Annotated in this window: 50 protein-coding genes and 5 pseudogenes (1 of these 55 only partly in view); 30 read left to right on the forward strand and 25 right to left on the reverse strand. The window is 65.2% G+C overall.

Annotated elements, in window-relative coordinates:
• Positions 1 to 601: 601 nt before the first annotated feature.
• Positions 602 to 1051 carry a DUF1801 domain-containing protein gene (locus ACFQXB_RS14430; RefSeq protein WP_377405257.1) on the reverse strand — a complete coding sequence of 150 codons (450 nt, stop codon included), beginning with the start codon at positions 1049 to 1051 and terminating at the stop codon, positions 602 to 604.
• A gap of 486 nt (positions 1052 to 1537) precedes the next feature.
• Between ACFQXB_RS14430 and ACFQXB_RS14435 the strand changes: the two are divergent.
• Both ACFQXB_RS14435 and ACFQXB_RS14440 read left to right on the forward strand, forming a co-directional pair.
• Positions 1538 to 2306: pseudogene (locus ACFQXB_RS14435) on the forward strand (IS5 family transposase).
• 268 nt (positions 2307 to 2574) lie between these two features.
• Entirely contained in the window at positions 2575 to 2745 is a 171-nt protein-coding gene (locus ACFQXB_RS14440) for a hypothetical protein (protein WP_377405260.1), read from the forward strand.
• A 573-nt stretch (positions 2746 to 3318) separates the two neighbouring features.
• Here ACFQXB_RS14440 and ACFQXB_RS14445 read toward each other — a convergent pair.
• Together ACFQXB_RS14445 and ACFQXB_RS14450 are read right to left on the reverse strand one after the other, a co-directional pair.
• Positions 3319 to 3978, reverse strand: a complete 660-nt coding sequence (locus ACFQXB_RS14445) for a hypothetical protein (protein WP_377405262.1) — start codon at positions 3976 to 3978, stop codon at positions 3319 to 3321.
• A 12-nt stretch (positions 3979 to 3990) separates the two neighbouring features.
• Positions 3991 to 5316 (reverse strand): amidohydrolase family protein, encoded by a 1326-nt coding sequence (locus ACFQXB_RS14450; protein ID WP_377405265.1) that lies wholly within the window; start codon positions 5314 to 5316, stop codon positions 3991 to 3993.
• A gap of 163 nt (positions 5317 to 5479) precedes the next feature.
• On the opposite strand from ACFQXB_RS14450, the gene ACFQXB_RS14455 reads away from it, so the two are divergent.
• The gene (locus ACFQXB_RS14455; protein WP_377405268.1) at positions 5480 to 6184 is read left to right on the forward strand and encodes a TetR/AcrR family transcriptional regulator C-terminal domain-containing protein; all 705 of its coding nucleotides are present in this window, start codon (positions 5480 to 5482) and stop codon (positions 6182 to 6184) included.
• 80 nt (positions 6185 to 6264) lie between these two features.
• Positions 6265 to 6459, forward strand: a pseudogene (locus ACFQXB_RS14460) (IS630 family transposase); the annotation flags it as partial.
• A gap of 226 nt (positions 6460 to 6685) precedes the next feature.
• Here the strand turns inward: ACFQXB_RS14460 and ACFQXB_RS14465 are convergent.
• From ACFQXB_RS14465 to ACFQXB_RS14485, 5 genes are all read right to left on the reverse strand, one after another.
• On the reverse strand, positions 6686 to 6847 hold the full coding sequence (locus tag ACFQXB_RS14465) for a hypothetical protein (protein ID WP_377405271.1): 162 nt from the start codon (positions 6845 to 6847) through the stop codon (positions 6686 to 6688).
• A gap of 283 nt (positions 6848 to 7130) precedes the next feature.
• Positions 7131 to 7385, reverse strand: a complete 255-nt coding sequence (locus ACFQXB_RS14470; protein WP_377405274.1) for a hypothetical protein — start codon at positions 7383 to 7385, stop codon at positions 7131 to 7133.
• A 466-nt stretch (positions 7386 to 7851) separates the two neighbouring features.
• Positions 7852 to 8697 carry a fumarylacetoacetate hydrolase family protein gene (locus ACFQXB_RS14475; RefSeq protein ID WP_377405277.1) on the reverse strand — a complete coding sequence of 282 codons (846 nt, stop codon included), beginning with the start codon at positions 8695 to 8697 and terminating at the stop codon, positions 7852 to 7854.
• A 36-nt stretch (positions 8698 to 8733) separates the two neighbouring features.
• Positions 8734 to 9885, reverse strand: a complete 1152-nt coding sequence (locus ACFQXB_RS14480; protein ID WP_377405280.1) for an enolase C-terminal domain-like protein — start codon at positions 9883 to 9885, stop codon at positions 8734 to 8736.
• A gap of 22 nt (positions 9886 to 9907) precedes the next feature.
• Positions 9908 to 10954, reverse strand: a complete 1047-nt coding sequence (locus ACFQXB_RS14485) for a LacI family DNA-binding transcriptional regulator (RefSeq protein WP_377405283.1) — start codon at positions 10952 to 10954, stop codon at positions 9908 to 9910.
• 158 nt (positions 10955 to 11112) lie between these two features.
• Between ACFQXB_RS14485 and ACFQXB_RS14490 the strand changes: the two genes are divergently transcribed.
• From ACFQXB_RS14490 to ACFQXB_RS14515, 6 genes are read left to right on the forward strand one after another with little or no spacing between them, the layout of a single operon-like run.
• On the forward strand, positions 11113 to 11643 hold the full coding sequence (locus tag ACFQXB_RS14490; protein WP_377405286.1) for a TRAP transporter small permease: 531 nt from the start codon (positions 11113 to 11115) through the stop codon (positions 11641 to 11643).
• Between the two features lies 1 nt (position 11644).
• A complete protein-coding gene (locus ACFQXB_RS14495; protein WP_377405290.1) occupies positions 11645 to 12934 on the forward strand; it encodes a TRAP transporter large permease in 1290 nt (429 codons plus the stop codon).
• A gap of 43 nt (positions 12935 to 12977) precedes the next feature.
• Positions 12978 to 14039 carry a TRAP transporter substrate-binding protein gene (locus tag ACFQXB_RS14500; protein ID WP_377405293.1) on the forward strand — a complete coding sequence of 354 codons (1062 nt, stop codon included), beginning with the start codon at positions 12978 to 12980 and terminating at the stop codon, positions 14037 to 14039.
• Positions 14036 to 14977: an amidohydrolase family protein gene (locus ACFQXB_RS14505; protein ID WP_377405295.1), complete on the forward strand. Its 942-nt coding sequence runs from the start codon at positions 14036 to 14038 to the stop codon at positions 14975 to 14977. Before ACFQXB_RS14500 ends, ACFQXB_RS14505 begins: the two co-directional genes overlap by 4 nt.
• Complete coding sequence (locus tag ACFQXB_RS14510; RefSeq protein WP_377405298.1) at positions 14964 to 15710, forward strand: SDR family NAD(P)-dependent oxidoreductase; 747 nt, start codon at positions 14964 to 14966, stop codon at positions 15708 to 15710. Before ACFQXB_RS14505 ends, ACFQXB_RS14510 begins: the two co-directional genes overlap by 14 nt.
• A 6-nt stretch (positions 15711 to 15716) precedes the next feature.
• A complete protein-coding gene (locus ACFQXB_RS14515; RefSeq protein ID WP_377405302.1) occupies positions 15717 to 16784 on the forward strand; it encodes a Gfo/Idh/MocA family protein in 1068 nt (355 codons plus the stop codon).
• A gap of 488 nt (positions 16785 to 17272) precedes the next feature.
• On the opposite strand, the gene rhaI is transcribed toward ACFQXB_RS14515, so the two are convergent.
• On the reverse strand, positions 17273 to 18541 hold the full coding sequence (gene rhaI, locus ACFQXB_RS14520) for an L-rhamnose catabolism isomerase (protein WP_377405304.1): 1269 nt from the start codon (positions 18539 to 18541) through the stop codon (positions 17273 to 17275).
• A gap of 3 nt (positions 18542 to 18544) precedes the next feature.
• On the reverse strand, positions 18545 to 20647 hold the full coding sequence (locus ACFQXB_RS14525) for a bifunctional rhamnulose-1-phosphate aldolase/short-chain dehydrogenase (protein ID WP_377405307.1): 2103 nt from the start codon (positions 20645 to 20647) through the stop codon (positions 18545 to 18547).
• 185 nt (positions 20648 to 20832) lie between these two features.
• Between ACFQXB_RS14525 and ACFQXB_RS14530 the strand changes: the two genes are divergently transcribed.
• The 9 genes and pseudogenes from ACFQXB_RS14530 (at position 20833) to ACFQXB_RS14570 (ending at position 28505) form a co-directional block, all read left to right on the forward strand.
• The gene (locus ACFQXB_RS14530; RefSeq protein WP_377405310.1) at positions 20833 to 21642 is read left to right on the forward strand and encodes a DeoR/GlpR family DNA-binding transcription regulator; all 810 of its coding nucleotides are present in this window, start codon (positions 20833 to 20835) and stop codon (positions 21640 to 21642) included.
• A 37-nt stretch (positions 21643 to 21679) separates the two neighbouring features.
• Positions 21680 to 22663, forward strand: a complete 984-nt coding sequence (gene rhaS / locus ACFQXB_RS14535) for a rhamnose ABC transporter substrate-binding protein (RefSeq protein WP_377405695.1) — start codon at positions 21680 to 21682, stop codon at positions 22661 to 22663.
• A 53-nt stretch (positions 22664 to 22716) separates the two neighbouring features.
• Positions 22717 to 24243: a sugar ABC transporter ATP-binding protein gene (locus ACFQXB_RS14540; protein ID WP_377405313.1), complete on the forward strand. Its 1527-nt coding sequence runs from the start codon at positions 22717 to 22719 to the stop codon at positions 24241 to 24243.
• Positions 24240 to 25211, forward strand: a complete 972-nt coding sequence (locus tag ACFQXB_RS14545; protein ID WP_377405316.1) for an ABC transporter permease — start codon at positions 24240 to 24242, stop codon at positions 25209 to 25211. Before ACFQXB_RS14540 ends, ACFQXB_RS14545 begins: the two co-directional genes overlap by 4 nt.
• Positions 25208 to 26191, forward strand: a complete 984-nt coding sequence (locus ACFQXB_RS14550; RefSeq protein WP_377405319.1) for an ABC transporter permease — start codon at positions 25208 to 25210, stop codon at positions 26189 to 26191. The genes ACFQXB_RS14545 and ACFQXB_RS14550 overlap by 4 nt, the downstream gene beginning before the upstream one ends.
• Complete coding sequence (gene rhaM, locus ACFQXB_RS14555; RefSeq protein WP_377405322.1) at positions 26191 to 26505, forward strand: L-rhamnose mutarotase; 315 nt, start codon at positions 26191 to 26193, stop codon at positions 26503 to 26505. Before ACFQXB_RS14550 ends, rhaM begins: the two co-directional genes overlap by 1 nt.
• Positions 26502 to 27851 carry an FGGY-family carbohydrate kinase gene (locus tag ACFQXB_RS14560; protein WP_377405324.1) on the forward strand — a complete coding sequence of 450 codons (1350 nt, stop codon included), beginning with the start codon at positions 26502 to 26504 and terminating at the stop codon, positions 27849 to 27851. The genes rhaM and ACFQXB_RS14560 overlap by 4 nt, the downstream gene beginning before the upstream one ends.
• A gap of 207 nt (positions 27852 to 28058) precedes the next feature.
• A pseudogene (locus ACFQXB_RS14565) lies at positions 28059 to 28324 on the forward strand (IS5/IS1182 family transposase); the annotation flags it as partial.
• A 73-nt stretch (positions 28325 to 28397) separates the two neighbouring features.
• A complete protein-coding gene (locus ACFQXB_RS14570) occupies positions 28398 to 28505 on the forward strand; it encodes a hypothetical protein (RefSeq protein ID WP_377405697.1) in 108 nt (35 codons plus the stop codon).
• A 34-nt stretch (positions 28506 to 28539) separates the two neighbouring features.
• On the opposite strand, the gene ACFQXB_RS14575 is transcribed toward ACFQXB_RS14570, so the two are convergent.
• Positions 28540 to 28980 (reverse strand): hypothetical protein, encoded by a 441-nt coding sequence (locus tag ACFQXB_RS14575; protein ID WP_377405325.1) that lies wholly within the window; start codon positions 28978 to 28980, stop codon positions 28540 to 28542.
• Positions 28981 to 29404: 424 nt separating this feature from the next.
• Here ACFQXB_RS14575 and ACFQXB_RS14580 point away from each other — a divergent pair, with 424 nt between their 5' ends.
• From ACFQXB_RS14580 to ACFQXB_RS20325, 5 genes and pseudogenes are all read left to right on the forward strand, one after another.
• Positions 29405 to 30607, forward strand: a complete 1203-nt coding sequence (locus ACFQXB_RS14580; protein WP_377405327.1) for a PrpF domain-containing protein — start codon at positions 29405 to 29407, stop codon at positions 30605 to 30607.
• A gap of 333 nt (positions 30608 to 30940) precedes the next feature.
• A complete protein-coding gene (locus tag ACFQXB_RS14585) occupies positions 30941 to 32086 on the forward strand; it encodes an acyl-CoA dehydrogenase family protein (RefSeq protein ID WP_377405329.1) in 1146 nt (381 codons plus the stop codon).
• A gap of 11 nt (positions 32087 to 32097) precedes the next feature.
• A complete protein-coding gene (locus ACFQXB_RS14590) occupies positions 32098 to 34179 on the forward strand; it encodes an acetate--CoA ligase family protein (protein WP_377405331.1) in 2082 nt (693 codons plus the stop codon).
• Entirely contained in the window at positions 34176 to 36203 is a 2028-nt protein-coding gene (locus ACFQXB_RS14595; RefSeq protein WP_377405333.1) for a 3-hydroxyacyl-CoA dehydrogenase NAD-binding domain-containing protein, read from the forward strand. Before ACFQXB_RS14590 ends, ACFQXB_RS14595 begins: the two co-directional genes overlap by 4 nt.
• A 620-nt stretch (positions 36204 to 36823) precedes the next feature.
• A pseudogene (locus tag ACFQXB_RS20325) lies at positions 36824 to 36952 on the forward strand (helix-turn-helix domain-containing protein); the annotation flags it as partial.
• A 47-nt stretch (positions 36953 to 36999) separates the two neighbouring features.
• Here ACFQXB_RS20325 and ACFQXB_RS14600 read toward each other — a convergent pair.
• The 6 genes and pseudogenes from ACFQXB_RS14600 to ACFQXB_RS14625 all read right to left on the reverse strand — a co-directional run.
• A pseudogene (locus ACFQXB_RS14600) lies at positions 37000 to 37717 on the reverse strand (IS256 family transposase); the annotation flags it as partial.
• 522 nt (positions 37718 to 38239) lie between these two features.
• Entirely contained in the window at positions 38240 to 39211 is a 972-nt protein-coding gene (locus ACFQXB_RS14605) for a LysR family transcriptional regulator (RefSeq protein WP_377405335.1), read from the reverse strand.
• The gene (locus ACFQXB_RS14610; RefSeq protein WP_377405337.1) at positions 39204 to 40325 is read right to left on the reverse strand and encodes a saccharopine dehydrogenase family protein; all 1122 of its coding nucleotides are present in this window, start codon (positions 40323 to 40325) and stop codon (positions 39204 to 39206) included. Before ACFQXB_RS14610 ends, ACFQXB_RS14605 begins: the two co-directional genes overlap by 8 nt.
• An 11-nt stretch (positions 40326 to 40336) precedes the next feature.
• Complete coding sequence (locus tag ACFQXB_RS14615) at positions 40337 to 41128, reverse strand: amino acid ABC transporter ATP-binding protein (protein WP_377405339.1); 792 nt, start codon at positions 41126 to 41128, stop codon at positions 40337 to 40339.
• An 18-nt stretch (positions 41129 to 41146) separates the two neighbouring features.
• Positions 41147 to 41809, reverse strand: a complete 663-nt coding sequence (locus ACFQXB_RS14620; protein WP_377405341.1) for an amino acid ABC transporter permease — start codon at positions 41807 to 41809, stop codon at positions 41147 to 41149.
• Positions 41810 to 41886: 77 nt separating this feature from the next.
• Positions 41887 to 42720 carry a transporter substrate-binding domain-containing protein gene (locus ACFQXB_RS14625; RefSeq protein ID WP_377405343.1) on the reverse strand — a complete coding sequence of 278 codons (834 nt, stop codon included), beginning with the start codon at positions 42718 to 42720 and terminating at the stop codon, positions 41887 to 41889.
• Between the two features lie 314 nt (positions 42721 to 43034).
• On the opposite strand from ACFQXB_RS14625, the gene ACFQXB_RS14630 reads away from it, so the two are divergent.
• From ACFQXB_RS14630 to dapA, 6 genes are read left to right on the forward strand one after another with little or no spacing between them, the layout of a single operon-like run.
• Positions 43035 to 44195 (forward strand): NAD(P)/FAD-dependent oxidoreductase, encoded by a 1161-nt coding sequence (locus ACFQXB_RS14630; RefSeq protein WP_377405345.1) that lies wholly within the window; start codon positions 43035 to 43037, stop codon positions 44193 to 44195.
• Positions 44183 to 44440 (forward strand): 2Fe-2S iron-sulfur cluster-binding protein, encoded by a 258-nt coding sequence (locus tag ACFQXB_RS14635; RefSeq protein WP_377405347.1) that lies wholly within the window; start codon positions 44183 to 44185, stop codon positions 44438 to 44440. Before ACFQXB_RS14630 ends, ACFQXB_RS14635 begins: the two co-directional genes overlap by 13 nt.
• Positions 44430 to 45686 carry an FAD-dependent oxidoreductase gene (locus ACFQXB_RS14640; protein WP_377405349.1) on the forward strand — a complete coding sequence of 419 codons (1257 nt, stop codon included), beginning with the start codon at positions 44430 to 44432 and terminating at the stop codon, positions 45684 to 45686. Before ACFQXB_RS14635 ends, ACFQXB_RS14640 begins: the two co-directional genes overlap by 11 nt.
• A complete protein-coding gene (locus ACFQXB_RS14645) occupies positions 45683 to 47080 on the forward strand; it encodes an aldehyde dehydrogenase family protein (protein WP_377405351.1) in 1398 nt (465 codons plus the stop codon). The genes ACFQXB_RS14640 and ACFQXB_RS14645 overlap by 4 nt, the downstream gene beginning before the upstream one ends.
• Positions 47080 to 47736: a dihydrodipicolinate reductase C-terminal domain-containing protein gene (locus ACFQXB_RS14650; RefSeq protein WP_377405353.1), complete on the forward strand. Its 657-nt coding sequence runs from the start codon at positions 47080 to 47082 to the stop codon at positions 47734 to 47736. The genes ACFQXB_RS14645 and ACFQXB_RS14650 overlap by 1 nt, the downstream gene beginning before the upstream one ends.
• A 15-nt stretch (positions 47737 to 47751) precedes the next feature.
• Positions 47752 to 48666: a 4-hydroxy-tetrahydrodipicolinate synthase gene (gene dapA, locus ACFQXB_RS14655; protein ID WP_377405355.1), complete on the forward strand. Its 915-nt coding sequence runs from the start codon at positions 47752 to 47754 to the stop codon at positions 48664 to 48666.
• Between the two features lie 524 nt (positions 48667 to 49190).
• On the opposite strand, the gene ACFQXB_RS14660 is transcribed toward dapA, so the two are convergent.
• From ACFQXB_RS14660 to ACFQXB_RS14695, 8 genes are all read right to left on the reverse strand, one after another.
• The gene (locus tag ACFQXB_RS14660; RefSeq protein WP_377405357.1) at positions 49191 to 49520 is read right to left on the reverse strand and encodes a DUF4387 domain-containing protein; all 330 of its coding nucleotides are present in this window, start codon (positions 49518 to 49520) and stop codon (positions 49191 to 49193) included.
• A gap of 7 nt (positions 49521 to 49527) precedes the next feature.
• The gene (locus tag ACFQXB_RS14665; protein ID WP_377405359.1) at positions 49528 to 50886 is read right to left on the reverse strand and encodes an acyclic terpene utilization AtuA family protein; all 1359 of its coding nucleotides are present in this window, start codon (positions 50884 to 50886) and stop codon (positions 49528 to 49530) included.
• 173 nt (positions 50887 to 51059) lie between these two features.
• Positions 51060 to 52037, reverse strand: coding sequence for a sigma-54 interaction domain-containing protein (locus ACFQXB_RS14670; protein ID WP_377405361.1), 978 nt, complete (start codon positions 52035 to 52037; stop codon positions 51060 to 51062).
• A 22-nt stretch (positions 52038 to 52059) separates the two neighbouring features.
• Positions 52060 to 53121, reverse strand: a complete 1062-nt coding sequence (locus ACFQXB_RS14675; protein ID WP_377405363.1) for a C45 family autoproteolytic acyltransferase/hydolase — start codon at positions 53119 to 53121, stop codon at positions 52060 to 52062.
• Entirely contained in the window at positions 53118 to 54122 is a 1005-nt protein-coding gene (locus ACFQXB_RS14680) for an ABC transporter ATP-binding protein (RefSeq protein WP_377405364.1), read from the reverse strand. Before ACFQXB_RS14680 ends, ACFQXB_RS14675 begins: the two co-directional genes overlap by 4 nt.
• Positions 54119 to 55108: an ABC transporter ATP-binding protein gene (locus ACFQXB_RS14685; protein WP_377405366.1), complete on the reverse strand. Its 990-nt coding sequence runs from the start codon at positions 55106 to 55108 to the stop codon at positions 54119 to 54121. The genes ACFQXB_RS14680 and ACFQXB_RS14685 overlap by 4 nt, the downstream gene beginning before the upstream one ends.
• Entirely contained in the window at positions 55105 to 55998 is an 894-nt protein-coding gene (locus ACFQXB_RS14690; RefSeq protein WP_377405368.1) for an ABC transporter permease, read from the reverse strand. Before ACFQXB_RS14690 ends, ACFQXB_RS14685 begins: the two co-directional genes overlap by 4 nt.
• On the reverse strand, positions 55995 to 56019 hold the end of the coding sequence (locus ACFQXB_RS14695; RefSeq protein WP_377405370.1) for an ABC transporter permease. 983 nt of this gene lie beyond the right edge of the window; only the last 25 of its 1008 coding nucleotides appear in the window; its start codon lies beyond the right edge, outside the window — the gene reads right to left on this strand; it ends in the stop codon at positions 55995 to 55997. The genes ACFQXB_RS14690 and ACFQXB_RS14695 overlap by 4 nt, the downstream gene beginning before the upstream one ends.

Raw genomic sequence — 56019 nt, forward strand, 5'->3', positions numbered from 1 at the left:
CTTCCCCGCCATCACCGACCTCAAGATGTCCACTATCGATAGTGGACACTATCACCCACTCCATCACGCAGGCAGGGCAGGCAGACCGGACGGATACGCAAGGACCCGCAACACGCGGCCTGTTCGCTATTGGCTGGCGCGAAACCGCAGCCGGGAGGGTTTCCCGCGTCGGGCAAGGTCAGATGCGCCCGCCTGCGGTGCCACCGGGGACCTGGAGTTTGGAGATGTGTAGGTCTCTGAAGGGGCACAGCGTGCATGGCAAAAGCCCGCCCGCTTCTTGATGCGAAAGAACAGGCGCTGTTCCGAGGGCTGGTCAAGTGCGCGCCGCCGGCTTGTGCTGATCGGGCGGTGATGATCACCTTCCGGACACTGGCCTGCCTGGCCAGGCCCGGTTGCAGGTGAAGCCTGGCGATGGACAAGACGCGATGGGTGCTGTCGCTGAGGCTCAGCGTCGAGCATCGGCTGGGCGACCTCTGGCTCCGAAGTATCCTCCTTCCCGGCCGGCTACAGCGGCACCGGCATGATTCTTGGCCACGTCACCTTCATCTGGTGGCGTCAACGGCGGTCGGAGCGGCTGGCAGTTGCTCCGGTTCCGCACAAGCTACAGCTTCTCACCGGGAAGAGCTGCGGCCTGCCTGACCCAGTCTTGAAACCGGCTTTCATCAAAGCTGTCCTCTCTGATGTCGAGATAGCGGACCTCTGGATATTTTGATTTGCCCGGTGGCGGCGGCACGAGCGAGGCTCCGCGGAAGAAGGTCACTTTCACATAGTGGTTGAAGCAGTGCAGGCTGAGAAACCAGCCCATTGCCTCATCGGCCGCGCCATAGAATGGCGAGTTCCATTTGACCGCCTTGCGGGCGTGCGGAACCTCCTTGGCTATGGTTTCGTCGATGGCGCGGCCAATGGCGCTTTTCCACCCTGGCATGGCGGCGATATAGGCGCGCACCGGGCCGTCGCCTTCGCCTTTGGGAATCTGTGGATTGCCGCCAGCCAGAAGTCTGGCGCCCGAGGATGCCTTGCCCTCTTTGCTCGTATTGCCTGTTCTTGCCATAGCCCTATCCCTTCGGTCCGTGACGGCGGGTGCGCCAACGTCCGGTATGATACACTGCAAACATCCCGGGCGCAGACAGGATCATGACGGAGAAGGGCGCGAGCGGCAGGAGACAGACCGTTCGCCGGACTCAATCCCAAGGCCGAGGCTGGCGAAGATTGCCGCCGCGATGACCGTAAAGAGAATGCCGGTCCAACGGTGGATCAGGCGATTGAGATGAGACCCGTTCAATTGTTCCTCCAACGAGTGTGGGCCCAAGGGTCAGTCCAGGCGCGCGAGCAGATCGCCAAGCGCGTCAAGAAACAGAGGCCCGCGCGGTCGCGCCCCGAAAGTAGGGTTTCGGTCGGGCCGGAAGCCTGCCTGCTCCATTCGCACCAGCGTCCCTTTCGGCGAGGGACTGAGGATCCAGCTAGGGTCAGGACCCATTGATCTGCTTGAGGGTGGCCGGGCCGCGTGATTCAAGCTCCCGAACTGACGGGGGTCATGATGAGCAACTTGTTCTGGCTGACGGATGCGCAGATGGAGCGGCTGCGGCCGTTCTTTCCCAAAAGCCATGGCAAGCCGCGGGTTGATGACCGGCGCGTTCTGAGTGGGATAATCTTCATCAATCGCAATGGCTTGCGGTGGTGTGATGCCCGTCCGGGTATGGACCACCGAAGACGCTCTGCAACCGGTGGGTCCGCTGGAGCCGGATGGGGGTCTTCGCCCGGATCATGGAGGGGCTGGCCTCCTGCGGCGGTGAGGAAAAGATCGTGATGATCGACGCGACATACCTGAAAGCGCATCCCACGGCTTCGAGCCTGCGGGTGAAAAAGGGGGGGCCGACGACAAGCGCGGCCGGCTGATCGGGCGCACGAAGGGCGGGCTGACCACCAAGCTGCATGCCGTGGCGGACGCCCGAGGCGGTCCCATCCGCTTCTTCATGACCGCAGGCCAGGTCAGCGACCACCTCGCCGCGGCGGCCTTGCTGAGCAGCCTGCCGGGCGCGGACTGGCTGATCGCCGACCGTGGCCATGACGCGGACTGGTTCCGGGATGCGTTGAAAGACAAAGGGATAAAGCCCTGCATCCCGGGCCGGAAGTCGCGCGGCAAGGCCGTCCGATACGACCGGCGCCGCTACAAACGCCGCAACCGCATCGAGATCATGTTCGGCAGGCTCAAGGACTGGCGCCGCATCGCCACCCGCTACGACAGGCGCCCCAGGGTCTTCCTCTCCGCCGTCATCCTCGCAGCAACCGTCTTGTTCTGGCGTTGACGATCAATAAGTCTGGAGCCTAGGGGGCTGTCACATCTTCTGACCTACGCAGCCGAAGCGGCACATGAACCCGGCATGCTGTCCATCCTGGGTGATGGCAGCCTCAAGGCGAAGTTACGGCTATATGGCTCCGAGGATGCGCTGATGCAGCCTGTGTTCCAGGTGATCATGCAGAAATCATTCTGGACGAGGAGGGAACCCCGAAACGCACCCCTACGTCACGTCGCTGGTCTGGCCGCCAGGAGCCGAGGGGGAAGCGCCCGGGCATATGAATCGCTTCAGGCTCTACCTGCATCTGATCGTGTTCGTTTTTCGCGGTATTGAGGACGTTCATGACGAGGTGATCATCGATACCCGGGATTTTGTTCGCAGAGAACTGATGACTGCCATCGAGGGGCATTATGCGCGTCACCGCAAGCTTCGGCGGCGAAAGACATGAGTGTTGTCATCGAATACCGCCACGAAGCGCCGGAAATCATCTTGCGCCATCTGGCAGCCGGCACCTGCGACCATGGAGGCCGTGATGCATCCTGATGACGCTGAGCAGTTCGTCTTCATCGATTTCGAGGCTTCGGGACCCGGCCCGAAATCATGGCCACTGGAGGCCGGCCGGTCATGGATCGAGGGCGCGGCGGTGAAGACCTGGTCAAGCCTGGCTTGGGCAGTTCACGGACCTGGCGCTCAAGTTCCTTGATCCGGTCCTTCTCCGCGGGCGTCAGACCGCCGCGCCGACCGGCATCACGTTCGGCCGCTGGCGCCAGACACGCAGACTGTCAGGCGAACAACCAAGCTTCGGCGCGATGGGCCTTGCAGGCAGCCCTGTCTGGCATGGTCGCCGCGGTTCTCCCGGAAAAGCCGAACGCCGCCTTCGCGCAACTCGGCCGGACAGGCGGCGGTGAATCGCTGCCTTGTCACGGGGCTCATCCTCTGAGTGTTTTACGCTCCGGGAAACCCGGGCGCGGTTCAGCCCGTCTCCTGCGGCCGCTTGGCGAGGATGCTCGGGCAACACGAATCAGGGCGGCGTGTTCAGCAAGGCGAGCCAGGCGTAGAAGCACCAGTGGACTCCGAAAGAGAGCAGGAAACCACGCGGCACTCGCAGCATCAGGTAGGGGATCGTTGCGCCGAAGAGGAGGGCTGCGACGGTAAACCTGTAGGCAAAACTTGCCTCGCCATAGACATAGACAAGGGTTAGGTGGAAACCACCGAACATTAGGCTCACAAGCAGTGTGATCGCACGCAGCGACAGATCATGGGCCCGTAGTTCCAAAACAATCGCGGCGGCCAGAATCTGCTGGAACAGAATCTCCATGGATTTTGGAAGAAAGTAGGCGGGCGTCGCGAAATGGACTTCGGATGGCCCCTGCTCGCCCAGTGGGCGCATTCCGGGCAGATTTGGCAGCCCGACCGAGGCGAACAGCGCGAAGGCGGCCGCCAGCGCTGCAGCGGGTAGGAGATGGGCCCGGGCGACAGTGGAATTCACTTGGGCAAACAGCCTGCGCCGAAGGATTGCAAAGACTGCCGCGCCCCAAGCGCCATAGTAGGCCGCGAAGGCAACGGGCGCCTGATTGTAGCCATCGGTGACGCCGAGCACGGGCAGTAACCAGAAATATCCGAGACTGGATGCCGACCATGCGGCCGCAACAATCACCAGCGTTCGGAACAGTCCTTTCACCGTGTGCTCGCGTCATGTGAGGGTCGCAAGCCGCGCGCCACGCCGCCAGACAGCTTCGACTGACAGCGTATCGCCGATATTGCTCAGTGGATCGCCGCGCATCAGGACAAGGTCCGCCCTGAGGCCCGGCGCAATGCGGCCACGGTCGGCAAGGGAAAACCGGCGAGCCGGAGTGGCGGTCGCAGCCTGCAGAGCCTCGGAGGGTGAAAGACCGGCCGCAACCAGATGCCGCAATTCGTCGTGCAGGCTGGCGCCATGCGCAAGGCCCCCGAATCCGGGCAAGGGCTCGGAGACGTCGGTGCCGGCCAAGATGTCGATCCCTGCCTCTCGAAGCGCCCGGATCGACGCATACATGACTTCCAGCCTGCCTTCCGGGAAGGTGTTGAAGCTGCGGCCGAGGGCATCCAGCCAGCTCTTGTCGAGTTTCGGATTGACGCGCGGATCGGCGGCCAGGTCCGCAGCGTTGATGCCGATTGCCGACGAATTCAGAACCAGACAGGGGATGACGAAGGCGCCGGAAGCTGCCATGGCCTCGATGAAGTCCGGCGTGTGCGGGCGGTCGACAAAAAGATGAGCGAGTCCGTCCACACCAGCGGAGACTGCCCGCGTCGCTGTCTCGAGCGTCACGGCATGGGCAATGGCCAGTTTGCCGTATCGGTGGGTGGCATCGACCGCGGCCCGAAGTGTCGCATCGTCCATCATTGGGAGACCTGGGTGGCCGACGACCTCGCCGTCCTCGAGGAATATCTTGATGTAGTCGGCCCCTTGCGCCACCCGTTTGGCAACGGCAGCAGTGGCTTCTTCGGGTGTGGATACCGTGGGGTATGGATAGTACCTGATCAGCAGGTTCTTGCTCTCGGCCTGGTATTCTGTCGGATGCCCGCCCGGTGGGGTCAGCCCGGCACCAGGTGCGCGAATGTCGGCCAGGCTGTCGTCGGCAGCAACGCTTCTGCGGGCACGGCCCGACCATTGCCCATTCATGTCCAGCTCGGTGGTTACGCCGAATTTCAGGGCAGTCTTCAGACCGTCTGAATCCGTATGGACATGGGAATCGATCAGGCCGGGCGCCAGGGTCGCTCCATGCGCGTCAAGGACCGGAACGCCGGACGGCAGTTCGCCCCCGACCAATGCGATCTTCCCGTCGGCGATCAGGACCGAGCGCGCGTCAATGACGGTAGTGCCGTCGAATATCCGCGCGTTCGTGATCGCATTAACCTGATCACGTGCGTTGGCGGGCGGCACCACGGAAAAATAGGTCACCGCCGATCCAGCGCATAGGCCAACGCCGCCGGCGACCGTGGTCTGAATGAAGTCTCTGCGTGTCAGGCCGGTTTTCATCTTGATGCCCTTTCTGAGAACTACCGAAAGCAGCGATTCGGCTATATCGTACAATGTATATTATCGTATTACGTACAGTATCGTACGCCATTTACAAGCTTCTGGTTTGGATATATGAAGACGTATGCCTAAGTCAGATCACCCAGCCGCGCCCGCACGTTCCTTGGCATGGGAACGCGCGGACCCGGTGAATCGAGCGCCGCCGACGCCACTGACGCGCAGGAAGGTGGTCGCGGCGGCGATCTTCATCGCGGATGCTGAAGGTTTGTCTGCCGTGACAATCCGAAAAGTGGCTGCTGCGTCGAATTCGGCCCCGATGCGGCTCTACAGTTACTTTGAGACCAAGGAAGAACTGATCGAGCTCATGGTCGATGAGGTCTTCGGCGAGATGCTCACAAAGGGCCCCATGTCCGGCGATTGGCGCGCGGTGGCGCGCGCGGTGGCCTATCGCATACGTGCGGCATGGCTCCAGCATCGCTGGTTCATCGACGCGCTTGGGGGGCGCCCGCCCATCGGTCCAAACGCGTTGAGGTTCATGGAGGATTTGCACGCAGGACTTGCCAGAGACCAAGCTTTCGCGAGGATCGACTTGGCGATGCAGGCGGTGGCAACCCTGGTCGCCTTTGTCACCGGTGCGCTTCGGATGGAGGGCGCCGAACTTGCCGTCGAAGCGTCAAACGCCGAGTGGCAAGAGCGCAATTGGCCCTATTTGCAGCGGCAGATCGCGACGGGCCAGTTCCCGATGATGGAAGAAATCGTCAGCAAGGCGCGACATTCCGCACCTGACAAGGTGTTCGGCGAGGGGCTCGAAATCGTTCTGAACGGTCTTTCGGCGTTGCTCGAATACCCACCCGCCGATCAGGCTTAACTATTTGTCCTGATGGATTGATCGGGGCGGACGAGTCCGATGGGGATACCCGGTGTTGCGTTCCTGTGCGACGATGCGGAATGCGCACCGGTATCGGCCTCGTCGTCACGGCATGGACAGGGCTCTGCCTGAGGCACTCGTCGGAGCGCCCGGTTCGCCGCAAAAGCATGTGTGGGCGCGCGGATCATCCTGTTGACCGATGATGGCTTGGCACCATCGAGATCATGGCGGCTACGGCCAAGTCAAAGACCTGCGTTAGACGCTGGCAGGAGAAGCTGGGTGCAGGCCATATTGCCGGTGGACGGCTGGTGAGCGTTCTGCCCGACTGGTGTCCGAGCATCGAGAGCCTGTGTATCCACTTTCCGCGCCGTATCGAGAACGCTTCGACATTCCCGGCGTTCGTCACGGCGCTAAGCGCCAGCACTAGGCAGCTGCGCTGTCCGAACGCGACAGACTTTCTACGATCGATCCGAGCAGCACTTGCTGAACGCCAGAGCCGTTTCAGCACATCTCGCTGTTGACCGCCGTCTCCTGGCAGAGCCGATCGCTGTCGGGGCTTTCCGGCGGCGGTTCGACAAGCCCCGCGGCCTTGAAACGCAGGTTCTGAAGCTGCGCGGCGGCGTCATCCGTCAACTTCGCCAGCAATCCCCGTTCCAGTTGCATGATGATGCTGCAAGAACGGACAAGCGTCTCGGAGCCCTTTGCCGTGAGGCTGACGATTTCGCCGGTCTGCCGGATCGGTGCTGCGGTTGATGGCTTTTCTTTTCCAGGTCGTCGAGAAGGTCGGTCATCACGGTCTTGTCGAGCCCGCGCCGCGCAGCGATCCGGGCCTGACTGTTGCAGGTCTCCTTCTCGACAAGCGCCATCACCATGACGGCGCGCGTGCCATGGGGAAGCGCCGCAAGATCTGCCTCGACCTGCTTCTGATAGGACCGAAGCAGAACCGTCAAAGCCATCGCACATTGACACCGAGATTGAGTGAGGCGGGTGAGGAAGCGGATTTCTTCATGATGTCATCCTGGCCGTGCATCGGGGTCGAGAACCCGCTTGCCGCCGAGCTTCTGGCCAGAAGCCGCCCGCGATCTTTGGTGAGGGCGTGCGCGTTCGCGAGGTTTTCGGCGGCCATGGGACGAAGCTGGTCCACTGCCGGCGTCACGTCCGCGAGGGTCAATTCGCGTTCAATTACCTGCAGTTCGCGCATCCAGACGTCCTCGAGGATGCGTTTGTACCACGCTGTGCTGTGGTCGCAGCCGTGGCGCGGCGTTCCCGCCGCCGTCCAGAGGCCACAGAAATGGCCGCCAGTCGTTGCCGAGGGCCCGACGTCCCGCGCAGCCTGCACGATCTGCAGGCCCAGCCGATAGGCCTCCTTGCCCGCCGGGGGTCAGGGTGAATTCCTCGCCGCGGCGGATGACAAGCCGGGCCCTGGGCCTGACCCCACGCCCGGCATGCCTGCGTCTGACCATGGATTGGGCAGCGACAGCGCCCTGGCGGCCCTGAGGGCAGCCTGAGGGTCGATGATCGCGACGAACAGCCCGGATCCGCCCCTCCAGCATGAGTCCCTGTGACACCCGGCCTCGGTCCGTCCGCCGCAAGATCGCCCGCCGCGGGCATTCGCACGACAGTATGATGACCCGGCGGCGCGGCACCGCCGCTGCCGGCGCCCGAACCTAGGCCGCGTCGTCGCTTCGGACGTGCTGCACCTGTGTTCCGAGATGCGCGATGCCCAGTTCCACGACGTCCCCGTCCACCAGATAACGCGGCGGCTTCTGTCCCATCCCCACGCCCGGCGGTGTGCCGGTCGAGATGATGTCCCCTGGTCTGAGCGTCATGAACCGGCTGAGATAGGAGATGAGAAAGGCGACACCATAGACCATGGTCCGGGTAGAGCCGTCCTGCTTCATCTCGCCGTTCACCTTCAGCCACATGTGCAGATCCTGTGGATCGGGAATTTCGTCGGGGGTGACCAGCCAGGGCCCCAGCGGGCCGAAGCTGTCGCAGCTTTTGCCCTTGGTCCATTGGCCCTGGCGTTCGATCTGGAAGGCGCGCTCGGACAGGTCATTGGTCACGGCATATCCTGCAACATGGCGCAGGGCCTCGGCCTCGGTCACATGTTTGGCGGGCTTGCCGATCACCACGGCCAGCTCGACCTCCCAGTCGGTTTTTTCGCTGTCGCGCGGAATGATGATGTTGTCGCAGGGGCCGCAGATGGCACTTGTGGCCTTCATGAAGATCACCGGCTCGGGCGGCACGCTCATGCCCGATTCCTCGGCATGGTCGGCATAATTCAGGCCGATGCAGATGAACTTGCCTGTTCCGCTGACGGGCGGGCCAAGCCGCACATCATCCGCCACCAGCGGGAGGGCCGTGGCGTCAAGACCCTTCAGCGCGTCGAGATGGCACAGCACCTCGCCCTCGAGATCCTTGATCAGGACCGACAGATCGCGGATCCGCCCTTCCGCATCCAGTAGTCCGGGCTTTTCCGCGCCGGGTGCGCCATAACGAAGAAATCGCATGTTCAGGTATCCTTCTTGACAGGTGTTCTTGCGGCGTCAGGTAAAGACGTGAAGGGCGGTGCGACGGCGGGCGATATAATCCCAATCATACTCTACCCCGAGCCCCGGCCCTTCGGGAACCGGATAGCAGCCGTCGGCACCGACATCCTCGAGATGGTCGCTGTATCCGCAGCGATAGATCGGCGGCACCGGGTTGCGGGCCTTCGGATTTACCAGGGCCAGTTCGTAGAAATTCGTGTTCCGGATCGCCGACATGCAGGCCCGGTGCGCCGGGCCCACGCCGTGAAGCTCGACGTCGCAGCCCAGGGCCTCGGCCAGGCGGGCGATCCGCATCACCCCGCTGATGCCCAGATCCATGTCGGGATCGGCGCGCAGGAAATCGGTGGCGCCAGCCACGGCCCAGTCGGCCTTGGGCTCCACCCCCCGCACATGTTCGGTCAGCAGGAGCGGGGTGGTGATCTTCTCCCGCAGGCGCTTGTAGGCCTGGATCGAGACGCCCCCGTCGCGCATCGGATCTTCATACCAGAAATACCCCGCCTCATCGCAGGCCCGGCCCACGTAAAGCGCATCGGCGAAGGTCCGTAACTGGCAGGCCGGATCCAGCAGGAGCGTCATCCGATCCCCGACGGCCGCCGCCAGATGCAGCACATTCTGCGCCTCGCGCTTCGGCTCGCCCTCGGCCCAGCCGTGGATCTTGAATGCGCCAAAGCCAAGCGCGTGACAGGCTTCGGCAAAGTCCGCATAATCCTCGGGGCGGGTCAGCGCGCCATATTCGTCGCCATGGGTGGTCGAGGCATAGGTCCGCAGCCGTGTGCGAAAACCGCCCAGAAGCTCCTTGACCGACACGCCGTATTTCCGCGCCGCAAGATCCCACAGCGCGATATCCACATGGGACACGCCGATGAAGCCGACCTGGCGGAGGGCTCTTTTCAGGTCATCATAGATCGACTCGCGCTGCAGCGCATCGCGCCCGATCAGGCTTTGGGCAATCATCAGAAGCTGCCCGACATGCGCCTTCTTGCCGCCGTGCTGCGGGCAATAGCTTCCTTCCAGCCCGTCGCGGGTAAAGATGCGTATCCCGAGCGACGACACGTCGGACCTTGCCCCGGGGACATAGCTTCGCCCCGGCGACAGGTTCTCGATCGGGAAGGTGTATTCATGGATTTCAACCCGCTCTATTAGGCTCATCAGGCGCTCCAGGCTGCAGATTTCATGTACTTGTCCGCTCGATGATCTCGAACCCGAGATCGACTTGGGTCTTCGGAAGCGGCTCGCCGCCCAGGCGTGCCAGCAACATCTTGCCGGCGGCTGCGCCGATTTCGGCCATCGGATAGGCAACCGTGGTCAGGGACGGCCTGACCCAGCACGAGGCGGGGCTGTCGCCAAAACCGCTGACGGCAATCCTACCCGGAATGTCGATCCCCTGATCGGTAAGGATACGAATGGCCGAAACGGCAGCCTGATGGCCGGAGCAGACGATCGCATCAACGTCCGGAAACCGGGAAAGAATCGCGCTGATGGCGCTTTCGCGCAGCCGGCCCGGGGGCGCGGAATCGGTGAATTCCATCAGGCGCACATCGGGTTGCGCCCCGGCTGTTTCCTGAAATCCGGCAAACCGCGCCGCCATGCGGCTGTCGTCGATGCCGGAATGGGTGATATAGGCGATGGCCCTGCGGCCCCGCGTCAGCAGGTAGCGCGCCAGCGCGGCGCCGGCGTCGAAATTGGAAAGGCCGACATTCAGGTCAACCGGCGCATCGTGAAGCTCGAACATCTCGACCACCGGAACCCGCGCCACCGACAGCAGGCGGACGGCATCGGCGCTCTGCACCTTTCCGGCCAGGGCCAGGGCATCGACCTTGTAGGCCAGCAAGGTGCGGACCGCATCCGCCTCCTTGGCCGCGTCATAGGATGTGGTGGCCAGAAGTGTCCGATAGCCCTGCGTTTCGATCTGGGCGTTGAAGGCCTCGAGCAGGACCGAGTGGATGGGATTGGCGATCGTGGGAACCACCACGCCAATGACCATGGTCCGGGACGACACCAGCCCTGAAGCTACACGGTTGGGGATATAGCCAAGTTCGGCGGCAACCTTCAGCACCCTGGTGCGGGTTTTTTCGGAAACCCGATCAGGATTGGACAGGCAGCGCGAGGCAGTGATCACCGAAACGCCGGCCGCCTCGGCAACTTCGCGCAGCCGGGGGCGTTCGTCGCTGCTGCGGTCCGGGGTCGGGTTCCGGGGGCTGCCTTGGCTTGGGGTCATTGATGATCCGGTCCTCGTTCTGGCTGTCTCGGGTTGCCGCGCAGGGTGCTTGACAAAGCAGCCCGCAGAAAGCAGTGTTAATGGATAGCGTTGTCCATCGCAAGTCGGAATCCACGAAAACATGCGCATGGCGACGGATCGCGAAGGGGAGGTAAGCGATGCGATTCTTCAGTTGGACCCTCGTGGTTCTTGGCCGGGCAGAGCTTGTCGCGGCAAGCCTTCTGGTGCTGGCCATGATCTGCGCGGTGAGCGTCGAGGTCTATTACCGCTATGTCCTCGGCTCATCGCTCTACTGGGTGGAGGAGGGGGCGACGATCGCGTTCATCTGGGTGACGTTTCTGGGTGCCGCCCTTGCTTCCAAGGCGAATCGGCATATCACCATCACCTCGCTCGGTGGCATTTTCCGTGCCGGCCGGTCGCGGGCGCTCTGGGCGCTGGGCGGGCAGGGGGCCATCGTGGTCGTGGCCGCCGTGATCGCCTATCATTCCTTCGGCTATACGACGCTTCAGGCCCGCACCGCCACCGTGTCCTTGCCGGTGAACATTCCGCGCAGCTGGATGTTCGCCTGGCCGTTATGCCTGGGCATGGTCTCGATCGCGTTGACACATCTCTACTACTTCATGGACAACGTTATCTCCCTGTTTGCGCCCGGCGTGCGCCCGGCGCCGCGCCCCCTTCTGGAGATATGACATGAGCATCGGTATCATCTTCCTGCTGCTGCTCGGCTTCGTGCTTCTCGAGATACCGGTCGGGTTCGCGCTGATCGCGGCCAGTCTGGTCTATATCGGAATGGACGGGGTTTTTCCCGCCTCGGTCGTGGCCAGCCGCATGCCGCCCGGGCTTGAGAGCTTTCCCTTCCTGGCGCTGCCGCTGTTCGTCTTTGTCGGCACGGTCCTGAGCTCGGGCGGCATCGCGCGCCGCATTTTCGACTTTGCCAACTGCATGGTCGGACATACCCGCGGCGGGTTGGGCCATGTCAATGTTCTGGCCAGCATCATCTTTGCCGGCATGAGCGGCGTCGCGCAGGCCGATGCCGCGGGGCTGGGCCGGATCGAGATCGAGGAGATGAAGCGGGCCGGCTATCCGACCCGTATCGCCACGGCGATCACCGCCGCCTCGTCCGTGATCGGGCCGATCATTCCGCCGTCTGTGATAATGGTGGTCTATGCGGTTCTGGCGAATGTGCCCCTGAGCGACCTGTTCCTTGCCGGAATAGTGCCGGGCCTGTTGATGGGCGCGAGCCTGATGATCGCCATCGCGATCATGGCGCGCACCGGCAGGATCGACGTTCCGTTGCAGCCGCGCAAGCCGGCGCGGGAACGCTGGCAGGCCTTCGTCAAGGCAGCGCCGGCCCTTTCCGCGCCGGCGCTGCTGATCGCGGGATTGCTGAGCGGCGTGGCCACCCCGACCGAACTGGGCGCGCTGACGGCCGTCTATGCGACCGTGCTTGGCTTTGCCCAGGGTGAACTGACGCCAAGGCGGCTTTGGGATTGCGCGGTCCAGACCGTTCTGACCACCGGTGTGTTGGCCTTCCTGATCGCGGCTGCCGCGCCGTTCCTGTGGGCCTTGGCCATGGGGGATACGGTCAGCTGGTTCGCGCGGCAGATCGAGGGCATTTCGCATAATCCGATCCTGTTCCTGCTGACCATCAATCTGATCCTGCTGGTCGCCGGTGCCCTGATCGAAACCACGGTGATCCTGTTGATCGTGGTGCCGGTGCTGGGCCCTGCCATGGTGATGAACGGAATTGATCCGATCCACGCGGCAATGGTGATCATTGTCAACCTGATGATCGGCGCGCTGACACCACCCTTCGGGGTTCTTCTGTTCGTGATGATGGACATCACGAAACTGAGCCTTGCCGCGATGTCGCGGGCCATCCTGCCCTTTTATCTGCCGCTGCTTGCGGTGCTGCTGCTCATGACATTCGTTCCGGCGCTGTCAACGGCCGTGCCTGCATGGATGGCGTCGACGCGCTGAAGGCTATGAAACCTACAATCTGACTCGGGAGGAGAGAGTTACGATGTCGAAGGAAATCCGCAAATTCTGTCACGGCGCTGCGGTTGCAGCCATGGTCGGGCTGACGGCCCTGTCCGCATCAGCCGAGGTGTCGCTGAACGTTGCCACGGTCGATGCCGCGGGAACGCTGCGCAACCTTGCCGGAAACCGGTTGCACACCCTTCTCAGGGAACAGGACGCGGGCGTTCAGGTTCGCCATATCGAGGGACCGGTGCTGGGAAATGCCGCGCAGGTCAGGGATCAGGTGGCTGAGGGCAGCGTCGACATCATCGGCACCGACATCGCCTGGGCCGCGCCCTATTCGAATTTTCTGAAGGCGACATCGTTCTCCTTTGTGTTCCGGGATCAGGAACATCTTGCCGGAGTGCTTGACAGTGCGATGATGGCCGAACTGATCGACGAGATTGCCGCCGAGCAGGGCGTGCGGATCCTGGGTGCCGCGGTTCTGCCGTCGCGCGCGTTCTTTACCAAGGTCACGCCACAACGCGCCGCGGATTTCGAAGGGTTGAAGATCCGGTCGCCGCAGCTCGACAACTGGCTGGAATCCTACAAGGCCATTGGCGCCAATCCGACGCCCGTGAACTGGAACGAGGTATTCCTGGCGTTGCAGACCGGGCTGGTGGATGGGGCCCATGGCCTGCCGGTGGATGTGCAGCCGAACAACTGGCACAAGGCCGCGCCCAACGTCACGGATCTCGAGGACATGTTCGGTGTTCACGTCTGGATGATCAACGAGACCCGCTGGTCCGGGATGTCTTCGGCCGATCAGGCCACACTCGTGGCCGCGATCGACGAGGTGGATGCCTGGATGACCGCGACCGCCGAGGCAGAAAGCCTGAGCACCATAGCCTCGCTGCTTGACCAGGGCGGCGGCGTCTTCATCACCCACAACGCGGCGAAGCGCGAGGCGGTTGCCGCGCTTGCGGGTGCAGACAAGGTTGTGGCCTTTCCCGAGGACGAGCGGGAAGCGATGCGCAACAAGGCGCTTGCCGCAGGAAAGGCCCTCGAGGGGCAGGCAACCTGGTGGGCGCCGGGTGTCCTTGACGAGCTTCAGTCTGTCCGATGAGCGGCGGGCGCCTTCTGGCATTTCCGGTGGCCGACAGCCATTTTCACCTGTGGGATCCGGAAATGCTGCCCTATCCCTGGCTCTCGGCCGATGCGCGTCCGCCCAGCTTTGGTGACACGGGCGCGCTGCGGCGCCCGTTTGCCCGCAAGGACTATCTGGCTGCGTTCGACGGGGTTCTGGACCTGTGCGCAGGGGTGCATGTGGAGGCAGGCTGCGCGGACCCGTTGGGCGAAGCGCAGTGGGTATCCACGCAGGCCCGCGCGGATTTCGTGATCGGCCATGTTGCGCAGATAGACCTTCGGGCCAAGGGGGGCGAGGAGCTGGCCCGCTGGGAGGGGCGCGTGCCACCGGTCGGGTTTCGCATGCGCCTCAATGCCGATCGCGCCATCAACGCCTCCGGGGAGCCGCCCGACTCGGATCACTTCACCAGTGTCCTTGCAATGCTGAACGCGCGGCGGGCGGTGTTTGACCTCAGCATCTTCCCGGAACAGGGCGACGCGGCCGCCCGGCTCGCGGCGCGATGGCCAGAAATCCGTTTCGTCCTCAATCATCTGGGATGGCCCCGGATCGCCTCGGGGCGCGACAGCTTCGCCACATGGCGCAACATGATGCGGCAGCTGTCTGTCGTGCCGAATGTTGTGGTCAAGGTGTCAATGCTCTGGCCCATCGATCCCGCCTGGCGCCCCGAGATCATCCGGCCCTTCCTGCGCGAGGCGCTGGAGCTTTTCGGACCCGAGCGGCTTGCCTGGGGATCGAACTTCCCGATCGAAACCTGCTTCGGGACCATCGAGCATCAACTCGAGTCCCTTCTTGAGGTGCTGTGCGACCTGCCCGGTCCGGCGCTCGAGCAGATCTTTCGGATCACCACCTGCCAGACCTACGGGCTGGCCTTCAACCGAACTCCTGCAGGAAACGGACATCACCATGAACAAGCTTGACGTGAAGGAACGGCGCGCCGTTGTGACGGGGGCGGCCCAAGGCATTGGCCGTGCCGTCGGTGAGCGGCTTGTCGCCTCGGGCGCGCGGCTCTGCATCTGGGATCGCGATGTCGAAACGGCCCGCAAGACAGCGGCCGAGATCGGCGGAGATACCTGCGTCATCGAGGTGGACCAGTCTGACTGGGCCGGGGTCATGGACGCTGCCCGCAGAACCGAGGCCGAGTTCGGTCCCGTCGACATTCTTGTCGCGAATGCCGGGGTCGCGGGTTCGAACGCGCCCGTGGTGGCCTATGATCCCGGCGAATGGCGGCGGATCATAGAGATCAACCTCGACGGGGTCTTTCACTGCTGCAAGGCGCTGCTGCCGGGCATGCAGGCGCGGGGCTACGGGCGGATCGTCAATGTCGCCTCCATCGCGGGAAAGGAGGGAAACCCCAATGCCGCAGCCTATTCGGCGTCCAAGGCCGGTGTCATCGCGCTTACGAAAGCACTTGGGAAGGAAACCGCAGGTCAGGATATCGCGGTCAACTGCGTGACCCCGGCTGCCGCGCGGACTGCAATCTTCGATCAGATGAGCGAGGAACACATCGGCTACATGCTGTCGAAAATCCCGCGCGGACGGTTCCTTGAGACAACCGAGGCTGCCGCGATGATTGCCTGGCTTTGCACCGCCGAAAATTCCTTCACGACCGGGGCGGTTTTCGACCTGAGCGGTGGTCGGGCGACTTACTGAGGACGCATGATGAAAAGCCTTCGCACTGCCGTGATCGGCGCAGGCTGGTTCGCCTGCGAAAACCATATCCCCGCACTTCTGGAGCGGCCCGAAGTGGTTCTTGACGGCGTCTGCAGGCTGGGCGCCGCAGAGCTTGGCCGGGTGCGCGCCCATTTCGGTTTTGCGTTCGCCTCCGAGGATTATCGGGCGGTTCTGCAGCGGCGGCCGGATCTCGTGATTGTCGCCTCTCCTCATGCCATGCATTTCGAACATGCGCGCGCGGCACTCGAGGCCGGCGCGCATGTGCTTTGCGAAAAGCCCATGACGCTTGATCCCCGAGAGGCCTGGGATCTTGTCGCGATCGCAAGGGCGCAGGGGCGAGCCCTGGTCATCGCCAACAGCTACAACTATCTGCCGCATCTTGACGGGCTCCGGCAGCGTATCGCCGAAGGACTGATTGGCGAGATCGAGCATGTCAGCTGCACCTTCGTTTCGGCCACGCGCGAGGTTTTTGTCGGCACGCGGGGCCTGGACAGATGGGCCACAAGCTTTGCGCGTCCGGACCCCTCGACCTGGCAGGATCCGGCCGCGGGGGGTGGCTTTGCCTTTGGCCAGCTTTCGCACGCGCTTGCGCTCATGTATTTCATGATCGGCCTCACACCGCGCAGGGTGTCGGGGCTTGTGGGCGGAAGCGGCGGCGTGGATCTCGCGAATGCGGCGGTCATCTCGCTTTCCAATGGGGCAGTGGCCTCGGTCTCCGGCTCGGCAACGCTTCCACAGGGGCGCCGGGCCCTGATGCGCCTGACCGTGTCAGGATCAGCGGGCGTGGCCGACATCGACATTGATGGCACCCGTTGCGAAATCTTCGTGAATGGTCAGTGCGAAACCCTGCCGCTTGCCGAGGGAGCATGGACGCTCGACAGCAAGGCGCCCGTTCATGCCGCGGTCGATCTGGCGCTGGGTCGCGGCAGGAACCTGTCTCCGGGCGAAATCGGCGCAATGACAACGGCAACGATCCGGGCATTGCTTGAGTCGGCAGCGCAGGGCGGCGCGCCGCAGGAAGCGCTTGCCGCAAAGGAGATCACCCCGCCCTGATGGTTCCGACGGCAGGCTCTGCCGCCTTGGCGGCCTGTCAAGGAGCCGTGGGCCGCCAGGCTCGGGTTCCGGCGAGGCGAACGAGGTCTTCGCCCGGCGGTCTGCGGATGATCCGGTGACATCGGCGGGCGGGATGCTTGGCCTGCCTCGCACCGATCGTCCCTGTTCCGGTGCATGAAGCGGCGGTCGCGGGCGCGCGTGGGGTCGCCGCCAGATGCATCCCGGGAACCAGCGGCACCCTGATTGCTGGCCGCGCCCCTGGGCCAACGAGACAGGCAGCGGCGTTTGGGGATGGGGGAGGGAGATGCGGCTGCATCAGTTCCGTCCAACAGCCCACTCGCCTTCTTCAGCATGGCCGGTCGGCGCGCCTGCGGTGGCGGTGGCGGGCCCAACGGGCCTGCGCGTCAGACGATCCCTGCCTGCAGCGCATCGTCAGGGCCAGAAGCGGTGCGGGCGCGATCGCCCGACACGCTTCGTCCGGGGGTCAATCAGATGATACCGCCGCCGCCTGCCGCGACTGCGGGCCGGGTTTCGGCCGCGCGCGCCCTCCAGCCCGAGGCCCGATAGGCCGCGATGGGATCGATCGCGGCGCCGGCGCGCAGGCGCGCCATCTGCAGGATCGGCTCCACATCGGTGCGGAAGGCGGCGCGCAAGGTTGCGGCGGCCATCAGCGCGTCATTCTCAGCCCGGAACCCTTCAAGCGCGGCGCGGTCCACCAGCGATGCCTGCACATAGGCGCGCTGGATCTCGCAGGCCGAAATGATCAGGCTTTCGATCGGGTCCGTGATGTTGTGGCTCTGGTCGATCATATGGGCAAGGTTCAGGCCGGGCGTGTCCTCCAGCTCGACCAGTTCGTTCCACACCAGGAACAGGCGGAACGGGTCGATCGTGCCGCTGTCCAGATCGTCATCGCCATACTTGCTGTCGTTGAAATGGAAGCCGCCCAGCTTTCCCGCCCGGATGAGGCGGGCCACGATCATCTCGATGTTCACATTGGGTGCGTGGTGGCCGAGGTCGACGAGGCATTGCGCATGGGGGCCAAGCTCCTGCGCGATCATCAGGCTGGTGCCCCAGTCCTGCACGACGGTCGAATAGAAGGCCGGCTCGTAGATCTTGTGTTCGGAGAACAGCCGCCAGTCCTCCGGCAGCCCGGCATAGACGTGGCGCATCGCGTCCAGATACCGCTCGAACTGGCGCGACAGTGAGGTCTGGCCCGGGAAGTTCGAGCCGTCGCCGATCCAGACCGTCAGCGCCTTTGACCCGATGGCCTGACCGATCTCGATACACTCCAGGTTATGCTCCACCGCCTGCCGGCGCGTGGCGGCATCCGTGTGCGACAGCGAGCCGAACTTGTAGCTGAGCGGCTGGTCCGGCTGGTCCTGAAAGGTGTTCGAGTTCATCGCGTCAAAGCCCAGCCCCACCTCCTCCGCCTTTTCGCGCAGCAGGGCGGGCTCCGTCTTGTCCCACGGAATGTGCAGGCTGACGCGGGGCGTGGCGGCGGTCAGGGCATGGATCACGCCGCAATCGTCCAGCTTGTCCATGATACCGCGCGGCTCCCCCTTGCCGGGGAAGCGGGCGAAGCGGGTGCCGCCGGTGCCGGTGCCCCAACTGGGGACGGCGACGGCGAAGCTGGCGGCGCGGGCAACCAGCGCCTCGATGTCCACGCCCCGGCGCGCCAGCCGCGCGCCGAGCGCGTCGTAATCGGTGTCCAGATCGGCGCGACGGGGGTCGTTCTCGGCCTCGATGATGGTCTTCATGGCTTACCTCGTGAAGGCCTGGACGTTGCCGGCATCCACGTTGAGGATGTTGCCGGTCGATTTGGCGGACAGGTCGGAGGCGAAGAAATAGGCGCCTTCGGCGATATCCTCGGGCAGGACCGAGCGTTTCAGCATCGAGCGGTTGCGATACATCTCCTCCAGCCCCTCCTTGTCGGTGCCGTAGGTGCTGGCGCGCTGGTCCAGCCATTCGCCTTCCCAGATGCGCGAACCGCGCAGCACGGCATCGGGGTTCACCACGTTGACGCGGATGCCGGCGCTGGCCCCTTCCAGCGCCAGACAGCGGGCCAGGTGGATCTCGGCCGCCTTGGCGGTGCAATAGGCGCTGGCGTTGGGGCTGGCAGCGAGACCGTTCTTCGAGGCGATGAAGATCACCGAACCACCGATATTCTGCACCCGGAAGGTCTTGAACGCCTCGCGCGAGACGAGGAAATAGCCGGTGGACAAGATATCCATGTTCTTGTTCCAGAGCGCGAGCGAGGTTTCCTCGATCGGGGCCGAGGACGCGATGCCCGCATTCGACACGAGGATGTCGATGCCGCCGAACTCCACTGCCAGCTCGGCATAGGCGCGGGCGACCTGCGTTTCATCCGTCACGTTCATCGGGACGGACCGCACCACGTCAGCGCCAAAGCGCCCCGCCAGTCCATCATGCGCCGTTTTCAGCGCCCCTTCGTCGATATCGGCCAGCATGACGCAGGCGCCTTCCCGCAGGAAGCGTTCCGCTGTCGCCGCCCCGATGCCGCCCGCGCCGCCGGTGACCAGTGCCACGCGGCCCGCCAGCGATTTCGGCCTGGGCATGCGCTGAAGTTTCGCTTCCTCCAGCAGCCAGTATTCGATGTCGAAGGCTTCCTGTTCGGGCAGGCCCTGATAGGTGCTGACGGCGCTGGCACCGCGCATCACGTTGATCGCGTTGACATAGAACTCGCCCGAAATGCGGGCGGTGGCCTTGTCCAGCGCGAAGGTCAGCATGCCGACGCCCGGCACCAGGTAAACAACCGCATTCGGATCGCGCAGGGCCGGGCTGTCGGGCTTCTTGCAGCGGTCGTAATAGGCGGCGTAATCGTCACGATAGGCGGCTATGGCACCGCCCAGCCCGGCAATGGTGGCATCAAGATCGGGGTTCGCCGGGTCGAAATCGACGACCAGCGGGCGGATCTTGGTGCGCAGGAAATGGTCGGGGCAGGAGGTGCCCATGGGTGCCAGCCTGTCCAGCGCCTGCGAGCCCACGAATTCCAGCACGGCCGGCTGGTCATCGAAATGCCCGACCTTGTGGCGGTCACCGGAGATCAGGCCGCGGATGGCCGGCATCAGCCGGGCGGCGATGTCGCGGCGGGCGGCGGGTTCAAGCGTGGGCACCTTCGCGCCCCCGAAAGCGGGCTGCCCTGCGGTCTTGTCCTCAAGCCAGGCGGCGGCCTTGTTGATGATCTCCAGCGTGGTGAGGTAGCAATCGCGGGCATCGTCCGCCCAGGTGAACAGGCCGTGGCTTTCCAGAACGGCGCCGCGCATCTGCGGGTTTTCGGTCGCCAGTTTCTCCAGCCACAGGCCAAGCTCGTAGCCGGGCTTCTTCCAGGGCAGCCAGCCGATGTCGTCGCCGAAAATCTCTGCCGTCAAATCGCGCGAGTTGACCGAAGCCGCGATGGCGATGATGGCGTCCGAATGCACATGGTCCACATGCTTCTTCGGCACATAGGCGTGCAGCGGCGTGTCGATGGAGGCCGCGCGCGGGTTCAGCGCGAAGGTGCAATGGGGCAGGTAACCCACCATCTCATCCTCATGCGCAACGCCGCGATACTTGCCCTTCAGCGCGCGGAGCTTGTCCATGTAGAGCGTGGAGAACCCGTCCATCGTCATGGACCCGATATCCCCGCCCGATCCCTTCACCCAAAGTACCTCGACCTGTTCCCCCGTGAGCGGATCAGTCTCCAATACCTTGGCCGAGGTGTTCCCGCCGCCGTAATTGGTAACGCGCTTGTCCGATCCCAGCAGGTTCGACCGGTAGAGCAGCTTTTCCGGCTCGCTCATGGATACGGCCTTCGCCTCATCCCACAGGTTTTCAAGCCGCTGGCGGGCAATGGACTGGGTCATGGGATCCTCCCGATTCGGCACGGCACCGGCCGCGCATGTTACTTTCGGTTAGCAATGCCTGCCCGGCCAAGTCAATCAGTTTCAATCAGTTTCGATCATATAGCGCCGCCTAAGTGAATGATGCGCGCGAAAATGATTGACAATGCGCATAACTGCTGGAAACTGGCTGGCAAGGGAGACGCTTCATGCTGGAAACGGAACGCCATCGCATCATCCTGTCGGCCGTGCAGGAACGGCCCGTGGTCAGCGTGGCCGACCTTTGCGCGCTGACCGGCGTTTCCGAGGCGACGGTGCGCCGCGACATTGCGCAGCTGCATCTGGCCAAGAAGCTGCGCCGGGTGCGGGGCGGCGCAGAAGCCATCGCGCCGCCGCAATTCGTGGGCATCAACGCACGGCCCTTCGCAGTCAACCAGGTAATCAATATCGCGCAGAAACGCGCAATCGCGCAGGCCGCGGTCGAGCTGTGTGAGGATGGCGACGCGATCATCATCAACGGCGGCACCACGACCTTCCAGATGGTCCATCCGCTGACCACCAAGCGGCTGCAGGTCTTCACCAACAGCTTCCCGATCGCGGAGCATCTGCTGAAGCAGTCGAAGAACACCGTGCTGCTGCCCGCCGGCGCGATCTATCGCGAACAGAACATCATCCTGTCGCCTTTCGATGCCGATGGCAGCAGCCATTTCTATGCGCGGCGCATGTTCATGGGCTGCCGTGGCCTGGGCCCCCTGGGATTGATGGAGGGCGATCCGCTGCTGGTCCAGGCCGAGCAGAAGCTGATCGGGCAGGCAGATGAGCTGGTGGTTCTGGCCGACAGTTCCAAGTTCGGCCAGCGGTCGAGCCTGCTGCTGTGCCCGCTGTCGCGCATTCATACCGTCATCACCGATGACGGCATCGACGACCGGGCCGCCAAGATGCTGGAGGCGGCGGAAATCCGGCTGATCGTGGCGCCCGTCGCCCAGTCGGCCAAGAAGACCCGCGCGCAAGAGGATTGATGCGCGGCAACGACAAAGGGGAGGAGACCCGAGAATGATGAGAAAGATCCTGACGACGGCCGCGATGGCTTCGGTCCTGATGGCCGGGGCGGCGCAGGCGGAAACGGTGCGTATCGCGCTGGTGGCCAAGGCGCTTGGCATCGGCTTCTTCGAGGCGGCCGCGAAGGGCGCCGAGGAAGCGGCGGCCGAGCTGGGCGATGTCGAGATCATCTATACCGGTCCGACCGACACCACGGCGGAAGGCCAGATCGAGGTGCTGAACAGCCTGATCGCGCAGCGCGTCGATGCCATCGCGGTCAGCGCCAACGACACGGATGCGCTGGTGCCGACGCTGAAGCGCGCGATGGAACGGGGCATCACCGTGATCAGCTGGGACAGCGGCGTGGCGCCGGAGGGGCGGCAGATGCATCTGAACCCGTCCTCGGCCCCCCTGATAGGCAACACGATCATCAAGCTGGCCGCCGACCATCTGCCCGATGGCGGGCAGGTCGCGGTTCTGTCGGCGACCAGCACCTCGACCAACCAGAACACCTGGATCGCCGAGATGCAGAAGGTCATGGGCGATTACCCCAACATCGAGGTCGTGGCGACGGTCTATGGTGACGACCTGGCCGACAAGTCCTATCGCGAGGCGCAGGGCCTGATGCAGAGCTACCCGGACCTTGACGCAATCATCGCACCGACCAGCGTGGGGATCGTGGCCGCCGCGCAGGCGGTGACGGATGCCGGCAAGGTCGGTCAGGTGAATGTCACCGGCCTCGGCCTGCCGTCCGAAATGGCGGGGCATGTGAAATCGGGTGCGTCGAAAAGCTTTGCGATCTGGAACCCCATCGATCTGGGCTATTCCGCCGCGATGATCGCCCATGCGCTGGCGACCGATGCGGCGACGGCGGAGCCGGGCGCGACCATATCCATCGGCCGGATGGGCGAGGTGGTGCTGGATGAGAACGGCGAGGCCGCGATGGCCGACCCCTTCACCTATGACGCCAGCAACATCGATGAGTTCAGCTCGATCTTCTGAGCGCTGACCTGCCCCGGCGCACGTCGCCGGGGCCTTTCCGCAGGACCAGCCACATGAATTCCGAACAGAGCGCAGAGGCAGCCCCCGTGCTGTCGTTGCGCGGCATCGTCAAGACATTCCCCGGTGTCCGCGCCCTCGACGGCGTGCAGCTTGACCTGTTTCCGGGGCAGGTCACCGCCCTGATCGGCGAGAACGGCGCGGGCAAGTCCACCATCGTCAAGGTCCTTACCGGCATCTACCAGCCGGATGAGGGGCAGATCCTGCTGGACGGCGCGGCGGTCGGTTTCCCCGATGCGCATTCGGCGCAGCAGGCCGGCGTCACCGCGATCCATCAGGAAACCGTCCTGTTCGACGAACTGACCGTGGCCGAGAACATCTTCATCGGCCACGCGCCCCGCACCCGGTGGGGCCTGATCGACCGCCGCGCAATGCGGGAGCGGGCGTCGGAAATCCTGCGTAGCATCGGCGCCTCCATATCGCCCGGTGCCCGGCTGCGCGACCTTGGCATCGCCAGCCGCCATCTGGTCGCCATCGCCCGCGCCCTGTCGGTCGATGCACGCGTGGTCATCATGGATGAACCCACCGCTGCGCTTTCCCACAAGGAAATCGGGGAGCTTTATGACCTGGTCGAGACGCTGAAACGGCAGGGCAAGGCGATCCTGTTCATCAGCCACAAGTTCGACGAGATCTTCCGCATCGCCGACCGCTGGACCGTGTTCCGTGACGGCGCCTTCGTGGGCGAGGGCCGGATGGAGGGCACGACGGAGGCAGAGCTGGTCCGCCTGATGGTCGGGCGCAGGGTGGACCAGATCTATCCCAAGCGCCCGGCGGCAATTGGTCCGCCCGTTCTGACAGTCGCTGGCTACAGCCACCCGACCGAGTTCGAGGACATCAATTTCACGCTTCATGCCGGCGAGATCCTCGGCTTCTACGGGCTGGTCGGGGCCGGGCGGTCCGAGGTGATGCAGTCGCTGTTCGGGATCACCCGGCCGTCGAAGGGGGCGTGCAGGATTGCCGGGAAGGTTCGCGTCCTGCGCACCACGGCGGAGGCTGTGGAGGCGGGCATTGTCTATGTCCCCGAGGACCGGGGCCGGCAGGGTGCGGTCAAGGGCCTGCCGATCTTCCAGAACGTCACGCTGCCCTCACTCGCGCGCACCAGCCGTGCGGGTTTCCTGCGGCTGGCCGAGGAATTCAGGCTGGCGCGCGACTATACCCGGCGGCTGGATCTGCGGGCCGCCAGCCTCGATCAGGACATCGCGCTTCTGTCCGGGGGCAATCAGCAGAAGGTTGTCATCGCCAAGTGGCTGGCAACCCGGCCACGCGTCATAATCCTGGACGAGCCGACCAAGGGCATCGACATCGGCTCGAAGGCCGCCGTGCATGACTTCATGTCCGAACTTGCGGGGCAGGGGCTGGCCGTGATCATGGTCAGCAGCGAGATCCCCGAGGTGCTGGGCATGTCCGACCGCGTGATCGTCATGCGCGAGGGCCGCATCGCCGGCGAATTCGCAGGCCCCACCATGACGCCGGAAAACCTTGTCCGCGCCGCCGTGGGCATCGACCGCAGAGAGGTCGCATGAGCATCCTCAAATCCCGCGAGGCCGTTCTGGCACTGGCCATCCTCGCGCTGCTGATCCTGATCGCGGGGCGCTTCCCGGCCTTCGTGACCCCGGCCAACCTGGCCCGCGTGCTGACGGACACGTCGCCCCTGATCCTGCTGGCGCTGGGGCAGATGGCGGTGATCCTGACCAAGTGCATCGACCTGTCGGTGGCGGCGAACCTTGCGCTTTGCGGCATGGTCGCGGCGCTGATGGACGGGGCGGGGGTGCCGCTGGTGGTGATCCTGCCGGCCGTGATCGCGCTTGGGGCGGGCCTGGGCGCGGTGAACGGCCTTCTGGTGTGGAAGCTCGCGATCCCGTCGATCGTGGTGACGCTGGGAACGATGACGATCTTTCGCGGCACGATCTTCCTTCTGACCAATGGCGCCTGGATCAACGCGCACCAGCTGAGCGACGCCTTCAAGGCCCTGCCGCGCATGGTGATCCTCGGGCTGCCGGTCATGGCGTGGATCGCGGTCGGCGCTGTTGCGCTGATCGCGTTGGCGGTCGCGCGGCTGCCGCTGGGCCGCGCGCTTTATGCGGTGGGGGGCAATCCCCATGCGGCGGGATATGCCGGGATCTCCGTCGGGCGAACACAGTTCGCGGCCTTCGTTCTGGCGGGCGCGCTGGCCGGGTTGACGGGCTATCTCTGGGTGGCGCGCTATGCGGTGGCCTATGTCGATATCGCGCGCGGGTTCGAACTGGACGTGGTCGCGGCCTGCGTGATCGGCGGCATTGCGATTGCGGGCGGGGCGGGAACCGTGGCCGGCGCGGTGATGGGCGCGCTGTTCCTTGGCATCATCAAGAACGCGCTTCCGGTGGTCGGCATCTCGCCTTTCTGGCAGATGGCGATTTCGGGCAGCGCGATCCTGATCGCCATTGCCGTCAACACGCTGGCACGGCGCGACCCCGGGCGCATCATCCTGAAACAGGCCGAGGCGCGGACATGACAACGGCACCGCGCCATATCCCCGACCGCCTGACGAGCCCCGCCGCGCGCGCGCTGAAAAGCTGGGAGACGCTGCTGCTGGTCGTTGCAGTGACGATCTTCCTGCTGAACGCCATGGCCTCGCCCTATTTCCTGGACCCTTGGAACCTGAGCGATGCCAGCTTCAACTTCACCGAAAAGGCGATGATCGCCTTCGCCATGGCCATGCTGATCGTGGCGGGTGAGATCGACCTGTCGGTCGGCGCGATCATCGCGCTTGCCTCCACCGCGATGGGCATGGCGATGAGCATGGGTGCCGATATGCCGATGATCGTGCTGGTGGGGCTGGGGACGGGATTGCTGTGCGGTGCCTTCAACGGCGCGCTGGTGGCGGGGCTGGGCCTGCCCTCCATCGTCGTGACGATCGGCACGATGAGCCTCTTCCGCGGCATCAGCTATATCGTCCTGGGCGATGCCGCCTTCACCGGCTATCCGGCCAGCTTCGCCTGGTTCGGGCAGGGCTATGTCTGGTGGGTCATCACGGTAGAATTGGTGATCTTCGCCATTGCGGCGCTGGTCTTTGGCCTGCTGCTGCACCGCACCAGCTTTGGCCGCACGGTCTATGCCATCGGCAACAACGCCACCGCCGCGCGCTTTTCCGGCATCCGCGTAGACCGGGTGCGCTTCATCCTGTTCCTGCTGACCGGCGTGATGAGCGGCGTCGCCGCCGTCTGCCTGACCTCCCGCCTCGGATCGACGCGCCCCTCCATCGCGTCGGGGTTCGAGCTTGAGGTCGTGACAATCGTCGTCCTGGGCGGCGTCAGCATCCTTGGCGGGTCCGGCACCATCCCCGGCGTCGTGCTGGCGGCCATCGTGATGGGCCTGGTGACCTTCGGGCTGGGGCTGCTGAACGTGCCGGGCATCGTGATGTCCATCGTCGTGGGTGCGCTGCTGATCGGCGTCATCGCCGTGCCGCGCCTGATTTCAAAGCTGAGGTCGTGATGCCGAAATATGCCTTCCGCATGATGCTGAACCCCGGGGCTGCGGACGAATACCGCCGCCGCCATGACGAGATCTGGCCCGAACTGGCCGCGCTGCTGCGGGATGCAGGGGTCAGCGACTATTCCATCCATCTGGACCCGGAAACCAACGCGCTTTTTGGTATCCTGACCCGGCCCGAGGATCATGGCATGGGCAATCTGCCCAGCCATCCCGTGATGCGGCGCTGGTGGGCGCATATGGCTGATCTGATGCAGACCCATCCCGACAACGCGCCTGTCTCCGTGCCCCTGGTGCCGATGTTCCACCTGCCATGACGCATGTCGCGGTTCTGGATGTCGGCAAGACCAATGCGAAGCTCGCGCTGGTCGCTGCGGCAACGCTGGCCGAAATTGCGGTGATGACGCGCCCGAACCGCGCTCTCCCGGGCCCGCCCTGGCCGCATATGGATCTGGAGGGCCATTGGGCCTTTTTCCTCGACGGCCTGAGACGGATGCAGGCCGCGCATGGCGTCGATGCGATCTCGGTTACCACGCATGGCGCCTCGGCGGTGCTTCTGGATGCAGAGGGCGAGCTCGCGGCGCCGATGCTCGATTACGAGCATCCGATCCCGGCCGATCCCGCCTACGATGCGCTGCGCCCTGACTTTTCGCTGACCGGGTCGCCGCGCCTGCCGGACGGGCTGAACCTCGGGGCGCAGTTGCACTGGCTGCTGCACCAACCGGGGATCAATGCGCGGGTCGCTCATGTCCTGACCTATCCGCAGTACTGGGGCTTCCGCCTGACGGGGAACCTGGCCACCGACGTGACCTCACTTGGCTGCCACACCGACCTCTGGGCCCCATGGCAGGGGTGCTTTTCGTCGCTGGTCGCCGCGCTTGGGCTTGAGAGCCGTATCGCGCCGCCGCGCCACGCCGGCGAGGTTCTGGGGGGCGTGACGCAGGCGATCGCCGCGGCAACCGGTATCCGGGCGGGCACGCCCGTCGCGGTGGGCATCCATGACAGCAATGCGTCGCTTTATCCGCATCTGCTGGGACGCACGGGATCTTTCGCCGTGGTCTCGACTGGAACCTGGGTCGTGGTGATGGTCGTGGCGGGGCGGGCAGCCGCGCTGGACCCGGGGCGCGATGTTCTGGTCAACGTCAATGCGCTCGGCCAGGCGGTGCCTTCGGCGCGCTTCATGGGTGGCCGGGAATATGAGGTGATCCGCGATGGCAGCACGGCGGTGCCTGATCGCGGTGACAGGGCGGCGGTGCTGGCGCGGGGCATGATGCTGCTTCCTGCGGTGCAGCGCGGTTGCGGACCCTTCCCCGACCGGACGGCCCGCTGGACGGCCGAGCCCGAAACCGAAGGGCAGCGAATGGTGGCCCTGGCCTGGTATCTGGCGCTCATGACCCGGACCTGCCTTGATCTGGCTGGCGCCGCGGGTCCGGTCATTGTCGAGGGACCCTTCGCGCGTAATCCCGACTACATGGACATGCTGGCGGCCCTTTGCCCGGATGGCATTGCGGAGGCCGCCTCGACCACCGGAACCAGCGTCGGTGCCGCGCTCTTGTGCCTGCCGGCCGCCCGGCCGCCCCCCACCCGCCCATGGCCCGAGCCTGCGGACACTGCCCTGATGGAGGACTATGCGCGCCGTTGGCGTGCCGAATGCCGGAGGTAGCGACCGCTGTCCGGACGGCGATACCAGCAGCCCCTGACGTGGAAGGGAAGGCAAGGCGGCGCCCGGAAACTGGTCAACCTTGCTGACGCCCCGCGGAAAAGCCGTCAGTAATCAACGCTTCAGCGCGAGGGATACAGCTGCTGGTAGGATGCTGAAAAGTCGGGTCGCGACGCGGTCTGCAGAACAGGATTCATCGCCGGCAGGGAGATGCCGGGAGTGATCACGCGTGGAGCGGGCGAGACGAGCAGATCGCGGTTCAGCCATGTCGATCCTGAGGATCGGGCCTGCGCGCGGCACCCGCTGCGGCAGATCCGACGAGTTGTGAACGACACCATCGTCAGTCTCGATGAGAGCTTTGTTTTTTTGATTGCGGCCGCCCCTCGACCGCCTCGGAGCGGCTGATCGGGGCCAGCCTGCTCCGGATGCTGTTCTCGATCCGGTCCGAGCGGCAGATGATGGAGCAGATGCAGTGGTGGCGAGCGTGGTGGCGCGGCGCATGTCCTCGGCGCTGGGATCCTTCCGCTTCTGGCCATTTCCTTCTTCGTGGTGGCGGGCGCGGCCACGGCCCGCGGCGGCATAGCGGAACGGCTCCATGGCTTTGCCGAGGCGCTGGTGGGTCCTCGGCGGGGCGGGCTGGCGCAGGCGCTGTTCTGAATTCCTTGTTCCTCGGCGCGTCACGCATCGATCGTCAAGGGCTGACGGACGAATACTTCGACAACCTTCGGCACAAGCGCCGGATCGCGATCACAGCCGCTCTATATGCCCGCCCTGCATCTGGTGGCAGAGCGTAACCTACCGGCGTTCTGCCCCCCAGGCCGGCCGGCAACGTGACGGCCCTCACCCTCGGCAAGCCGCCGATTGCCCTGCCTGCAAGAAGCGCCCGCAGGCTGTGGTAATCTTCGGCAATGTCGATCGGGGCAATCTCCAGCGGGGCATGGCCCAAGCGGTTCCAGGCCGCGACCCGCTCGTCCAGCGACCGGATCGGCGACAGGCTTTGCGCCCCCAGTTCCTGATCGATGCGGCGCCGCGAAAGGTTGTCGACGATCGTGATCTCATGGCCCGCGCGGGCAAGCCGAAGGGCCGTCGGCCATCCACAAAACCCGTCCCCACCCAAGACAAGCACTCTCATCGTAATCTCCGCAGACGCAATCAATACCGTTCTCTTGATCCGCTCCAGTAACACATCTTTGGCCGATACCCTGTTCCAGGAACGCGCGCGGGGCGGGAAACCGCAGATTGAACACGCGCCGATCTGCCATGAAGGCCGCAGCGCCCCTGTCGTGGGGGTCTCATTACGCGGTCGGGCGGATCCGGCGGCCGCCTCGAACTGCCGGCAAGCAGCGGGCGCGCGTTCGGGGCGGGCTGCCTTCCGAAATGGAAGCGCGACCCGAGCCTGAACGCTCGGCAGCACCCTGTCGGCGCCCAGACGGCCGGGAGGTCCGAGGCCGGAGGTCCAAGCCAGACAGGTTCCTGCCCTCAGGCAAACCTTTGGTTGCTGTGCAGTCCGCACCACCAGGGTTAGACTCGGGGCCAGGATCGGCGTGGAGAGACAGATGAGCGCGGCAGAGAACTTGATGACGGGTGGGCGCACGTGCGCGGGGTTCAACATGCAGTCGGTTTCGGCCCGGATCATCCGGGGCGGGTCGTCGAAGGGCATCTATCTCTGGCGTGAGGATCTGCCCCCAGAGGGCGAGGCCCGCGACCGGGTGGTGCTGCGCGTCTTCGGGTCGCCCGACCGGCGCCAGATCGACGGGCTGGGCGGCGCCGACAAGCTGACCAGCAAGGTTGCGGTCATGGGGCCGCCCACCCGCGAAGACTGCGACATCGACTATCACTTTGGCCAGGTGAATACCGAACTGCCCCGGGTAGACTGGCGGGCGAACTGCGGCAATCTGTCGGCAGGGGCGGCGCTTTACGGGGCGCTGATCGGCGCCGGGCGGATCGAGGGCGACCGGATGCGCGTTGCCATCCATCAGGTCAACACCGGGCGCCGGCTGGTGGCCTTTGTGCCGATGCAGGATGGCCACCCGGCGGTCGAGGGCGATTTCAGCATCGGCGGAGTGCCGGGAACCGGCGCGCGGCTGGACGTGGACTTCGGCGATTTCGCGGGCTCGGCGCTTGGGGGCGCGGTGCTGCCCACCGGCAACGCGCGCGACCGGATCACCGTGCCGGGCATCGGCCCGCTTGAGGTGAGCGTGGTCGACATGGCGAACCTGCTGATTTTCGTGCGCGCGGCCGATATCGGCATGGAGACCGCGGCCTCGATCTTTGACATGCAGGCCGATACCGGGCTGGTGGGGCGGCTTGAGGCGGTGCGCAAGGCGGTTTCGGCACATATCGGCTTCATCACCGGCCCGGGCGCAGAGGAGGAACTGCGTGTAAGCACCAATCCCCTGATCTTTGCCGTGGCGCCGCCCTGCGATTATCAGGCGACGAACAATCTGGCCGTCAGCGCGCCGGAACACGATCTTTTTGCCCGATCGCTTGCACGATACGAGTTTTCCAAAGCCTATCCCGGGTCGGGCGCGGCCGGAACGGCGGTGGCGGCCGGCATCCCCGGCACGCTGGTGCACGAGGCGGCAGGCGACATCGGGCAGGCGGGTGGGCGCTATGATCTGCGCGTGGGCCATCCCGGCGGGGTGCTGCGGGTGGCGGCCGAAGTCTCGGCCGGGGCGGGAGGCATCCGGGTTGCCAAGGCGCTGATCGGGCGGACGGCGCGGCTGCTGATGGACGGAACCGCCTACTATTGCCCCTGAGGGGACGGCCCGGTCCGCGTGGCGGGGCAGGGTGTTTGCCCTTCCGCCCCGAAGGTGAGCGGCGGCGGCAGATGGACGAAACGGCCTGTTGCCGTCCGGGGGGGCGGTCGTGGTAACGGGTGGCGGGGATCAGGCTTTTCGACGGTCTGGGTGTCGTCGCAGCCGACCCCCGGAACCGCGTCGGATGATCGGCGCGTTATGCAAACTTTTCTGTCGGCATATGCGGGTTTATCGCGTCTAACCTGACGACCGGTTATGCTTACCTGATCTCTGGGATCATTGTTCCACGCGCGCACTGTGGCAGAACGGGTGCATCAGTCGGGAGATCAGCATATGCACCAGTTTCTGAGCGAGGATCAGACTGCGCTTGCGCAGTCGGTCGGAAGTTTTGCCCGCAAGGAGCTTGCCCCCGGTGCGCTCGAGCGGGCCCATTCCTCGGAATACCCGTGGGATGTTGCGCAGAAGCTGGCCGGGATGGGGCTTCTGGGCATCACGATGAAGGAAGAGGATGGCGGCGCGGGCGGATCGCTGATGGATGCGGTGATCGCCATTCAGGAAATCGCCCTGTCCTGCCCCAAAAGCGCCGATGTCGTGCAGGCGGGCAATTTCGGCCCGATCCGCACCTTCGTGGAATATGCGACGCCGGAACAGAAGGAACGGTTCCTGGGCGATCTGATCGGCGGTCGGGCGCTGATCTCGCTGGGGATGAGCGAGCCGAACGCGGGTTCGGCGGTGACCGAACTTACGACCTTCGCGCGCGAGGATGGCGACCATTATGTCATCAATGGCTCCAAGGTGTTTTCGACCCATTCGCCCGAGGCCAACCTGTTCCTGATCTATCTGCGCTTCGGCCCGGGGCTGGGCGGGATCGGATCGGTGCTTGTGGAACGCGGCACGCCTGGCTTTACCATCGGCCAGCGGTCGCATTTCATGAGCGGCGAGGAATGGTGCCCGCTTTACTTCGAGGATTGCCGCATCCCCAAGGCGAATGTGCTGCTGGGGCCGGGCGGGTTCAAGAAGCAGATTTCGGGGTTCAATGTCGAACGGCTGGGCAATTCGTCCCGCGCGCTGGCCCTGGGGCGGTATGCCTTCGAAACCGCGCGCCAGCATGCGCTGGACCGCAAGCAGTTCGGCCGGCCGCTGTGCGAATTCCAGGGGCTGCAGTGGAAGTTCGCGGATATGGCGCTGAAGCTGGAATCGGCGCAGATGCTGCTGTATCGCGCGGCAAGCGTGGCGCAGGGCGAACTGCCCACGGCCTATGACACGGCGCTGGCCAAGCTGGCCTGCAACCAGGCGGGCTGGGATGTCGCCAACGAGGCATTGCAGGTGATGGGCGGCTATGGCTATTCCACCGAGAGCCTTGTCGAATACTGCGTCAAGCGCACCCGGGGCTGGATGATCGCTGGTGGATCGATCGAGATGTTGAAGAACCGGATCGCCGAACATGTCTTTGACCGCCGCTTCGATCAACGCGCATGAAGGATATCCAGATGAATACCGACTGGGCCGCGGCCCTTCTGCATCCGCGGCGCGTGGCCCTTGTGGGCGTGTCGGACGATCCGAACCGCACCTCGGGGCGGCCGCTGCAGTTCCTGCGCCGTGCGGGGTTCGAGGGCGAGATCCAGGTTGTCAACCCGCGCCGCGAGACGGTGCAGGGTGAACGGGCCTGGCCCTCGCTTTCGGCGCTGCCCGAGCGGCCCGACCATGCCTTCATCCTGACCGATACCGACAAGGCGCTGGACGCGCTTGAGGAATGTCAGGCGCTGGGGATCCCGGTGGCGACCATGCTGTCGGCGGGCTTTGGCGAATCCGGCGAGCAGGGCGCGGCCAATCAGGCGCGGCTGGCGGATATTCTTGCGCGCGGCGGCATCCGGCTGGTTGGCCCGTCCAGCATCGGGGTGGTCAACCTGCACGCCGGGCTGACGCTGACCGCCAACGCGGCCTTTGCCGAACCCGACCTGCCGCGCGGCGGGATCTTCGTGGGTTCCCATTCCGGCAGCCTCATTGGGGCCCTGGTGTCGCGCGGCAAGCGCAAGGGGATCGGCTTTGCCGGGCTCGTTTCGGTCGGGGCCGAGACCGACCTCTCGATCGGGGAGATCTGTGCCACGACGCTGGATGACCCGAAGGTCACCAGCTACATGCTGTTCATCGAGACGCTGCGCCATGCCGAGGATCTGCGCGGCTTTGCGCTGGCTGCCGCCGAACGGGGCAAGCCGGTTGCGGCCTTCAAGCTGGGCCGGTCGGAAGAGGCGGCGGAACTGGCCGTGTCGCATACCGGATCGCTGGCCGGCGTGGACGAGGTTGCCGACATCTTCCTGAAGGAATGTGGCATCGCGCGGGTGGAATCCTTCGAGGGCTTGCTCGAGGTGATGCCGCTGCTGGAGCGGGTGCCTGCCACGGCCCTGCCCCGGCGGGGCCGGGTGGGGGTTGTGACCACCACCGGCGGCGGTGCGGCCATGGCGGTGGACCAGATGGCGCTGCGCGGCGTCGAGGTGGTGCCGGCAAGCGCCGAAACCCGCGCCCGGCTTCGGGCCGTGGGGATCGATGCCGGCGAGGGCCGTATCCTGGACCTGACGCTGGCTGGCGCGCAATACGACGTGATGAAGGCGGCGCTGGATGTGCTGCGTCAGGCGCCCGAGTTTGACCTTGTGCTGGCCTCGGTCGGGTCGTCGGCGCGGTTCAATCCGGAACTGGCCGTGCAGCCGGCGCTGGACGCCGCGCAGGAACCCGGCACGCCGCTGGCGGTCTTTCTGGTTCCAGACGCGCCCGAGGCGGCGCAGCGGCTGGCCCGGGCCGGGGTGCCGGCCTTCCAGAACCCCGAAACCTGCGGCGATGCGGTTGCCGCCGCGCTGAGCCGCCGCACGCCGCGCCGCCAGGCCCCGCTGGATCCGGGCGGCGCAGACCGTCCCGCGCCCACCGTGCTGGACGAAGCGCAATCCTATGCGCTGCTTGCGCAGGCGGGTGTGCCGGTGGCGCCGCATGTGGTGCTTGGCGTCGATGATCCGCTGCCGGATCTGCCCTTCGGTTGGCCGGTCGTGGTCAAGGTTCTGGACGCGGCGATTCCGCACAAGACCGATGCCGGAGGCGTGGTGCTGGGCGTGGCCGACAAGGATGCATTGCGCGCAGCCATCGCGACCATCCGGGATCGGGTTGCGGCGCGGACGGGCGGACACCGGGTGGAACGGGTGCTTGTCCAGCAGATGACGCGGGGCGTGGGCGAGGTGCTGCTGGGCTTTCGCCGCGATCCGCAGGTGGGACCGATCGTGGTTCTCGCCGCGGGTGGTATCTATACCGAGCTTTATCGCGACAGCACCATGCGCCTGGCCCCCGTGGACCGCGCCGGCGCCTTCGAAATGATCGCCGAGCTGAAATATGCGCGAGTGCTGGACGGATTTCGCGGCGCGCCGAAGGGCGATCTTGCCGCGCTGGCCGATGCGATCGTGGGCCTGTCGCAACTGGCGCTTCTGCACGAGGGGCGGGTGGCCGAGGCCGAAATCAACCCGCTGTTCGTGTTGCCTGAAGGTGCGGGCGTCTGCGCAATCGACGGGTTGGCACAGGTGTTTGACACATGACGGCCGCCGTGCATCTGGAACGGGACGGCGATGTTGCCGTCCTGATCATCGACAACCCGCCCGTCAATGCCGGGTCGCAAGCGATCCGGGCGGCCCTTCTGGCGCGCATCGCCGAGGCCGGGGCGATGGAGGGTATCCGCGCGGGCGTTCTGATCGGCGCGGGCAAGACCTTCATCGCCGGGTCGGATCTGCGTGAATTCGACCTGCCGCTGGTTGCGCCGCAGCTTCCGGCGGTGATCGCCGCGCTTGAGGGCGCGGCAATGCCCTGGGTGGCGGCGCTGCATGGCGCGGCGCTTGGCGGCGGCTATGAGCTGGCGCTTGGCTGCGATGCGCGGATTGCGGCGCCGGGCACGGTGGTCGGCCTTCCGGAATGCGGGCTTGGCATCATCCCCGGCGCGGGTGGCACGCAGAAACTGCCGCGCCTGGTGGGGCGCGCGCGCGCCGTGCCGCTGATCTGCGGCGGCGAACGGGTGGCGGCCTCCGAGGCGCTGCGACTTGGCATGATCGACGCGATTGCCGCGGCCGATCTGCGGTCCGAGGCGGTGGCGCTGGCCCGGTCGGTAACCGGCAAGCGCCACGTCATCGCGCTGACCCCGCCCGAGGAGCCGGAGGGCGCCTTCGAGGCCGCCGCGCACAAGGCCGCGGCAAGGGGGCGCCAGCGCCCGCATATCCTGGCGGCCATTGCCCGGATCGGAACCGTGGGGCGGATTCCGCCCGCCGAAGGGCTTGCCGCCGAACGTGCGGCCTTCGAGGCGTTGCGCATCACCCCGGAGGCGCGGGCGTTGCGCCATGTCTTCTTTGCGGAACGTGCGGCGGCGCGGCCGGTTCTGGCGGAAAAGGTGCGGCCGCTGCCGGTGGCACGGCTCGGCGTCGTGGGCGCCGGCACGATGGGCGCGGGGATCGCGCTTGCCGCCCTGCGCAAGGGCCTTGCGGTCGTGCTGGTGGACAGCGATGCGGCAGCACTGGAGCGCGGCCGCGCGCGCATCGACGCCGATCTGGAGCGTCTGGGCCCGGAGGGCGCCGCAGCGGCGCGGGCAAGGCTGTCCGTCTCTGACGATCTGGCCGCGCTTGCGCCTTGCGACGTCATCATCGAGGCGGTGATCGAGGATCCGGGCGTCAAGGCGCAGGTCTTTGCGGCTATCGACGCGGTGGCGCGGCCCGATGCGGTTCTGGCCAGCAACACCTCGTATCTTGATATCGATGCGATCGCGGCGGCGACGGCGCGGCCCGGGTCCGTCTTGGGGCTGCATTTCTTCAGCCCTGCCCATGTGATGAGACTGCTCGAGGTGGTGCCGGGGGCTGCGACCTCGGCCCGGACGCTGGCCACCGGTTTCGCCGTGGCGGCGGCGCTTGGCAAACAGCCGGTTCAGGCCGGCAATGCCTTCGGTTTCATCGGCAACCGGATCTATGCCGCCTATCGCGCCGCCTGCGAATTCATGCTCGAGGATGGTGCCCTGCCGCAGGAGGTGGACGCGGCGCTTGAGGCGTTCGGTTTTGCCATGGGGCCCTTTGCGGTGGCCGATCTGTCGGGGCTTGATATTGCCTGGCGGATGCGCCGGCAGCGCGCGGCCGGGCGTGATCCGCGCGCGCGCTATGTCGAGATCCCCGACCGGCTGTGCGAACTGGGCCGGTTCGGGCGCAAGACGGGCGCGGGCTATTACCGCCATGTGAATGGCAAGGCGATCCCGGACTTCGAGGTCGAGGCGCTGGTCATCGCGGCATCCGAGGCAAAGAGGATCGCACGGCGCGCGCTGTCGCAGGCCGAGATCCAGCGCCGTGCCCTTGCCGCCATCGTGAACGAGGCGGGGCTGGTGCTGGAAGAAGGCGTTGCCGCCCGGCCGGGCGATGTGGATGTGGTGCTGGTCAATGGCTATGGCTTTCCGCGCTGGACCGGCGGGCCCCTGCACTGGGCCGGCACCCGGGACCCCGATCAGTTGACAGACGACTGCGCCGAGGCGGCCAGGGCCGCCGGGCCGCAGCAGAAACGGGCCGATCTGCATGCGCTGGGGATCTGGGAACGCTAGCTGCGCTGCATCACGGCAATGAGCGCGCAAGGCCTGGGCCAGTTTGCCAACAGCGCAGATCGCTCACAAGGCGCCGCGCTGCCGGAAGCAGGCGCCGCGTCTTGTCGCGGACGAGACGGTTGCCGGAACGGGTCGGTTCCTGCACGGCCGCAGCACCGGTTCGCGCTGTTGCTGCCGGTTGTCGGCGGCCCTGCGGCAGATGGCACGGTGTGCGGGCTGTTGCCACCTCGCGCAGGAACGGGGGGAAGCGGCGCAGCGCAAGCCAGTACAGCACCAGCCCGATCGCCAGAAGGGCAAGGAACTGCGGCCAGACCGTGCGAGGCTCGGTGCCGCAGAACAGGATGCCCTGCGACAGGATGATGGGACGGGTGCTCGGGTCCGGGCCGAGCAGTTCCGGCGCGGTTTCGGCGTTGCCGAGGGCCGGTCTGTTCTCAGGCCCGATGTCGGACTTCGGCCGGACGATGAAAATGAAACCCGGTTGGCAAACCTGCCTGACTCGCCGTGCGTTCCTGCGAAACACTAACATAATCTTCATTCACGGGTTGAAACGCTCCGGTGGTGCGCGCTGTCCTGAAGCGCGACTTTTGGTGCCTGACAAGGGGTTTAGGCCTGAAAGCACACTGCGAGCAAAGATCCGCCAGAGCCACCTCTTCCGTTCGGAACGCCGCAAGATTGAACGTTGGCGGCAGGCCAATGTCACCCCTGACGAGATGGCGCACAGGCTTGGCCGGCATCGTTCGACGATTTTTCATGTTCACGTCCGTCAAGCTGGTATTATTTCCCGCTGAGGGCATGATCAGGCGGCTTTCGTGGTTATGCTGGGAATGGGGTCGATCTCCTCTGTCGATCCTTGCGAGGGCCTCGATGATCGCGTAGCGGCTCGAGGTCTGCCCTTCGTTGTTCTCCTCGGACAGCACGGCGCCGATCTGGCGCATGATGGAGGCCTCGTTCGGGAAGCTCCCGACGACATCGGCGCGGCGCTTCACTTCCTTGTTCAGGCGCTCGATCGGATTGGTGGAATGCAGCCTGGTGCGGTGCTGGCGCGGGAAGGACAGGAAGGCCGGCACGTTGTGCCGCTGGTGTCCATGAAGTCTGCAAGCCTGGGCCGACGCGGGCGCAGCTGTTCGGACAGCTTGTGCCAGGTTTCGCCGGCATGGGCGCGGTGCGGCTGGTCGAAGGCCTTGCGGATCGCGGCGGCGACCCCGCTGTGCTGGCCGCGGGAGACATGGGCCAGAGCGTTGCGCATCCAGTGAGCGCGGCAGCGCTATCATGTCGCCTCCAGGACCCGGGCGATGGCCGCCTTGAGCCCTGTGTGGGCGGCGCTGATCCCCGCCTGACCCCGCCAGGGCCGCGGGCAGGCAGAGCGCGCAGGAACCCGGCCCAGAAGGTCTCGGCTTCCGAGGGGCCGATGCCCAGGCCGATGATCTCGCGGCGGCCTTCGGTAGTGGCGGCCACAGCGATTATGGCGGCGACCGCATGCGCCCGCCCCGGCGGACCTTCAGACAGGTGGGGTCCCGCGAGAGGGCACCGGTGAGGGCGCCATCGGTTCAAGCCCAGTGGCGAACAGGTCCCTCGCCGGTCAGCGGGGCCGGTTCGGGAACGCGCCGACCCGAACACGCTTTCCCAGGAGCGGTTTCGTCAGCTCTGCGGGCCTCAGTGCCACGCCGCGTACGAGCTCGGCTTCCGCACCCCTGCCGAGCTGTTCAAGGCCGACCTGCTTGGGCGCGGCTACCGAAGGGAAAAACTCTCCGGGCAACCATGGTCGCCTTTGGGCTAGCGCGTCCATCTTGTCTTTCATTCTGTCAGCCATTTTCGAGGCTGTCGAAGCACCCTCCGAGACGTGAGATCAAGGGATACCGGAACCTTCCGCGCACCCTCGCGCCAGAAAGACGGTAAGCAGGAGCATCTGCCGCTTGCAGGCCGTGGCAGGCCCGGCGGGCGCTGGTCGCCGGGGTCAGTGGGTGCAGAAGTGCGGGGACAATGGGCATGCGGGATGATTTCTGCCGTCGCTGGGCGACGCCGGCCTGCGGGGCGGCTCAGCCGTCGCGATGAGCATCCTGGTTCGAAAACGACTGCGACATCGCGTTCACGCAAAGCCCGTAGAGATGACGCACATGCGGGTTGTTCTCCAGGAATGCGCTGCATGCGAAATGGACGCTCACCGGCTCGATCCCCGTAAGCAGGATACGACCGACGCCGTGATCGCCTTGCCCCACGCTCCATTCCGGGACGATGGCATAGCCGAGGCCCTTTTCGACGAGACGCGTGATGCTGGTACTGCCCGAGGCTGTCGTGGTGACCCGGGGCGACTGACCCATGCGCCGCGTCAGATAGGCCAGAACGATGGTGCGGATCGTCTGGCTGGGCTCGTAGGTGATGAAGGGCCGATCACTGAAACCCGAGAGGTCGGCCTCGGTCAGGTCGCGGTCGCTCCAGGCGCGCGGGTAGATAAGGGCCAGCCGATAGGCGCCGATCAACTGCTGGGTGATCGAGGCATTGCTGAAACTGCGCTCGCTCACCGCCGCATCCAGGGAGCCGTCCAGCATCAGCTGTTCAAGCGTCGTGTCGCGCTCAAGGAACGCCAGTTCGATATCCGGCTCGGTTTCGCGAAAATGGCGGATGATATCCGGGAAGAAATGGTGGAACAGCGCCTGCGGAACGCCCACGCGCAGAATGGTACGCGCGTCTCGCAACAGGATGCGGATGCGCGACAGGATGGTGTCCAGTTCCTTGCCAAGGCTTTGATAAAGCGCCTTTCCCTGCGGCGTCAGCGCCACACGTCGCGCGCCCTTGTCGGTTTCAAGAAGACGCGCGCCATACATCTGTTCCAGGCGGCGGACATGGTTGGCAGCGGTCTGGAACGAGATGTTGAGTTCGCGTGCAGCCGCGGAAAAAGAACCCGTCCGGGCCACCAGATGGAAGCTTTGCAACAGCAGAATATCGATCTTGACGCGACCGGTGTCGCCCTGCCCTTCCATGGAGCCGATGTTGTCACCGGAATCAGCCATAGGCAATACTGTTCTTGTCGGCCCCGGCCCCGACCGCCGCTATGGCCAAGGGCGCAAAGAAGGGGCTTTGTTCCAGCAGGCGCGGCGAGACTGCTGCCTGTGACAGGAATCCTGCGCGGTTAAGGACGCCCCGGCACAAGAGATCGGCCATCGCGCAGACATGCGCGGCGGTGGCCATCACCCCCGCACTGCACCAGGCACCATCCGGACCGGGTTGCATGGGGATCACCTGCTCGAACCATTCCCGGGCTCCGTCGGCGCGGATGATGTCCAGCGCGATCAGCACGCGGTCTTCGTCGATGGGGGGCAACCCGTTCATCAGCAGGGAACGCAATTGATGGCGCCGCTGCGCAAGGCCAAGATCGTCAATCAGGAAGCGCATGTAATCCAGGTGCCCCGGATAGCGCAGCGTCTTGAACACCAACCCGTCAACCGCCACTTCGGGCGCGCGCACCAGCGCGTCAAGGCTGCCCGCCGTCGTGAAGCTTTCGAAGGCCTCGCCCGCCAACACCACGCTTTCCAGTTCGGCCAGTGGCGATAATGTCACCTGACGGCCCTCGCGAATGGCGAGGCAGGGACTGAAGTATTCCACGAGCAGTCCGTCGATGCCCAGAAGGTTGCCATAGCCCAGCCGGTTCACCCGTCGCGTCGGCAAGACACCCACATGCGCCGTTACCTGCGCGCCGGGGCCGGCGCTGCGCATCCTCTCGGCGGTCAAGGCCGTGACATAACCGGGCGCAAGGCCGCAGGCCGGCACGAAGCACTGCCTGGCACCTTCAGCCAGCCGGGCGATTTCCGCGGTCGATCCGGGGTTTTCGGAAATGTCCAGATAGTGACAACCCACATCATGGGCGATGCGGGCGATGTCGGTCGTGTTCGCCCAGACGTCGCCCGCCATGATGATCGCCGAAAGGCCCGACAACTGGCCATCAGGCGCGGCCGACAGGTTGGCGACGGTGCGTTGAACCGAAGGCAGAAGCGGCAGCGTGCTGTGGCCGGGTTCAGGATCAGGCGCCGAAAGCAGAACCGCATAGCGCGGATCGACGGCCAGGGTGTTGGCGATGGCGTGCGCCATGCGGCCCGCACCATGAACAAGGATCTGATGACGCCCCATCCCCCGCACCCTCAGCCGTGGAAACGCGACAGGAAACCGCGCAGCCGCTCGGACTTCGGATTGCGCAGGATGCCCTCGGGCGAGCCCTCTTCGGCGATGACACCGCCTTCCATGAAGATCACGCGGTTGGCCACTTCGGCGGCAAAACCCATTTCATGGGTCACAAGCACCATCGTCATGCCCCCATCGGCCAGCTTGCGGATCACGGCCAGCACCTCGCCCACCAGTTCAGGATCAAGTGCGCTGGTCACCTCGTCCAGCAGCAGCATGTCGGGGCGCATGGCAAGCGCCCGCGCAATCGCCACACGCTGTTTCTGCCCGCCCGACAGATGCGCCGGATAGGCGCCACGCTTGTCGGCAAGGCCCACCTGCGCAAGAAGTTCCAGCGCATGTTCCTCGGCGCTGGCGCGGCTTTCGCCCAGCACCACCCGGGGGCCGCGGGTGATGTTGTCGAGCACGGTCATGTGCGGAAACAGATTGAAATGCTGGAACACCATGCCGACATGCCGGCGCAGCTTGCCCATGCCGATGGATCCCGCCTGGTCACGAAAGCGCCGGGCCACCGGCTGGCCGCGGAAGGTCAATGTGCCGCCCGTGGGAACCTCGAGCATGTTCATGCAACGGATCAGCGTCGATTTGCCTGATCCCGAAGGCCCGATCAACGCCAGCACGTCGCCGGGCGGCACCGAAAGGTCAATCCCCTTCAGCACATCCAGCTTTCCGAAGGACTTTTTCAGACCGCGCAGTTCCATCACCGGCTGGGCCGACGAAATGCGCGCGTTGGGTTGTTCAAGAACTGCCATTGTCATGGTCCTTCTGGCTCAGTCACTGCGGCGCATGCGACGTTCGAAATGATCGGCGACCTGCGTCAGCGGGAACAGCATGGCGAAATAGAGAACGGCCGTCAGTGTATATGCCTCAAGCGGGCGATAGGTGGCGCTGTTGACCATGGCGGTCATGTAGGTGAGTTCCGCAACCGAGATCGCATAGAGCAGCGAAGTGTTCTTCACCTGGATCACCGACTGGTTGATATAGGCGGGCAACATCTTCTTCAGCGCTTGCGGCAGGATGATATTGACCATGGTCTGCACCTGCGACATGCCGACCGCCTGCGCCGCTTCGGATTGGCCCTTGTCAACCGCCAGGATGCCGCCGCGGAAAATCTCGGCATAGAAGGCCCCCACGTAAAGCGACAGCACCATCAACCCCGCCACGCTGTTCGAGATCGAAAATCCCAGCAGCATCGGCAGCGCGTAATAGGCCCAGAGGATCTGCACCAGCAAAGGCGTGCAGCGGAAAACCTCCTGATAGCTGCGCGCCGCCAGACGCAGAACCCTGAATCGCGACAGCCGCGCAAAGCAGGTCAGAAGGCCCACGCCGGTGCCGATCGCGATTGATCCGATCGTGTAGAGGAAGGTCAGCCATACTCCCCACATGAACAGGTCCAGCGACATCAGAACCGTATAGAAATCCCAGTTATACATCGGCGGGGCGCCCTTTCTTGTGTCATGTCTTGCGGATGCAGGAACGGCCAGGCCCGTGCGACCCGGCCACCTTGGCCTCAGCCGCCAAAGTCGAAGCCCGCCGGCAGGTCCTCCATGGTGATGCCGAAGGGCTCCATCCCGCCGACAATCCAGGTCTGGTTGTTGCCCATCTGACGGTTGTAGGTTGCCCAGGCCGAAACGAAGGTCTTGAACTGTTCGTCGGCGTCATAGTTGATGCCGATCACCGAGGGCGACGAAAGGCGCGGCTCGGGCACATGGATGTCGCCGATCGCCGGGTTGCGGCTGCGCATGACCATCGAGTTCAGCACCGTGTTGATCAGCGCGTCGGCCCGGCCGGTGGCCACGGCGATCACCGCCTCGTCGCGGGTCTGGAAGCGAAGCATGTTGGCGCGCGGCAGATAGGCGCGGGCGATGTTGTCCTGCGCGGACCCGGTATCAACCGCGATGGTGATCTCGGGCGAGTTGAGATCGGCCCAGGAGGCCGAGGCGAGTTCGGCCTTGGGCGAAACGATCACGAAGCTGTTGTAATAGGTCGGTTCCGAAAAGTAGATCGACAGCGCCCGTGCCGGCAAGGCGGTCAGCGCGAAGGCAAGATCGACGCGTCCCGACTGGATGTCGAGGATCGAGTTTGCCCAGCTCGATTCCACCATCTCCAGTTCGACGCCGAGCGTTTCGGCCATGTCGGCGGCCATATCCACCACAAAGCCCGACCATTCGCCGGTGCGGATGTCACGGACGAAGTAAGGCGCCTCGGTCGGGATGCCGGCAACGCGCAGAACCCCCCGTTCGCGGATCTGGTCGACGGTTCCCTGCGCCTCGGCACTCTGGCCCAGCGACAGCGATGCGGCCACCGCGACCAAGCCCGCCATCATGTTTCTCAAGATCGACATTTCGCTAACCTCCTGTTGACTGCGGCCAGTTTTGGCTCGCTCAATTCCTCCCCGCGCCGTGAGGTGGCGGGTAACGTCAGGGCATCGCGTTTCGCGCTTCCGTTCAATACAATTATGCTGTGCTGACTTACAACAAAGTTGGAATATGAAGCCGGGTGGTTTGGATGTTATGGCCGTGTTTCGCTTCATTCCCGCATTGTAATGCAAATTTTTTAGCATGTGAGAGAGAGGAATTTATATCGCGGCGTTGAATTTGCGTGACTAACCTTTGCCCTGACGCCCGCATATTCCATGCCGGGCAGGGGGCCAGATGGGTGAGAACAAAGCTTGATATCGCAGTGTTGGGGGCCGGGGTCGTCGGCGCTGCGACCGCACGCCATATCGCCGATCGGGGTGGACGCGTCGCGGTGATCGATGCTACCGGGCCTTCGGCCGGTGCATCGGGCGCGTCGGATGGCGCGGTATCAGTGGCCTCGAAAAAGCCCGGCACTCTGGCCCGCCTCGCAACGGCCTCGCTCCTGTATACCCGACAGTTGGCCACGGGTGGTGTGCTGTCGCATGCGTTTCTGCCCCGACCGGCCTGGTATTTCGCCACACGTGATGCCGAGGAGCAGGCCCTTGACGCCCTTGTGGCCAAGCTGCGCGCGATCGACGGGCCGGTGCAGGCCTTCGCCGATGGCGGGTCCGCGCTGTTGTCGGGCGTCGGGCCCACGGTGCGCCGCATTGTCGAGATCCGCGGCGAAGGCCATATGACCGGCTATTCCGCGACCGCTGCCTATCTTGATCACCCCGGGATCGAGCGGCGCTGGCCGGAAAAGGTGCGGGCGATTGATCCGGACATATCCGGCGTCACCCTTACGCTGGACAGCGGCAGGGTGCGGGCGCGGCGGGTTGTCGTGGCACTTGGATTGGGGACGCCGCGGCTGTTTCCTGAGCTTCCGGTGCGCCCGCGTGCCGGGCAGTTGTTCGTTACCGACCGCGGCCCGGTGGGGCGCCTTCCGGGCGCACTGACCGCGGCCTCGTATCTGATTGCAAAGACCGAAGACCCGACGCGCCTTCCCGAGCCGCCGGTGGTGATTGATCCGCTGGCTACCGGGCAATACCTCATCGGTTCAAGCCGTGAAGAGCATGGCGATCCTTCGCGAGTGGATTTCGACACCATGCTGGCCCTGATCCGGCGCGCGGCAAAGGTCTGGCCGGCCCTGTCCGAGCGCCGCGTGATCCGCGCTTTTGCGGGGGTGCGCGCCGCCACTGCGGACGGGCTGCCTATTGTCGGACCGCTGCCAGATGCGCCGAACGTCATCATCGCTACGGGTTTCGAAGGCGACGGGATCTGCCTGTCGGCCCTGATCGGGCGCGAGGTTGCCCAGATGGCACTGGGGGACGCGCCCGATGCAGCACTCGCAGCCGATCTGGCGGCACTGACACCGGCACGCTTTGCGGCCGAGCCTGGGAGGCACCAATGGGCGGGGTGATTTTCTGGCAAGGCCAGAAGGTTGAGTTCTGCGGGGGCGAAAGCGCGGCCTCGGCGCTTGCGCGCGCCGGGATAACGCAGCTTGGCGTCACTGGCACCGGACAGATGCGCGGCGTGTTCTGCGGCATCGGCCAGTGCCAGAACTGCCTTGTGACCTTTGACGGCCGCACGGTGGAGGCCTGCCTTCTGACCTGCCGTGATGGAATGGTTCTGCAGCCGCAGGAAAGGGCATCAGATGACGGATGAAGCACGGGTTCTGGTGGTCGGAGCGGGGGCCGCCGGTTTGGCCGCCGCAGTTGCGCTGACCGAGGCCGGATTGCCGGTGAAGGTCGTTGATCAGGCGCGCGCACCGGGCGGCGCAGTGCATCGCCAGCCTTTGCCGGGCGGGCGCGGTGCCGGCACTGCCGAACACAAACGCAGCTTTGCCGCGCTGTTGAAAAAGGTTCACGCGGCGGGAATCGAGATCACCTGCGAAACCGGCTTTGCCGGGCTTGATCACACCGGCACCGCGCTTCTGACCGGCGAAGGCGCAGGCCTTCTGCGCCCGCGCGGGCTTGTGCTTGCCACTGGCGCACGTGAACTGGTGCAACCGCGCCTGGGCTGGACCTTGCCGGGCGTTCAGACGGCCGGCGCACTTCAGACGCGCTTGAAGACACTGGGAGTGGCGCCGCAGGGCCGGATCCTCCTTGCCGGAAACGGGCCGCTTCTGCTGGCGGTCGGGGCTGAACTGGCCGCGCTTGGAAATCCTCCCATCGTGATCGCCCTGGGCGGGCGGCCATTCTCGCTGCGCGGGATGCGCCTGCCCCTGCCCTATCAGATCGAGGCCGCGCGCCATCTGGCGCGGCTTCTGGCGGCGCGGGTTCCGGTGCTCACCGGGGCGCATCTGTGCGCAATATCCCGCCACGACGACATGCTGACCGCCCGGATTCGGACCCGCCGTGGCCTGCGCGAATTCCACGCCGATCTTCTGGGGCTTCATGACGGGATCCGGCCAAACGACATCGGCTTTGCGGGCAATTCCCCGATCCCGGTGGAACATGCCGGTGATTGCCGCGAGGCGCTTGGCGCAAGGGCGGCGCTTGCCGATGGTCGGCGCGCCGGGCTGGCACTTTCGGCACAACTGCTGGGAAAACCCGCGCCCGCCCCCTGCCCCGATGTCGCCCGCGAACGCGCCGCCCAACAGCGCCTTGCGGCACTTTTCGCACCCGTTGACGTGCCGCCCCTTGCCGATCTGCCCGCCGACACGATCCTTTGCCGCTGCGAGGGCCGCACACTGGGCGACCTGCGCGCCCTCGGCCCCACCCCCACCGTGCGCCAGCTGCGCCTGACCGGCCGCTTTGCCATGGGGGCCTGCCAGGGCCGCTTTTGCGCGGAATGGGTCACGCGGCTTGCCGGCCGGAACGACCTCGGCCTCGCCCGAATGCCGCTCCGACCGGTGCCGATCGCCGACCTGCTGACACTTCCCGATACATCCGATGGAGACCTTGCATGAACCTTGCTGCCCCGCTTGCCCGCACCACTCCGCGCCAGATCGAGGTGCGCAGCCCGTTCGACAACCGCCTTGTCGGCACCCTTCCCGAAGCCGATGCCGATGCCGTCAACGCTGCCGTCGGCCGGGCCCGCATCGCTGCGCGTGGCTTTCGCAGCTCGACCCCGGCCACCCGCCGGGCACTTCTTGACCGTCTTGCAAGCCTGATCGCCCGTGATGCCGAAACCATCGCGCGCACCATCAGCGACGAAATGGGAAAAACCATCACCGAAGCGCGCAACGAAGTGCGGCGTGCGCAGAATACGCTGCGCCTGTCCGGCGACGCGGCCACCTTCCTCGATGGCGAAGTGATGCACTGCGCCATCGTTGCCGGAGGGGCTGATCGTCAGGCCGTGGTGACGCTCAAGCCGGTTGGCGTGATCGCGGCGATCACCCCGTTCAACTATCCCCTGAACCTTCTCTGCCACAAGCTTGGCCCGGCGATCGCCGCAGGCAACGCAGTGGTTGCCAAACCTTCGCCCAAGGCCCCGCTTGCCGCCGATCACCTGGTGCGCCTGACGGTCGAGGCAGGCTTTCCGGCAGATCTGGTCCAGGTGGTGCATGGCGGTGCCGACACGGCACTGGCCTTGGCCCGCGCACCGATTGACCTTCTGTCCTTCACCGGCGGCCCGCAAGCGGGGCTGGCACTGAAGAATGCCGCAGGGCTGGTGCGCTGCCTGATGGAGCTGGGCGGCAACGATCCCCTGATCGTGATGCCCGACGCCGACCTTGACGCCGCAGCCGAAACCGCCGTCGCACAAAGGTTCGAAATTGCCGGTCAAAGCTGCGCCGCGGTCAAGAAACTGCTTGTGCACGAAGCGGTCCGCGCGCCCTTCACCGAGCGTCTGCTCGCCCTGACTGCGGCCCTGCGGCACGGCGATCCGGCCCGCGACGATATCGCCATGGGGCCGGTCATCGACGCTGCGGCCGCAGACGAGGTGATGGCCCGTATTGCCGATGCAAAGGCCGATGGCGCACGCTGCCTTGCTGGCGGCACGCGCGAGGGGGCGCTGGTTGCGCCGACCGTTCTTGCCGACATGGCCGCGGATTGCCGCCTGCTCGCGCTCGAAACCTTCGGCCCCGTCATTGCCCTGCGCAGCTTCACCGATGTGGCAATGTGCATCGAAGAGGTGAACGCCTCGCCCTACGGGCTGCAGGCCGGCGTCTTTACCAATGACCATGCCGTGATCCGTCATCTAGCACGCGAACTGCAGGTGGGCGGGCTCATGGTCAACGAAGGGCCCGACTTCCGCGCCGAACATGTGCCCTTCGGTGGTGTGCGCACCTCGGGGTTGGGGCGCGAGGGCGTGCGCATCACCATGCGCGAGATGTCGGAAACCCATGTGGTGATTGACTGATGCGCGTTGCCGTCCTTGGGGCAGGCGGGCGCGTGGGTAAGGCGCTTGTGGCGCGCATCCGCGCCGCCGGGGATCTGGAACTCGCCGGCACCCCGGGGCGCGATCTTGCGCTGACCCCGATCACGGGCGATGTGGTGGTGGATTTTTCCGGCCCCACAGGCACGATGGCGCTGCTGGATCATCTGTCCGGCACCGACCTTCCGGTGGTCGTGGGCACCACGGGGTTCGACCCCGCGCAGATGCAGCGGCTGCGCGACGAAGGTGCCCGGCGGCCCCTCTTCGTGGCCGCGAATTTCACCCCGGGCTTCGGCGTTTTTCGCAAGGCCCTCCTTGGGCTGGCCCAAAGCCTGCCACAGGCCCGGCTGACGCTGGCGGAAACCTATAACAAGGCCAAGAAACGCCAGCCCTCGGGCACCACGCTTGGCCTGCAGGCCGACATCTCGGCGCTTGATCCGGTGCGTGAGGTCGAGGTTGCGCTGAATCGCGAAGGCGAGATCGCCGGGATCACCGCCTTCACGCTCGCGCTCGACAGCGCGCAGATTACCCTCACCCTGAACGTGGACAGCCGCGACGCCTATGCGGCCGGCGCGCTTGAGGCGGCGCGCTGGCTGAGGGGCCGCGCGCCCGGCTTTTACACCGACATCAATGCCAATTGACCGAAAGGAAACAAGATGACGGATGCTACCCTTCGCCTGAGGGGCGTTTTTACCGCGCTCGTCACCCCGTTCGACGAAACCGGGGGCATCGACTGGGCGGCCTTTGATCGCCTGATTGATCGCCAGCTTGAGGCGGGGATCGCCGGTCTGGTCCCCGTCGGCACCACCGGCGAAGCTGCCACCCTTGAACCGGAAGAGGCCGAGGCCCTTATTGCCCACACCGTGAAGCGCGTCGCCGGGCGAACCTATGTCCTGGCCGGAACGGGGACGAACAATACCCGGAAATCCATCGAGGCAACAAAGCGTGCCGAAAATGCCGGCGCCGATGGCGTGCTGTTGATCACCCCTTACTACAACAAACCGACGCAAGACGGCCTGATCGCGCATTTCGGCGCCATTGCAGACTCCACCTCCTGCGATGTGATGCTGTATTCCGTTCCGGGCCGCACCGGCGTGGCCATCGCCCCGGAAACGGCGGCGCATCTGGCGCGGGCGCACCAGAACATAATTGCGATCAAGGAAGCCGGCGGCGATCCGGCGCGCGTGACGGCGCTGCGTGCAGCCGCGGGGGCCGAATTTGCGGTCCATAGTGGCGATGATGGTCTGGCGCTGCCCTTCTATGCGCTTGGCGCCTGCGGGCTGACGTCGGTGCTGTCGAACTTTGCCCCCGATGCCTGCGTCGCCCAGTATCGCGCCTTTGTCGATGGCCGGATGCAGACGGCACTGGAATGGCACGAGAGGATGGCCGAACTGGTCGAGGCGCTTTTCGCCGAAACCAGCCCCGGCCCCGTCAAGCGTGCCTTGGCGCTTTCGAACCAGATGAGCGACACGATGCGTCTGCCCATGGTGCGCATCGGCGAGGCGACCGAGCGGCGTCTGGCACAGGCGCTGGCGCGGTACACTGCCTCGGCACGCCCCGGCATTGTCTGATGTGACGCCAGGAATGCGGGCAATGTGTGCCGCCATGGCGCACATGCGACGGATCGGATGCCACCCTTTGTAACCGGCACGGCAACGGCGAACGGATAGGTTTGCTGTTGGCCTGAACTGGAACCGAGGGGTTGGATCGGACACCAGCGTCCGGATCGGCCCGAGGAACGGTCCGGTCAGCTTGGGAAAGGTCGGGGCGGATCGCCGCCAAGCGCGCCCTGCCCGCCCCATCGACGGCCGATCATGCCGTTGATCCATCTGCGACCGAGGCGGGTCAGAACCCGACGAACCTGCAAGCCGGTCAGCTGCGCGCAGCCCCGCAATAGCAGGGCGTGTGCAGCCTGGCGCGTTTGATCTTGAGGAGAGCCCGTGGAATCCGCCGCCGAAGTCATGGCGGGATGACTGCAGCACGAGGGCACGTTGATCGGCGCAGCTTTCGCGCCACCAGGGCGGGCATCCATGCGAAAAGGGACGCAGGCTTCTGGTCTCTGCGCCATGAACCCGGCGCAGAGACGGGAAAGACCTCAGGCTGCGAGGTCCACCATGATATCGAGGAACGGCGCGTATTGCTGGGCGCCGAAGATATCCCCGTCCCCGGCACTGCCTGACGGCCGTTCGCGCAGGATCGTGAACTTGATTGCATAGGCGGGATCGTACTCGACGAAATCCGTCAGGCGACCGGGGTCAACATTGAGAATGCGGCAGACAGTTTCGCGGGTCAGAACTCCCGACCGCCTGACCAGATCATAGGTCTCGCGCTCGCGGAAGATGATGTCGAAGGTGATCTTGTCGGTGCCCGCGTTCTTGGATCGTATGGTCTTGGCCAGATCGGACAGTTTCTTGCAGGTGTTCATGGGGCCCTCAGCCGATGATCGTGGTATGGGTGGGGAAAAGCGCCAGCGGGTCGTCAACGGACATGGTGTGGTTCACTGTCCAGCGATAGGCCGGGCTTGCCTGCATCACCTCGTCCAGCACGAAGGACACGCCACCGGCCGTGCCTTTCACGTCGGGCAGCCGCGCATAGAACATCTGGCGCGTGCCGGTCATGCAGACCTCCTCGGCCATCTCACGCGTGGGGGCGACGCCCTGGACCACCACGCAAAGCTCATGACCGGGCTTGTCCTTCAGCGGCTCCATGTCGCCCATCACGCCATTGCGGCCGAAGACGCTGTAGTGCAGCTCCCATCCCGTTGGACCAAAGCGTTCCTCGGTCTGCTTGCGGGCCCAGTCGATGACGGCATCCACATTTGCGATCGTATAGGGATCGCGGATGCCGGCCATGCCGACAAAGCGTTCACCTACCTTGCCCGACCCTTCCAGCTTGACGCGGAAATCCTCAGCCGGAACAAAGTCCATTCCCGTCACGCGGGTTGTCTTGTCGGTGACCTGTTCGTAATGGCAATGCGTCATGTCCAGCATGCCGCCGGCGACGAATTCGTGGAACGGGTTCGAGCGTTCGTACATCGCGTGGCCCGCGACCGAAGCCACGGTGCAGCGCTGCCACGGCGCCATCGCCGTCACCGACACCGAATCCGCCGTGATCTCGCCCATCACGGTTTCCTTGGCGCCATAGGGTTCGGCGCAGAACGAGGCACATTCGAGCACCTTGCCCAGATAATAGCTCTGCGCCTCGGGGAAGCCCTTGAAAAGGGCGCAGGCGGCAAAGATCGCGCTGTCCGAGGACCGGCCGCCGATGATGACATCGCAACCTTCTTCAAGCAGTTTGACGAAGGGATGCACCCCCGCCATGGCCACGACCCGCGACGTCGCGTCCAACTCTGCCTCGCTCAGCGGATCGCGTGCATCGAGACCGGTGACCGACGCGCCGCCATTGATCCTGGACCGGATCAGTTCCCGGTCCACCTCGGAATAGAACCAACCCAGCTTGAAAGGCGCAAGATCGTGCCGTGCGGCAATGTCACGGATGATCTCCACATACATGTCGACGCGGCTGTTGGTGCCGGTATCGCCCGCAGATCCGATCAGCATCGGAACCCCGATCCGGCGCGCGGCGAGAAGCATTTCCTCAAGATCATGTTCCTGCCAGGACCGCGGGCTGGCGCAGCTGTCATTGCCAAGCGGCACCGGGCCGATGTCGTCGCTGCCGGAATCCGCAGCGATGAAGTCCGGACGGGTTTCCACCGCGAGGCGGAAACTGTCTGTCTTGAGTGGGGCAAATCCCAGATGCCCGTTCGGGCAGATGATCCTGATGGACGACATGGCTTCCTCTTGCGCAGGGCGTATGCCTCTTCTTATGCGCAAAGCGTGCCAGAAATTCGGCCGGATCGGCGAGGCGACGTGGACGAGGCCGCCACGCGCCGCGCGGAACACGCGCATGGGTGTGCGGATCACGCAAGCCAATGGCGGCCCGGCCATTCCGGCACATGGTGCTTTCAGCTTTGCAGGAGGCCCAGCTTGATCATCTGATGGCGCAGTGCGTGGCGCGACAGGCCGAGGGCGCGCGCCGCATCACCCGGGTTGCCATCGGCCTCTGACAGCGCCTTGGCGATCAGGCCGCGCTGAAAGGCCTCGGTTGCGGCGTGATAATCCCCGCCGCCGTCGCCCGGTGCTTCGGCCGGAATGTCTCCCGGCTTGATGACATTGCGCAGGATCCGGTCAGGCAGATGACGCGGCAGGATGATGTCTTCCTCCTCGAGGATGAAGATCCGCTCCAGAAGGTTCTCAAGCTCGCGCACATTGCCGGGCCATGAATAGCGCAGGAAGATGTCCTCGGCTTCGGGCGCCAGTCCGCGGACTGTCCGGCCATAGGAACGGTTGAACCGCGCGATGAAGTGCCGCGCAAGCGTCAGGACATCATCGCGCCGGTCGCGCAGCGCGGGCAGGTTCACCGCCACGACCTGAAGCCGGTAATAAAGATCTTCGCGAAACCGCCCCGATGCGACTTCGGACAGCAGCACCTTGTTCGTCGCGGCGATGAAGCGAACATCAACCTTGACCGGTTTGACCGCCCCCACCCGGCGAAACTGCTGCGTGTCCAGAAGCGTCAGAAGTTTCGCCTGAAGCGTCAGATCCATTTCCCGGATCTCATCGAGAAACACACTGCCCTGGTTGGCGGCCTCGACCAGCCCCATCTTGCGGTCCACGGCGCCGGTAAAGGCGCCCTTCTCATGGCCGAACAACTCGGATTCAAGCAGACTCGCCGGCAAGGCCGCGCAGTTGATATCCACGAAATCCCGCGCGGCACGCGATGAAACCTGATGGATCATCCGCGCCACCAGCCCCTTGCCGGTACCGGTTTCGCCATAGATCAGCACCGTACGCGTCGGGCTGCGGCCGATCTTTTCGATCAGCCTGCGCAGCGCCTCGATCGTCGGCGATGATCCGACCAGTTCACTGCCATAATCTGCCATGCCATCCTTCGGCGCCGCCCTTTCAGCGGCAGGGCGCCACGGCCTGCCAACGGCCCAGGCAGGGCGTCCCTTCGCTGATCTCCATCGCGCCCAGACTACACGAATAAATCACCGAGGAAATGGTTTCGGACCCTGCACCGCCATCACCGTGCTGGCAGACCGGGGCACCCTCCGGATCGGGATGCGCAGACAGGAGCGCCTTGCCCGAGGCAACCGTCCAGCTTCGCGTGGGCAGGATGCGCGACAGATAGTCGTGGCGGCTGTGCGACGTCCCGGCGATCCGGTCATCGTCGCTTTCCAGCGTTTCATCCTGGACAAGGGGATGTCTGAAGTGGTTGGTGCGCCACTGCAAACCGCCCTCTTCGATGACCGGCCCCGCGGCCGAAAGCTCGACCCCGGCGGTCGCGCCGGACCGGTCGGCCAGCACCAGCGTCCCGCCCCCGGCATGGGGAAGGCTGCGGATCAGGGCAAGGGCCTGCGGCACCGTGCGGGCACGCGCAAGCAAGCGCGGCAGCAGGAAATAGCGCAACCAGCCCACCCGGTGCCGGTTCACCGCAACCTGGGTATCGGCAACCGCCAGCCCTGCCGCATTGATCCCCGACGACCAGGCCGCCAAGCTGCCAAGGCTGCCAAGGCTGAGAACCGATCCGGTTGCAATGTCAGGTCCGCTGTGGCGCAACACGCATTGGATACCCAGGTGCAGGCCCGAAAAATCCCGGTTCTTCAGCACCATGGGCCCCTCTGGCCCTTGCGCCACCGCGATCGCGCTGCATCCCTCGATCAACACGCCGCCGCCTTTCATGTCGCGCAGCGTGCCAAGATGCAGATGTGCAAAAAGATCGGCCTCGGACAGGCCATGCGCCTCGGCTATGCCCGCGAGTTCATCGAGGCTCTCCGGGTCATGCTCTTCGTGGAAACGGCGTTGCGCGGCCAGATAGGCTTCAGCATCAGCATCAATCAGGCCGTCGGCGCGGGCCAGTTCGACCCGGCCCACGGTCGCGCGTGCGACAAGCTGTCGATCCGCAGCGCCCTGTTGCGCCACACCCCTCATGCGCGGGGTTCCGTGCGCGCTGATCTCGATCATCTGACGTCCTCCAGCAGGCTGAGACCTTCCTCAAGCCGATGACAGGCCGCGGAGTGATCCGGACCAATCGCCCGCTTTTCCGGCACCAGCGTCTTGCAGGCTGCAACGGCCAGGGGGCAACGGGTGTGAAACTTGCAGCCCGCCGGCGGGTTCAGCGGCGAGGGAAGATCACCCTGCAACCGAACCCGCGGCCGGCTTCGTCTGGGGCCGACATCCGGCACCGCCGACAGAAGGCTCTGCGTATAGGGATGACGCGGATTCTCGAGAACGGAGATCACAGGCCCCGATTCAACGATCTCGCCCAGATACATCACCGCGACCCGATCGGCGAGATAGCCAATGACCGAAATATCGTGGCTGATGAACAGATATGTCAGGCCAAGATCCCGCTTCAGTTCCAGCAGCAGTGCGATGATCTGTGCCTGAATCGAGACATCAAGCGCCGAAACCGGTTCATCACAGACAACGAAATCCGGGTTCGACACCAGCGCCCGGGCAATCCCGATGCGCTGCCGCTGACCGCCCGAGAACTGATGCGGATAGCGATCCAGCTGCGAGGCGCGCAGACCGACCCGTTCCAGCACCTCGGCAGTGATGCGGCGCGCTTCCGCGCCACTGGCGATGCCGTGCAGCGCAAGCGGCAACCCCACGATATCGGCGACGGTGCGGCGCGGGTTCAGGCTGGCATAGGGGTCCTGAAAGATGATCTGCATCCGCCGGCGCATCGCCTTCAATTCCGCAGCAGGCAGGGCGGTGACATCGGTGCCATCGAACACAACGCGGCCGGAACTCGGCTCGTGCAGACGCAGGATCGCGCGGCCAAGTGTGGATTTGCCGCAGCCCGATTCACCGATCAGGCCAAGGATCTCGCCCTTCTTCACGCTCAGCGACACGCCGTTGACCGCACGCACCACACGCTGCGGCGCCCCGGTCAGGCGCTGGCCCAGCGACCGGTTGAACACATAGTGTTTCGAGAGGTTCTCGACCCGCAAAAGGCTCATGTCATCTCCTCCAGCCGCAGGCAGCGCGCGCCGCGCCCCGGGCCTGCCTCGAACATCGGCACATCGACCATGCATTCGGGACGGGCCAGCGGACAGCGCGAATGGAACCGGCATTGCGGCGGCAGGCCGACCAGATCGGGCACCTGCCCCTCGATCGGGGTCAGGGGCTGGCCCCGCAGGGCCGGCCGCGGGATCGAGGCCAGAAGCCCCCGTGTATAGGGATGGCGTGGCTGGGCGATCACCTCATCGGTCGGCCCTTCCTCCACCACCTGTCCGGCATACATCACCATCACCCGGTCGCAGTGCTCCGCCACCACACCAAGGTCGTGGGTAATGAGAACCACCGCCATTCCAAGCCGCGCCCGGATATCGGAAATCAGCTCAAGAACCTGCGCCTGGATCGTGACATCGAGCGCCGTGGTCGGCTCATCAGCGACAAGCAGCTTTGGCCGGCAGGCCAGCGCGATGGCGATCATGATCCGCTGCCGCATGCCCCCGGAAAATTCATGCGGATATTGCCGCAGGCGCTGATCGGGCGACGGAATGCCCACAAGGCCCAGCATCTCGACCGCGCGGTCGCGGATCGCGGCGCGCCGGGCCATGCGGCCCCTTGGCAGGGTTTCGTCATGCGCCTCGAGCACTTCCGCAAGCTGTTGCCCGACGGTCAGCGCCGGGTTCAGCGCCGTCAGCGCATCCTGCATCGTCATGGCTATATCGCGGCCCCTGATGGCACGCATTTCCTCACCCGACATGGCGCGCAGATCCTGCCCGTCGAAGAAGATCGTGCCCTGCGTCACCCGCCCCGGTGAACGCACCAACCCCATGACGCTGGAGAAGGTCACGGATTTTCCCGACCCGCTTTCGCCCACAACACCCAGGCATTCGCCGCGCGACACCTTCAGGCTGACGCCATCCACGGCACGCACAAGACCGGCGCGTGCAACGAATTCGGTACGCAGGTTCGTGACTTCAAGAAGCACGGTCATTCGCTGAACCTCGGATCAAAGGCATCGCGCAGCGCCTGGCTGGCCACGTTGATCGCCAGCACCAGAAGCAGGATCGCAACGCCGGGGAAGGTCGAGACCCACCAGGCTTCGAGGATGAAGGCGCGCCCGTCCGCAACCATGCTGCCCCAGCTTGCAGTGGGCGGCTGCACCCCAAGTCCGAGGAAGGACAGCGACGCCTCGAGGATGATGACATTGGCCATGCGGATGGTCGAAACCACGATGACGGGCGACAGGATGTTCGGCAGGATTTCGCGCCACATGATGTGCCTGGACCCGGCGCCAAGCGCACGCGCGGCCTCGACATATTCCAGTTCGCGCACCGCAAGCGTTTCGCCGCGCACCACCCGGCAGGGGATCACCCATTCCTTGTAGGCGAGTGCCAGCACGATGTTGAACAGTCCCGGCCCCATCATCGCCATCAGGCCGATTGCGAAGATCAGGTAGGGAAAGCCCAGCAGGATATCCACCACCCGGCCGATCACCACATCCACCCAGCCCCGGAAATACCCCGCGGCCAGCCCGGCGAGGATGCCGACGCCAGTGGCAAGCACGATCACCGCCACGCCGATGAAGATCGAGATCCGCGCGCCATAGATGATCCGCGACAGGATATCGCGCCCCAGCGCATCGCATCCCAGCAGGAAGGCCCATTCCCCGCCCGGCATCCATGCCGGCGGTTGCAGACGGCGCATGAGATCGGTTTCGTTCGGGTCCTGCGGTGCGACAAGCGGGGCCGCCACTGCCATGATGACAAAGATCAGAACCACGATGACCGAGGCCATTCCCAGCCGATTGCTACGGAATTCACGCAGGTTGCGGCGAAAGAGAGAATCGGCCTGCGGTGCGGGGGCGAAAGCTGCGTCGCTCACAATTTCACCCGCGGATTCAAG

The sequence above is a fragment of the Halodurantibacterium daqingense genome, assembly GCF_042666235.1.
Lineage (GTDB): Bacteria > Pseudomonadota > Alphaproteobacteria > Rhodobacterales > Rhodobacteraceae > Halodurantibacterium > Halodurantibacterium daqingensis.

Coding starts and splice junctions, on each gene's coding strand:
- ACFQXB_RS14430 (WP_377405257.1), bottom strand. CDS start 1,051: ATGGCAAGAACAGGCAATACGAGCAAAGAGGGCAAGGCATCCTCGGGC.
- ACFQXB_RS14440 (WP_377405260.1), top strand. CDS start 2,575: ATGAATCGCTTCAGGCTCTACCTGCATCTGATCGTGTTCGTTTTTCGC.
- ACFQXB_RS14450 (WP_377405265.1), bottom strand. CDS start 5,316: ATGAAAACCGGCCTGACACGCAGAGACTTCATTCAGACCACGGTCGCC.
- ACFQXB_RS14465 (WP_377405271.1), bottom strand. CDS start 6,847: ATGCAACTGGAACGGGGATTGCTGGCGAAGTTGACGGATGACGCCGCC.
- ACFQXB_RS14470 (WP_377405274.1), bottom strand. CDS start 7,385: ATGCGCGAACTGCAGGTAATTGAACGCGAATTGACCCTCGCGGACGTG.
- ACFQXB_RS14475 (WP_377405277.1), bottom strand. CDS start 8,697: ATGCGATTTCTTCGTTATGGCGCACCCGGCGCGGAAAAGCCCGGACTA.
- ACFQXB_RS14480 (WP_377405280.1), bottom strand. CDS start 9,885: ATGAGCCTAATAGAGCGGGTTGAAATCCATGAATACACCTTCCCGATC.
- ACFQXB_RS14485 (WP_377405283.1), bottom strand. CDS start 10,954: ATGACCCCAAGCCAAGGCAGCCCCCGGAACCCGACCCCGGACCGCAGC.
- ACFQXB_RS14490 (WP_377405286.1), top strand. CDS start 11,113: ATGCGATTCTTCAGTTGGACCCTCGTGGTTCTTGGCCGGGCAGAGCTT.
- ACFQXB_RS14495 (WP_377405290.1), top strand. CDS start 11,645: ATGAGCATCGGTATCATCTTCCTGCTGCTGCTCGGCTTCGTGCTTCTC.
- ACFQXB_RS14500 (WP_377405293.1), top strand. CDS start 12,978: ATGTCGAAGGAAATCCGCAAATTCTGTCACGGCGCTGCGGTTGCAGCC.
- ACFQXB_RS14505 (WP_377405295.1), top strand. CDS start 14,036: ATGAGCGGCGGGCGCCTTCTGGCATTTCCGGTGGCCGACAGCCATTTT.
- ACFQXB_RS14510 (WP_377405298.1), top strand. CDS start 14,964: ATGAACAAGCTTGACGTGAAGGAACGGCGCGCCGTTGTGACGGGGGCG.
- ACFQXB_RS14515 (WP_377405302.1), top strand. CDS start 15,717: ATGATGAAAAGCCTTCGCACTGCCGTGATCGGCGCAGGCTGGTTCGCC.
- rhaI (WP_377405304.1), bottom strand. CDS start 18,541: ATGAAGACCATCATCGAGGCCGAGAACGACCCCCGTCGCGCCGATCTG.
- ACFQXB_RS14525 (WP_377405307.1), bottom strand. CDS start 20,647: ATGACCCAGTCCATTGCCCGCCAGCGGCTTGAAAACCTGTGGGATGAG.
- ACFQXB_RS14530 (WP_377405310.1), top strand. CDS start 20,833: ATGCTGGAAACGGAACGCCATCGCATCATCCTGTCGGCCGTGCAGGAA.
- rhaS (WP_377405695.1), top strand. CDS start 21,680: ATGAGAAAGATCCTGACGACGGCCGCGATGGCTTCGGTCCTGATGGCC.
- ACFQXB_RS14540 (WP_377405313.1), top strand. CDS start 22,717: ATGAATTCCGAACAGAGCGCAGAGGCAGCCCCCGTGCTGTCGTTGCGC.
- ACFQXB_RS14545 (WP_377405316.1), top strand. CDS start 24,240: ATGAGCATCCTCAAATCCCGCGAGGCCGTTCTGGCACTGGCCATCCTC.
- ACFQXB_RS14550 (WP_377405319.1), top strand. CDS start 25,208: ATGACAACGGCACCGCGCCATATCCCCGACCGCCTGACGAGCCCCGCC.
- rhaM (WP_377405322.1), top strand. CDS start 26,191: ATGCCGAAATATGCCTTCCGCATGATGCTGAACCCCGGGGCTGCGGAC.
- ACFQXB_RS14560 (WP_377405324.1), top strand. CDS start 26,502: ATGACGCATGTCGCGGTTCTGGATGTCGGCAAGACCAATGCGAAGCTC.
- ACFQXB_RS14575 (WP_377405325.1), bottom strand. CDS start 28,980: ATGAGAGTGCTTGTCTTGGGTGGGGACGGGTTTTGTGGATGGCCGACG.
- ACFQXB_RS14580 (WP_377405327.1), top strand. CDS start 29,405: ATGAGCGCGGCAGAGAACTTGATGACGGGTGGGCGCACGTGCGCGGGG.
- ACFQXB_RS14585 (WP_377405329.1), top strand. CDS start 30,941: ATGCACCAGTTTCTGAGCGAGGATCAGACTGCGCTTGCGCAGTCGGTC.
- ACFQXB_RS14590 (WP_377405331.1), top strand. CDS start 32,098: ATGAATACCGACTGGGCCGCGGCCCTTCTGCATCCGCGGCGCGTGGCC.
- ACFQXB_RS14595 (WP_377405333.1), top strand. CDS start 34,176: ATGACGGCCGCCGTGCATCTGGAACGGGACGGCGATGTTGCCGTCCTG.
- ACFQXB_RS14605 (WP_377405335.1), bottom strand. CDS start 39,211: ATGGCTGATTCCGGTGACAACATCGGCTCCATGGAAGGGCAGGGCGAC.
- ACFQXB_RS14610 (WP_377405337.1), bottom strand. CDS start 40,325: ATGGGGCGTCATCAGATCCTTGTTCATGGTGCGGGCCGCATGGCGCAC.
- ACFQXB_RS14615 (WP_377405339.1), bottom strand. CDS start 41,128: ATGGCAGTTCTTGAACAACCCAACGCGCGCATTTCGTCGGCCCAGCCG.
- ACFQXB_RS14620 (WP_377405341.1), bottom strand. CDS start 41,809: ATGTATAACTGGGATTTCTATACGGTTCTGATGTCGCTGGACCTGTTC.
- ACFQXB_RS14625 (WP_377405343.1), bottom strand. CDS start 42,720: ATGTCGATCTTGAGAAACATGATGGCGGGCTTGGTCGCGGTGGCCGCA.
- ACFQXB_RS14635 (WP_377405347.1), top strand. CDS start 44,183: ATGGGCGGGGTGATTTTCTGGCAAGGCCAGAAGGTTGAGTTCTGCGGG.
- ACFQXB_RS14640 (WP_377405349.1), top strand. CDS start 44,430: ATGACGGATGAAGCACGGGTTCTGGTGGTCGGAGCGGGGGCCGCCGGT.
- ACFQXB_RS14645 (WP_377405351.1), top strand. CDS start 45,683: ATGAACCTTGCTGCCCCGCTTGCCCGCACCACTCCGCGCCAGATCGAG.
- ACFQXB_RS14650 (WP_377405353.1), top strand. CDS start 47,080: ATGCGCGTTGCCGTCCTTGGGGCAGGCGGGCGCGTGGGTAAGGCGCTT.
- dapA (WP_377405355.1), top strand. CDS start 47,752: ATGACGGATGCTACCCTTCGCCTGAGGGGCGTTTTTACCGCGCTCGTC.
- ACFQXB_RS14660 (WP_377405357.1), bottom strand. CDS start 49,520: ATGAACACCTGCAAGAAACTGTCCGATCTGGCCAAGACCATACGATCC.
- ACFQXB_RS14665 (WP_377405359.1), bottom strand. CDS start 50,886: ATGTCGTCCATCAGGATCATCTGCCCGAACGGGCATCTGGGATTTGCC.
- ACFQXB_RS14670 (WP_377405361.1), bottom strand. CDS start 52,037: ATGGCAGATTATGGCAGTGAACTGGTCGGATCATCGCCGACGATCGAG.
- ACFQXB_RS14675 (WP_377405363.1), bottom strand. CDS start 53,121: ATGATCGAGATCAGCGCGCACGGAACCCCGCGCATGAGGGGTGTGGCG.
- ACFQXB_RS14680 (WP_377405364.1), bottom strand. CDS start 54,122: ATGAGCCTTTTGCGGGTCGAGAACCTCTCGAAACACTATGTGTTCAAC.
- ACFQXB_RS14685 (WP_377405366.1), bottom strand. CDS start 55,108: ATGACCGTGCTTCTTGAAGTCACGAACCTGCGTACCGAATTCGTTGCA.